Source organism: Mesorhizobium sp. CA8, assembly GCF_020164955.1.
Classification (GTDB): Bacteria; Pseudomonadota; Alphaproteobacteria; order Rhizobiales; family Rhizobiaceae; genus Mesorhizobium.
Window position 1 is genome coordinate 1 of the sequence record NZ_JAIUHG010000001.1, and the last position, 54546, is coordinate 54546.

Genomic DNA, 54546 nt, shown 5'->3' on the forward strand with positions numbered 1-54546 from the left:
AAGCGATTCGTGTGTCATCTCCAGCGTAGAATCACAACCGATTCCGCGCCGCAATACCTATCTTAGCGCCTATGCCCCTTGAGGGGAGATGGCCGCGAAGCGGCCAGAGGGGGGCGTCTCACACAGATCGCCGACGCAGTCTTGTCGCACAACGCGCTGGCGCTCCACGCGTTTAGCACCCCCTCTGTCGCCTTCGGCGACATCTCCCCCTCAAGGGACCCTCAAGGGGGGAGACGCCCAATCATTTGGACTATCGTCACGATTGCTGCACTATGATGGTGCATAAGCATCCATGAACCATCGGCAGGGAGAAACACCGGATTGAAGCGGGCTGAAATCCAGAAGCCGGGGCAGCGCCTGTTCGGCCTGTCGACGCCGCTGAGGGCAGCCGTCATCCCGCCGCTGTCGGCGGCGCGCTGGCTCCTGGTGCTGATCGTCGCTGCCGGCGTCTATTTCTTCCACGGCTTCCTGTTCCCGGTGCTGGCGGCGCTCGTCATCGCTTTTGCCAGCTGGCCGCTCTACCGCCGGCTGCTCGTTGGCGTCGGCGGCAACCGCACGGTCGGCGCGACCTTGGCGATCCTTTTCATCCTCACCTTCCTGGTGGTGCCGATCGCGCTTGCCGGCACCTATGCCATCAATGAGCTGCGCGAGTGGGTCACCTGGGCGATCGAGACCAATCGCCACGGTGCGGTGACACCGGGTTGGATCGCCGCCATACCGGTGGTCGGCCAGTGGCTGAACGAGCAGTGGACGGTCTATCTCGGCCACCCCGGCGGCATCGGCGAGTTGATCCAGCTGATCAGCGGCTCCAACATCGGCAGCATCTATCGCGGCGCCCTGGCCGCCGGCGGCAGCGCGTTCAGCCTAATGCTGACGCTTCTGTTCATGATGATCGCGCTGTTCTTCGCCTATCGCGACGGCGAAGCTTTCGCGGCCCAGATCGATCGCCTCGGCGAACGCATCCTGCCGGCGCGCTGGGAGCGTATCTCGCGCGTCGTGCCGGCAACCATTTCCTCGACCGTGACGGGCATGACCATCATCGCCATCGGCGAGGGCCTGGTGCTCGGCATCGCCTATTGGCTGGCCGGCGTGCCTTCGCCAGTGACGCTCGGCGCGCTCACCGGCATCATGGCGCTGATCCCCGGCGGTGCGCCGCTCTCCTTTACCCTGGTGTCGATCTACCTCGCCGCCAGCGGCAAGCTTTTCGCTGGCGCGGCGCTCTTCATCTGGGGCGCGGTCGAACTCTTCATCGTCGACAAGACCTTGCGGCCCAAGCTCGTCGGCGGCCCGATCAAGCTGCCGTTCCTGCCGACCTTTTTCGGCCTGATCGGCGGCGTCAAGACGATGGGTTTCCTCGGCTTGTTCATCGGCCCGGTGTTGATGGCGCTGCTCGTCGCCATCTGGCGCGAATGGCTGCGCGAGGTCGAGATCATGGACGAGCTTCCGCCTGTCGCCGACGAGGCCGGCGGGCCGCCGCAGATCGAAGCGGCGGCCGAGTCGAGGAAAGTTCAGGCCGGGTGAACCACGGCAAGCGCAGCACGTCGCTTGCGGCCCTCATGCAATTGCCACAGTGAATGCGCGACCAGCGTTACGATCATGATGCCGCCGCCGATCAGGCTGTTGCGTGACGGTGTCTCGGCGAAGATCATCCACACCCAGACCGGCGCCAGGATCGTTTCCAGCAGATAAAACATCGCGACTTCCGCGCCCGAGATATATTTCGGTCCGTTGGCGAGGCAGAAGAACGCGATCGGCATGACGACGCCGCCGTTCAGGATGATCCACCACGGCGCCGCCACATGGAAGCCGGTCCTGGAAACCATGAACGCCGCCACCCCGAAAGGCAGGATTACCCCGATCAGCGCGGTAAAGCCCATGTCCTTGTCGCTGGCACGCGAGATGGTGATGGCGCAGGCAATCAGGAAGGCGGAGCACAAAGCCATCAGGTCGCCGAACAAATACCCGGTGCCGACGGAATCTCCGACGATGATGGCGACGCCGACGATCATCAGCGCCATTGCGGCAAGGGTCAGCGGCCGCGGCCGCTCCTTCAGGAACAGCCACGACAGCAGCGCCGCGAAGACGGTGTTGAAGCCAAGGATGAAGACCAGATCGGCTGTCGATGTATGGTAGACAGCTGTCATGAAGGCGACCGCGCCGAGCCCGTAGATCACGGCCACGATCAGCCCCGACCAGCCGGGTATGAGTTGCGGCGCATCCTTGCTGTATGAGCGCCAGACGGCCCACATGATCAGCGCCGCCGCCAAGGTGCAGCTGGTGCGCAGCAAAAGGATGGTCCAAGCTTCGCCGTCCGCGAGCCGGATCAGCGGGATATCGATACTCAGTACCAAGCCCCCGATGGCGGTGATCAGGAGGCCTTTCTGGTGATCGGTGTGGGAAGTCATAACCGTCTCGAAATAAAGCGGGAGCAAGCGCTGGCGCGTTTGCACGTCTCTCGCGCGAGGGCGTGCAAGACCAGCGTCTTCTCCCTTGAAACACTATAAGGGCGGTTCGGGAAAACTTGTCTTAGCGACTGACCGCTTCGTGGTCGTAGCGTTCCCAGCCTTTCGGGCCGAGATGCTCCTGCGGCATGAAACGCATCTTATAGTTCATCTTGCGCGAGCCGTTGACCCAGTAGCCGAGATAGACGTGGGGCAGGCCCATCGCCTTGGCGCGGGCGATGTGGTCGAGGATCATGAAAGTGCCGAGAGAGCGGTCCTCAAAGTCGGGATTGAAATAGGAATAAACCATCGACAAGCCATCGGCCATCTTGTCGGTGAGCGCGACAGCTATCAGTTCGCCATGGCCCTTGCCGGTGATGAACGTGTCGGGGCCGCGCCGCCGGTATTCGATGATCTTGGTGTCGACATGCGTGTCTTCCACCATCATCGCATAGTCGAGCACGGTCATGTCGGACATGCCGCCGCGGCGATGGCGGGCATCGAGATAGGCGCGGAAGAGCGAGTATTGCTCGGTCGAAGGCTGCGCGTCATGCATGGCGCCGACGAGGTCGGCATTGTGCTGGACGACGCGACGCATGTTGCGGCTGGGGCTGAATTCCTGTGCCAGGATGCGGACCGACACGCAGGCGCGGCACGATTCACAGGCCGGGCGGTAAGCGATGTTCTGCGAGCGCCGGAAGCCGCCTTGCGTCAGCAGATCGTTCATCTCCGGCGCCTTGTCGCCAACAAGGTGCGTGAACACCTTGCGCTCGAACTGTCCCTCCAGATAGGGGCACGGTGACGGCGCGGTCAGGAAGAACTGCGGCGACTGGGTCGGATGCTGCGTCATCTAATCTTGGAAACGCTCCTGCGAATCGCCCTACCTTTGGCCCGGCCGACGAAAAATTCAACAGGATTGTGCTGACGCGACGGCCTCGACCTGTTCATATTTACGCGCAGGCGGCGCGGCGGTTCGATGAACGCGGCCCTGGACACCGTCAGATATCGGTGCGGGTGACCACGGTGCCGAGCAGCAAATCGTGCAGCGTGCGCTTGCGGTCGGAGAACAGCGTGACCAGGAGCACCAGCGGCGTCAGGATGACGTTGCCGGCCCAGAACAGCACCGAGTGAACCACGGCCGTCATGCCGTCGATGCGGCTGCCGTCGAGTTTCTCCAGGCGGATGCCCATGATCTTCATGCCGGTCGTCGCCTGGTCGCGGCTGCCCAGCGTGTTCCAGATGTAGAGGATGGCGACCATCGGCACCAGCACCGAAAACAGCGCCCAGCCGAGGCCGAAGGTCAACAGCCCGAGAATGGCGACCAGGATGGCGAAGGGAATGGTCAGCAGCGCGACGAAGAAATAGTCGAGCAGAAAGGCAAAGATGCGCCTTGTCCGCACCCCGCGATAGGCGCGGGTGTCCTCGAACCTCGTCGTGATGATCTCTCCGTCCAATACGCGTGCGTTCATGTCGTTCCTCGATCGCGGCACTCGTATGTGCCTTCCGCCTTCTCAGATGGTGAGAATGGCCCGGAATTCAAGGAACATGCCGGCCAACGAACGGGCGCGATGTCAGAAGATGCCGGGGCAGAGCCTGTAGCGGACTCGCCCGAGATAGTCGCGATACTCTTCGGTCAGCGCCAGAATGCGCTCCTCCCGCAGGATGCGATGGATCTGGAACAGGGTGATGATCGCATAGACGGTGAAATTGTAGAGCGAGAAGCTCGAAAGCAGGAAAAGGATGTGCCCCGCCAGATAGCCGGCATAGATCGGGTGCCGCACGAAGCGGTAGGCGCCGCCGGTGACGACGCCGCGATTGGCCGGCAGGATAGCGAAGGACCGCCCGAGCGACATCTTGCCCCAGATCACCAGCCACAGCGCCAGGAATTGCAGCGGCGCCGCGATATAGAGCGGGATGATGGCGATGCCGTCCTGGAGCGATACGAAACCCGAGCCGAAACCGGCCGTCAGCGAGATGAACACCGTGAAAGGGCTCCAGTCGCGGACAATCGGTCGGCGCGCCAGCAGCAGCCAGGTAAAGGTCAGCACGTCGGAGATCATGAGCAGGAGGATGTTCAGCCGGCCCGGATCGATGACCATATGGTACGCGCCGCGATAGACGAAGACCGCGGCGACGGCCAGCGCGATGAAACGGAACAGGCCCTCGCGCAGATCGGTGAGGGTCTCGCTGCTTCGCAGCCCGGACCAAAACCCCGTTTCTGTCCTGACAAGGGACTCACTTTTGTAAATCGCCAACTCTGTTACCCCAAGTGATCCCTCGCTGGCACCATTGCACGTAAGCCTTGCTGTCCAGTTAAGGTTTCGCATGCATTCGGTTGCATTGCGGATTCGTCCGTCGGGGAATGGTGTTGGCTGTTGAACATGACATTCTTCCCGGTCTAGCTTGCTGCGGCGCACAAAGGGACGGTTCATGGACTACGACATGCTGGTCATTGGCAGCGGCCCTTCGGGCCGCCGCGCCGCGGTGCAATCGGCCAAGCTCGGCAAGTCGGTGCTGGTGGTCGACAGGGGCCGGCGCCTGGGCGGCGTCTCCGTGCATACCGGCACCATCCCGTCGAAGACGCTGCGCGAGACGGTGCTCAACCTCTCGGGCTGGCGCGAACGCGGCTTCTACGGGCGCGGCTACCGGGTCAAGCAGGACATTTCGATCTCGGATCTGGTCGACCGGTTGCACAAGACGCTCGACCATGAGGTCGAGGTGCTGCAGCATCAGTTCATGCGCAACACGGTGAAGAGCGCGCGCGCCGCAGTGAAGTTCCTTACGCCGAACAAGGCCAGCCTGACCGCCGAGAATGGCGACTACAGCGAGGTCGGCTTCGCCAATGCGCTGATCGCCGTCGGCACCAGGCCGCACCGGCCGGCCGACGTGCCCTTCGACAGGAAGCGGGTCTTCGACAGCGACGAGATGCTGGAGCTCCATCATCTGCCGCGCACGCTGACGGTGATCGGTGCCGGCGTCATCGGCGTCGAATACGCCACCATCTTTTCCGCGCTCGACGTCCCGGTGACACTGGTCGAGCCACGCAACACCATCCTCGACTTCATCGATCGCGAGATCGTCGACGACTTCATCCATCAGATGCGCGACCGCGGCATGACCATCCGGCTGGGCAGCACGGTGAGGGAGGTCGCCTCGAAACCCGACCACGCCGAGGTGACGCTGGCGGATGGCCGCACCATCCGATCCGAGATGGTGCTCTACGCCGCCGGCCGCACCGGCAACGTCGCCAGCCTCGGCCTCGACATGGTCGGCATCGAGGCCGACGCCCGCGGCCGCATCAAGGTCGACCCGCACACCTTTCAGACCAGCGTGCCGAACATCTACGCGTCCGGCGACGTCATTGGCTTCCCGAGCCTTGCCTCGACGTCGATGGAGCAGGGCCGGGTGGCGGCCTGCCATGCCTTCGGCGTCAAACTGCCGCCACCGCCTGAGAGCTTTCCGTACGGCATCTACGCCGTGCCGGAGATCTCGACGGTCGGTCTGTCGGAAGAGCAGGTGCGCGAAAGCGGCGCCGCCTATGAGGTCGGCCTTGCGCGTTTTCGCGAGACCTCGCGCGGTCACATCATGGGCGTCTCAAGCGGCTTCCTGAAGCTGTTGTTCTCGGTCGAGACGCGCCGCCTGCTCGGCGCCCATATCGTCGGCGAGGGCCACCGAACTCATCCATATCGGCCAGGCGGTGATCAATCTCGGCGGCACGGTCGACTTCTTCGTCAACAACACCTTCAACTACCCGACATTGGCCGAGGCTTACAAGATCGCCGGTCTGGACGCCTGGAACCGGATGGGGCAGGGGTGAGGGCTTTCCCCTGGCGGCCGATCGAGCACTCGTTCCTCGACGCGTGCCCGGACGATGCTCCTGAACCCGTATTGCGAGCGGGGTCGACCTTTTTGATTGCCGCACCGAAGCCCGCCTGGCCGGCCAGATCAGGCGGCCGCTACGGGCGCTGCCAGCCATTGCCGCACGATCGCGGCGTCCGCATCGCCGAATTCATGGCCCGAGGAGACGATGCGCGCGTCGACCTCGGCGTGGCGCTCGCTGAACAGCGTCACCAATGCGGGCGCGAACGGGCCATAGGTCTGGTCGGCGGCGCCGGCGACGATCAAGACACGTGTTCCGCCGAGGTCGGTCATCGGCGGTTTGTCGAGCACCGGCATCGCCCGCAACAGCGCCGCTTGGCTGACCAGTCCGGGGTGGAGCAGCATCAGACTGGAGGCGACATTGGCGCCGTTGGAATAGCCGAGGAAAGTCGCGCGCTGCAGGTCGAGCCCCTGCACCTCCGCGACGTCCGTCACGAATTGGGCATAGGCTGATGTCTCGGCACGGATGGAGACCTGCTCGAAGCTGGTCGGCGTGATTCGCTCGAACCAGCGAAATCCTTCCTCTTGGCGGATGCGGCCGCGCGCTGCCACAATAACCGCGTGCGGCGCGATCTGCCTCGCGAGCGGTAGCATCGTCGTCTCGTCGACACCTGACCCATGCAGCACGAACAGGCACTCGCCGCTTGCGTTTGCCGGCCTCAGCAGACGGTAGGGGAAGGTGAGATCCCGGCGCAGGATGCTGTTTTCGTCGTTATATTCGGAAGCGCTCATATCCACTTGATTCCATGAGAGATTTGTTGATTTGCCGGCTTCAAAACGGATTGTTTTCGCGCTCCGCGAAAGTTGATTGAACCGGGCGCATTTCAGTCCGTTTCTGCGGCGATACACTCCCACGGGAGGAATCGAAGCGGTGCGCCCCGGGGGTCGCATTGCTGGCTATGAACAACCAGCTTTGAGGCCTTTTGTCGATGACCACCCCTGTTCCTAACGACCGCGATAAGCGGGTCGGAGAGCGCGATACGCGTATCAACGATCGTGACACACGTATCGACGTGCTGCGCGCGCTCGCGCTGCTCACCATTTTCATCGACCACGTTCCCGGCACGGTCTTCGAGGACTGGACCTACAAGAATTTCGGCTTCTCCGATGCGGCCGAAGCCTTCGTGCTGATCTCCGGCATCTCGGTGGCGCTGGCTTACGGCACGAAGTTCAAGCCGGGCGGCCGGTTGCTCGCGACGCTGAAGATGTGGCGGCGCGCCGGTGTGCTCTACATCTCCCACATCGTCATCACGATGGTGGTGATCGCGCTGTTTTGCGCCGCCGCGCTGTTCGTGCACCGGCCGGAAATGCTGACGATGATCAACATCGAGCCGTTGATGCGCAACACGCCGCAGGCGCTGGTCGGCATCGTCATGCTTGGCCACCAGCTCGGCTACAACAACATCCTGCCGGTCTATGCGGCGCTGCTTCTGGCGGCGCCTGCGTTCGTGCTGTTCGTCAGCTATCGGCCGATGCCGGCGCTGATCGTGTCCGGCCTGCTCTGGCTCGCCGCCGGCATTTGGCAGATCGCGCCACCGAACTATCCGGAGCCCGGCCTCTGGTTTCTCAACCCGCTGTCCTGGCAGTTCCTGTTCAACATCGGCCTTGCCGCCATGCTGCATGTGAAGCGCGGCGGGCGGATCCCGGTCAATCCGTGGCTGCTTGGCGCCGCCGGCATCTATGTGGTCGGCGCGGCGATCTGGCTGCACAGTCCGCTCTGGGGTCAGATCACCTGGTTCAACCTGCCGGTGGTGATCGGCGGCTTCGACAAGACCTTCCTGTCACTGCCGCGGCTCTTGCACATTCTGTCGGTCAGCTATCTGATCGTGGCGCTGCCGACGGTTTCCAACCTGTTCCGAGTCCGGCCCGACAACCCCCTGGCGATCCTGGGCAAGCGCTCGCTGCCTGTGTTCGTCGCCGGCACGCTGCTGGCCATGGCGGCGCAGGTGCTGAAGCTGATCAATCCGGGAGGCCTGGCCTACGATACGCTGCTGATCGCAGCCGGCATCGCCATGCAGCTCGCGCTCGCGCTCTATCTCGAATGGCTTGCCGGCCTCGGCCCGTCCCGCGCCAAGCGGGTACGCGAGGAGCCCGGGCGTGCGCCGTTCGGCGCGCACCCAGTGCCGGTGAGGATAGGCGGTTACTGACGCGGCCCAGGTAAAGCGCCCCCGGTGGACTTCCGTGCAGATCGCCTGAGCGTGCTCAGGCTTTCGGAGCGGGACCGGTCGAGCCTCTGACGACGAATTCGACCCCCATCGTCTCGCGCCGCACGGCGCCGTCATGATCGAGGATCATGCGCGCGGCGCGCCGGCCGATCTCGGTGATCGGCTGGGCGATCGTCGTCAGTGGCGGCGTGGACAGCGCGCCGTCCGGCACGCCGTCGAAACCGACAATGGAAACATCGCCGGGCACGGCCAAGCCCCTTGCTCTCAGCCAGTCGATGGCGATCAGGGCCATGCGGTCCGACATCGCCAGGATGGCGGTAGGCGGTTGGCCGCTGGCGAAGATCGCCTCGAGACCGGCCCTGGTGCTTTTTTCCTCGTTCTCCGTCTCATAGACCGGGATTTTCGCCGTATCGATACCGAAACCGGAAAGCTCCTCGAAATAGCCGGCAAGGCGATCGCGCGTGCCGGTATAAACGGCGCTGCGAACCACCTCCGGCGTCACGAAGCCGGTGCGATTGTCGGCAAAGCCAAGCGACAGCACGGCAAAGCGGCGATGACCGAGCTCGGCGAGGTGGCGCGCCGCGAGCCGCGCGCCGGCGACATTGTCGACGCCGATTGCCGACACGGTTTCGTCCTGGAAACCGAGTTCCAGCGCGACAAAGGGCAACCTGCGCTCGCGTGTCAGGTCGACAAGACGCGAGCCGCCTTCGATGCAGAACAGAATGAAACCGTCGACAAGCGCGCTCTGGACGTTCCAGGCGAGCTTTTCCTGATTGGCGGCAGACACCAGCGCGATGCCCGCGCCGGTGGCGTCACAGGCTTCGGAAATGCCGGCCATCATCACGCGGGCGAAGGGATCGTCGAAGAAGTAGGAGAGGGGCTCGGTGGTGGCGACGCCGATGGCGTTGACCTTGCCCGCGCGCAGCAGCCGGCCTTTCGGGTCCGGGCCGGCATAGCCCATCTGCTCCGCGACCGCCTTGACCCGCTCGCGCACTTCGGCGCGCACGATCTCGGGGCGGCTGAAAACGTTCGAGGCCGTACCATGCGACACGCCGGCGGCCTTGGCGATGTCGGCCAGCCTGATGGGTCTTGCCTGGCCTTCGAGGAGTGATGCCATCTCGTTCCTCCGAATCCGGTCACGGAAAGAACATGACCGCTGAATTGTTGCCGGTCATCTAACATTTTTGTTGGATCGATTCAAATTCCGCTTGACGTCGCGCGATTGAGGCCTATGATTTGAATCGATCCAAGTCATCCGCTTTTGATGGAGCGGTTCCAACGGGAGGCTTTCGTGCATCCGGTGAGTTATTTGTTCGAGGACATTTACCACAACGACTGGAGCGTCGCCTCGGCTGCCGTCAGCGAGAAGCGGCGCGGTAGAGTGGGTCCCTGGCGTCGCGAGCCACGCTTCCTCGTGGAGCGCAAGCGCGGCTGAACCGCAGCCATTTTTGCATCCATGCATTGGATCGATTCAACTTGAGGAGAAGCAGTCATGCATCCGATTGGTCATCTGTTTCAGGACATCTACCGCAACTATTGGGGCATCACGCGCGGAACCGAGCAGCCCGAGCGGCGCCGCGCCAACGACCTGCCTGCGAGCAAGCGCAAGCGGCGCGCCGGTTAAAAACGGTCGCCGGAAATACCTACGGTCGAGGACGCCGCAGCGCCGAGACGGCGATCGCTAGCCAGCCGACGATCAAAAGTGTGCCGCCGATCGGCGCCGACATCGGGAACAGCCGCGACCCGAGAAAGTCGCGGGCCAGCAGATCGCCGCAGAACAGAAGCAGGCCCGCGAACAGGACGAGGCTGGCGATCCTGAGGCAGCGGTTGCCGCCGACAAGGCCGATGGCAAGGAGTGCCGGCGCATGCATCAGCAGGAAATTGGCCGCCGTGCCGGTGAAGGCGCCGCCGCGATGCGCCGCCGTCGCCGACAGTGCCACGCCGGCCGCGCCGACGAGGCCCGTTGCCAGCACGAGGATGCGGCTCCCGCCGTCTGATGCTTGCCCGGTAAGGCTCATCTGGATGCTCCATACTGCGGTTAGGTGGAGGCGCCGGCTAGGATTCGCCGGCTTCGAGCAGCATATGCCGCGCCCGGCGCGACTGGACAATCCAGTTGTAGACCGCGCCGAGCGCCATCAGCACCGCTGTGCCCAGAAACACCGCGCGCATGCCGAAATGCCCGCCGACGAAGCCGCCGGATAGCGGCCCCGCGACCTGGCCGACATATTGCGCCGAGATCGCCAGGCCAAGCACATTGCCGCCGATCCCGTCGGGGATGTTGTGGCGGATGACGCTGGTGATGCAGGGCAACAGCCCGCCCAGCGCCAGGCCCATCAGGAAGCGCAGGCCGATCAACTGCCAGCCATTGGTGACGAAGGCCTGCGGAATGAGCAGCAATGCCGAGACCGCCAGCGCACCGACCACGACATTCCAGTGGCCGACGCGGTCGGCGAGTTTCCCCAGCCAGGATGACGACAGGATGGTGCCGAGCGCCGCCGCGGACATGACGACGCCTGCGATCATGGTCACCTTGCTCTGGTCCTCGACGAGCTGCTGCACATAGACGGTGATGATCGGCTCGATCGACATGGTGGCGAAGGCGAGCAGCATGCCGGTGGCCAGCATGGCGACGATAGGCCGCTTGTCGGGGATCTGCGACCAGCCGCTTTTCGGCTTCGTCGTCGAGGCGGGCTTCGGCGTCGGTGGGTTCTCCTTGATCAGGAAAGTCGTCGCCAGGAACGCCAGGAAGATGACGCCGCCGGAAAGCAGGAAGGTCGCGCGAATGCCGATCAGCGGCGGCAACAGGCCGCCGAGCAGCGGTCCGACCAGCGATCCCGCCGTGATGCCCGCCGCCAGCATGCCCAGCGCCCAGCCAGAGCGCTCCTTCGGCGTCTGCATCGCCACGAGGATCGTCGAGCCCGAGGAATAGCCGCCGGCAAAACCGATTAGCAGCCGAAGCAGCACCAGCTGCCAGACGCTCTCAACCATGCCGGTCAGCGACATGCACATCGCCATGCCGAACGAAGCGCGCACCAGCATCAGCTTGCGGCCGTAGCGATCGCCAAGCCGCCCCCACAAGGGCGCGACCAGCGCGGCCGCGAAGAAGGTCGCGCCATAGGCGATGCCAGACCACTGCACGATCGCCGCGTGGCCCTCGGCGCCGAGCTGCTCGACGTAAAGCGGCAGGAACGGCAGCAGCAGCGTCATGGCGACGAGCGTGCTGAACGAGCCGGCGAAGCAGACGGCGAGATTGCGCCGCCAATGGATGTTGAAGCCGCTCTGTTCGGATTCGCTGGGCGTCATGTCACGCGTGCCAATGCTGGGGTTGTTACGGATACCAATTTGGGATACCAAGCTGGTATCCGTCATGGACCTGACACTTGCCGCTGTCAACACGGCTTGGAAAACGGGACGACAAATGTCGCAGATGCAAAATGTCGAAAGGCAGCTTCGCGAGATGATCCTCAGTTTGGAGATCGGCCCGGGCGAGCGGCTGACCGAGCGCTGGATCGAGAGTCGGTTTGGCGCTTCGCGCACGCCGGTGCGGGCGGCGCTGCTGCGCCTGGAGACGGAAGGCCTGATCGCCCGCGACGGCCGCGGCTGGACGGTAGCGCCAATCAACCTCGCCGAACTCGGGCAGATCGCCGTCTACCGCGAGGCGGTCGAAGTCGCGGCGGTTCGCCTGACGGCGGCGCTCGAGGACCGCAGCGGGATCGACGTGATCGCGGCGATGCTCGATTCCTGCGATGCTGAGACGCCGCGCGAGGAATGGCATCGCGTCGGCCTGGATTTCCACATCGAATTGGCGAGGCTTTCCGGCAACGAGTTTCTGCTCAGGGCCGTTCGCGATGCGATGACGAGACTGTCACGCGCGCGCTGGCTGGAGGTGCGCGATGAGAAGGCGCTCGACCGCGCCTGGGCCGAGCACCACGCTATCCTCGCCGCGGTCCGGCGCGGCGATGCCGAGGAAGCGGCGCGGCTGCTTGCCGCTCACATCGCCGGCAGTCGCGACCGGCTGGTCACCTCGTTGCATGACGACCGGCGTGGATTGCGCGCCAGAGGATTCGCCGTCGTCGCGGCGTAAGTTGTCCTGTGGCCAATCGCATTAGCAGGCTTGCAACATGGCCGGGAGAATGCTGTAGGAGACGAGGGGGATGAAGGCCGACTACATTGACCATCTTGCTGAACTCCCGGACGCATGGCCACACTCTCTCGAACCGCCGCAAAGCTGTTCTACTACGCGCGCAATTTCGCGCGTGACCGCGCACCGCAATCGCTGTTTCGCGGCCGTCTGGCCAGCCGGCTCGAGCAAGCCAGGCTTTCAGGCAAGACGGTTCGCGAGCGACTGAACTATTACAACAAGCTGGAAGAGCCGTTCGTGCCCAGTCCGGACGCCATAGCCATCGGCAAGCTGCCGACCTCTTCCAGCATGTATTATTACGACCTCAAGGAATTCGCCCGCTATTTCGATCCCAGCCTGCTGATCGATTTCGAGTTCGGCGACGTCGTCGGCGTTCCCGAGCTCCCGAGGATCGTCAAGAACCGGCCCATCGGCGACGACAATGCCAACGGCGTGCTGATGAAGCTGAATAAGTTTCGTCACTTTTACATGCCGCCCGACGAGCTGTCTTTTGCCGACAAGAGCCCAATGGTGGTCTGGCGCGGTCATCTCAACAATCCGCTTCGCACCCGCTTCGTGGAACAGGCCGCCAACCTGCCGATTTGCGATGCGGGTTCCCACAGGGCCGACGCGCCGGACGGATACCGCAAGCCGTACCTGAACATCGAGCAGCAGCGGCGCTGTCGCTACATCGTCTCGCTGGAGGGCAATGATGTCGCGACGAATCTGAAATGGATCATGAACTCCAATTCGCTCTGCCTGATGCCGGAACCGACCTACGAAACCTGGTTTGCGGAAGCCCAGGTCGAGCCCAACGTTCACTATGTGCCGCTGCAGCCGGATTTCTCCGACCTGGTCGACAAGGTAGCCTATTTCGAAAAACACCCCGCCGAGGCGGGGCGGATAACCGCCGCCGCCAACGACTATTGCCGCAAATTCGGCAATGAGCAGGACGAGCAGGCGATCTCGCTGCTCGTCCTCTATAAATATTTCGTGCTGAGCGGGCAGATTAAGCCCGACCCGGAAGTCTGGCGCTTTATCGCCGGCTGAGCGTTTTAAGCGTGAGAGCGGTCGAGCACCTTGTCGGCAGGCCCGAAACGGTCCCTGGCCGTCAACTGCTGATGCCAATAGGGATAAAGCACCGGCGGCCGGCTGACCTCATCGAGGCGCTGCCGTTCTTCCTCGGAGAGCGACAGGCTGGCCGCGGCGAGATTGTCCTTGAGCTGCGCCTCGTTCCGGGCGCCGATCACCAGCGAGCTTACAGCCGGACGGCCGAGCAGCCAGGCAAGCGCCACCTGCGCCCCTGAAACGCCGCGTGCCTTGCCGATGTCAGAGAGCACGTCGACGATGCGCCACAGGCGGTCCGCGTCGCGGATCGGCGGTTCCGTCCAGCCGCCGATCTGGCGCGCGGTCGGGCTGTCGCGATGGTATTTGCCGGAGAGCAGTCCGCCCGCCAGCGGGCTCCAGACCAGCACGCCGACGCCTTGGTCGACCGAGATCGGCAGCAATTCGTATTCGGCTTCACGCGCTTCCAACGTGTAGTGGATCTGCTGGGTGACGAACCGGGTCTGATGGCGGTTGTCGCTGACAGCAAGCGCCTTCATCACCTGCCAGCCCGACCAGTTGGAGCAGCCGATGTAACGGATCTTGCCCTGGTTGACCAAGGTGTCGAGCGCCGCGATCGTCTCCTCGACCGGGGTGAGCCCGGCCCATTGATGGACGAAATAGACGTCGATGACATCGGTCCTGAGCCGTTTCAGGCTTTTTTCGCATTCGCGGATGAGATGGTGACGCGACAGGCCCTCGTCATTCGGGCCGCTGCCTATGCGCATGCGCGCCTTGGACGCGATCAGCACATCGTTCTTGCGCTTGCCGCCAAGCGCCTCGCCGATGATCTCTTCCGACAATCCATTGGAATAGACGTTTGCGGTGTCGATGAGGTTGATGCCGGCATCGATGCAGGTGTCGATGATGCGCCTGGCCTCCGCGAGGTCGGAATTGCCGACGGCGGCGAACGGACCGGCGCCGCCGAAGGTCATGGTGCCAAGCGTCAATGTCGAGACTTTCAAGCCGGATTGGCCGAGCGTGCGGTATTCCATGTCGGTCCTCGCAATTTGTTTGAAGAAGCGCCGTGGCGAGCGCCGGAAAGAGGCAAGGGGATTTGTAGGACAATTCCCGCCGCTTGTCGCCCCGCTATCGATACGGGTCGATCACATATCTGCTATATCGACTTCGCTGCCGGTCGATTGCAATAAAACCGTCATTGCGCCTCTGTATCTCAGTCGGCTTAAGGAATGTCCGTTCGGCGCCGGCGCGGCATTCCGAAGCGATGATGGCTGACAGGCAGGACGGAGTTGCGCGATGAATGAATTGAAACCGAATTCCGGGGCGAAGGACTGGCTCGAAGCCGAACTCGAGGACACGCTCGACGAAGACTATGAGCTGGAGATTTCCGAACCGGCGCTCTCGCTCGAAATCGCCAAGATCTACAAGAAGTCGCATCCGCCTTCCATGGAGCGCATGACCTATTTCCGCGAGCTGCTCAGGCTGCAGTCGGAACTGATCAAGCTGCAGTCCTGGGTCGCCTACCACAAGAAGAAGCTGGTGGTGATCTTCGAGGGCCGTGACTCCGCCGGCAAGGGCGGCGTCATCAAGCGCATCACGCAGCGGCTCAACCCGCGCATCGCCCGCGTCGTGGCGTTGCCGGCGCCGACCGAGCGCGAGAAATCGCAATGGTATTTCCAGCGCTACGTGCCGCATCTGCCGGCAGGCGGCGAGATCGTGCTGTTCGACCGCTCCTGGTACAACCGCTCCGGCGTCGAGCGCGTGATGGGCTTTGCGGATGCCGATCAGGTCGAGGAGTTCTTCCGCGACGTGCCGGAATTCGAGCGCATGCTGGTTCGCTCCGGCATCACCCTGGTGAAATACTGGTTCTCGATCACCGACGAGGAGCAGCAGATGCGCTTCCTGATGCGCATCCATGATCCGATGAAGCAGTGGAAGCTCTCGCCCATGGACCTGCAGTCGCGCGTGCGCTGGGAGCAGTACACCAAGGCCAAGGAAGAGACCTTCGCCCGCACCAACATTCCGGAAGCCCCCTGGTTCATCGTCGAGGGCAACGACAAGAAGCGGGCGCGGCTGAACTGCATCGACCATCTGTTGCAGCAGATTCCCTATGAGGAGGTCCCGCACGAGGACATCACGCTGCCGGAACGTGTCTTCAACCCGGAATATGAGCGCCAGGTCCTGCCGCGCGAACTCTACGTGCCGGAGAAGTATTGAGCTCTGCTTCCTTCTCCCCGTTCCACGGGGAGAAGGTGCCCGAAGGGCGGATGAGGGGCGGCGCCAGCATTGGCGATTGAGCCTCGACCAGTCGCGCTTATCGCCAATCTCCAGCAGATAGCGCTGCCCCTCATTGCCCTGCCGGGTTATTTCTCCCCGTATAGTGACGGGGAGAAAGAGCTGTGCTTAAGCCCGTCCAACCATCACATGCGTCGCATCGGAGGTCGCCACCTGTTCCGTGCACTGGTATCCCAGCTTCAGCATGTCGAGCCCGGCGAACAGATGCTCGCCAGAGCCGAGCAGAACCGGCGAGATCGCCAGATGCATCTCGTCGATCAAGCTCTCCTGTAGATACTGCCGGACGGTCGAAACGCCGCCGCCGACCCGCACATCCTTGCCGCCAGCCGCTGCCTTCGCCTGTTCGAGCGCCGAATGGATGCCGTCGGTGACGAAATAGAAAATCGTGCCGCCTTCCATCTCGATCGGCGCGCGCTTGTGATGCGTCAGAATAAAGGTCGGCACGTGGTAGGGCGGGTTGGCGCCCCACCAGCCTTTCCAGCCGTCGTCCGGCCATTCGCCGCGGCTAGGCGCGAACATGTTGCGGCCGAGGATCCAGGCGCCGACATTCTCAAAGCTGCGCACGGCAAACTCGTTATCTGTATCCGTGGTCCCGCCATCCTTGCCGATCATCTGGTGGAAGGAGCGGGTCTTGATCATCCATTTGTGCAGATTTTCGCCACCGACGCCGAGCGGATGTTCAAGGGTCTGATCAGGACCGGCGCCGTAACCATCGAGCGACAGGGTGAAAGCATTGACACGCAGCTTGGACATGCTGCCTCCTCATCTGATTGCAATTTGCAAGCGGTTATGGCCTAGCCTGGCCGATTGCAGAATGCAAGCGGCATTTTCCAGCCATACTTGCGAATCTATTGGTCGGCAGCCTCAAGAATGCGTTCAACGGCAACGCGTAGTGCCGGCAAGTTGTCTGTCACGACAGCCCAGACGATAGCATCGGAGGTCTTATGATATTCATGACGCAAAATGTTGCCTATGCCGCGGACCTGCTTCCATGGGATTTCTGGAGCAAGAGCCGTCAGGTCGTCTGGGAGGTGCCGCGTCGCCTCGGAAATGATCTCGATTCCTCGCTCGACGCCGTGGCGCAGCAGCCAGTCACCACGGAAATCTTCCAATGTCTTGCCGGCTGTGGCGTTAGCAATGCCATCCAGAGCCGCAATGATCTCTGCGAGGATCGGCTTGATCCGACGTGGTGCCATCAAAATACGCGCACCGCCGATCGTTCGATATCTGCCTTCAGCATTGGATGAAGGCTGTCCCTTGTGGTGATGTCGATTTCGGTCGACATCTTCTCTTCCAGAAATTGTTTGATGCCGACGAGATCGATCAAGGAAAAACGCCGCGACGGATCATAGTCTATGAAAAGATCAAGATCGCTGTCCGAATGCGCATCGCCGCGCGCGGCCGACCCGAACAGATAAAGCGATACCGCGCCCATGCCCCTGATGGCATCTGCGTTCTTCCGCAACTGTTCGATGACTTCATTCCTGCTCATGGGTGCATCCTAACGAATCCCGCTAGAATTCCAAAATCGCGAAGCGAATCTAGCCCTTCAGCATCTGCGCCACGACCGGCGCAAAATAGGTCAGCACGCCGTCGCAGCCGGCTCGCTTCAGCGCAAGCAGCGATTCCAGCATCGCCTTTTCGCCGTCGATCCAGCCATTGGCGGCTGCTGCCTTGATCATCGAATATTCGCCCGACACCTGATAGGCGAAGGTCGGCATCTGCAGCTCGTCCTTCAGCCGGCGGATGATGTCGAGATAGGGCAGGCCGGGCTTCACCATCAGCATGTCGGCGCCTTCGGCGAGGTCCTGCTCGGCCTCGCGCACCGCTTCGTCCGAATTGGCGTGGTCGATGTAATAGGTCTTCTTGTCGCCCTTGAGCAGGCCGGCGGTGCCGACCGCCTCGCGATAGGGGCCGTAGAAGGCCGAGGCGAACTTTGTCGCATAGGACATGATCGCGACGTCCTGGAAACCGTTGGCGTCGAGCGCGTCGCGAATGGCGCCGATGCGGCCGTCCATCATGTCCGACGGCGCGATGATGTCGGCGCCGGCGGCGGCCTGGATGACGGCCGCGGCGGCGACCTGCTCCACCGTCTCGTCATTGACGACGATGCCGTCGCGCAGGATGCCGTCATGGCCGTGGCTGGTGAAGGGATCGAGCGCGGCATCGGTAATGATGCCGATCTCGGGCACCGCATCCTTGATGGCGCGTGTGGCGCGGTTGATGACATTGTCGGGGTCGAGGATGTGCGATCCCGTCTGGTCGCGCAGCGCAAGCTCGACATTGGGGAAGGTGGCTATGGCCGGGATGCCCAGCTTGGCCGCGCGCTCGGCTTCCTTCACCGCGAGGTCGACGGACAGGCGACAGACATCCGGCATCGCGGCGATCGGTTCGCGCGTGTTCTTGCCGTCGATGACGAAGATCGGCCAGATCAGGTCGTTCACCGATAGCTGGTTCTCCTGCACCAGCCGGCGTGACCAGTCGGCCTTGCGCATGCGCCGCAGCCGCCGGCTGCCGGTGATCTCGTCGACGCTGCGCGCGCCGGCAGGCTTTGCGGGGGTGAATCTGTTCATCGCCGAAACTCTCTTTTGCGCCGGCTTTTACCACGCGTCTCCGCCGCTGACCAATGCGACACGATTGTGCCAGCGTCGAAGCGCGAGTTCCTCGCCCCCGCCAAAGGCGGGGGGAGAGGTGGCCGCGAAGCGGACGGAGAGGGGGCCTTCGCAGGGCGCTCCCCCTCTCCGTCTCGCCTTCGCCGAGCCGCCTCTCCCCATTTCATGGGGCGAGGAAATGCTGTCAGGGTTGCCCGTGCCCCGACAGGATCTGCGCAGCGCCCCTGATCGCCACACGGAACGCCTCGTCGAAGCTGACGCCGCGCGCCTGCCAGCGATAGGTCTTGCCGCGATCGGCCAGCCGCCAGTCGGCGATCCAGCCAAGGTCCTTGTCGCTCCACACGATGCTGCCGGCGAGCGCCCGGGCCGCTCCCGCTTTTTTCGCAAGCTTGTCGAGTTTTGCCATATCGGCTTCGGAGAGCGCCTTTTCATCCAGGCCGCCAAGCTGCCCGGCCTTTGGAAAGGTGACGCGCATCAGCAGCGGACCGGCAGCATTGGCGAAGGATTCGCGCATCGCGTCGCCGCGCTGCTCGTCCTGCGTCAGCACGAAATGCCGCGAGCCCTGCTCGGCGGTCATGAAGACTGCGATCGGCGGCCGTTCGCCGAGCCAGGGCCTGCTGCCGAGCTGCGCCAGGAGCTTGTCGACAACGGCCGGCTTGTAGATGCAAGTCAGATCGTGCGGCCTGTCATGCGTGCCTTGCTCGTCATGGATCGGGGTGCCTTCGAGCCGGTCGTGATAGCGGAAGGACTGGACGAAGTCGGCCGCCTTGTCGCGCAGCGCCAGCATCTCCGCCTTCTGCGTCAGCCGCTGGTCGCCCGACACCTTGACCAGGACCTTGTCAAGACAATCCTTGAAGCCGATCTGCCGGTTTACCTCGCCGGTGCCGGTGACGATCGTTTGCGCCTGGTAGAGCTCGGCGATTGTCGCGGCGCGGAGGGGCAGTCCCAGACACAGGAGACCGAGCAATCCAACCACGAAGCGGGAAATTCCAGGCATGTCGATCTGCTCGAAACCGGTCGGGCGCGGGCACAGTGCTTTGCCGGTTACCTAACATCTGGCGTGGCCGCCCGCCAGCGCAAGAACCGCCGCCATTGACGCCTCCGCATGCCGCCTTTAGCACTTCTCTCCCCCGGCGGACGGAGAGAGATTTCCTGGTGATGGATTTTGGCGGAGGCGACGAGATCCGCTTCGAGCGGCTGGGTAGAGCGGGCGTGGTCAGGTTGACCCGGCCGAAGGCGCTCAATGCCGTCACGCACAACATGATCAAGGCGCTCGGCAAGGCCCTGGATGCCTGGGAACAGGATCCGGGCATCGGGGTCGTCGTCGTCAAGGCCGAGGGCAGGGCGTTCTCCGCCGGCGGCGATATCCTGCACATCTACGAGGCCGGCCGGGCCGGCAAGCCGCCCGTCGACTTTTTCGCCGACGAGTATCGGCTCAACGCCCGCATCGCGCGCTTCAAGAAACCCTATGTCGCGATGATCGACGGCATCGTCATGGGCGGCGGCGTCGGCATCTCTTTCCACGGCTCGCATCGAGTGCTGACCGAGAACGCGCAGTTTGCCATGCCGGAGGTCGGCATCGGCTTCTTTCCCGATGTCGGCGCCAGCCATTTTCTGCCGGATCTGGGCGGCTCTTTCGGCATGTATCTCGGACTGACGGGAAACCGCATCCGCTATGGCGACGCGCTGTGGTCGGGGCTCGCCACCCATACCATCAAGGCCGAGGACCAGGCGGGCCTGCTTGACGAATTGGCGACGAGCGGCGACGCCAATGCGGAGCTGCGCGATTTCTTCGTGCCGGCCAGACGCGAGACCGACCGCCAGGACCTGGAGGCGATCGCGCGCCATTTTTCGCAAAGCTCGCTCGCGGGCGTTATCGACAGTCTGGAGCGAGCGGAGGCCGACGATGCATTTGCCGCAAAGACGCTGGCGACGCTGAAGACCCGCTCGCCGACCAGCCTCCACGTCGCCTGGCGCCAGATCAGCGCAGGATCGACGCTGTCGATGGACGAATGCATGAAGATGGAGTTCCGCATCCTCAACCGCATGCTGGCCGGCCATGATTTCTACGAAGGCATCCGTGCCGCCATCATCGATAAGGGGGCCACACCCGCGTGGCGGCCGGCCCGGCTGGATGAGGTTCGAGAGGCCGATATCGACGCTTATTTCGCGCCGCTCGGAGATGAGGAGCTCGCCCTGTGAGCGAGGTCACCTCCAGGCGCGTGGTGCTGCAACCCTCGACCACTGAGGTCATCTTCGCATGGTTCCAGCGCGTCATCGCCGGCTACTGCCTTTTGTTCGGCATTCTCTACTGGATCCGCCTGATCGGCATCTATCCGGGTGAGCTGTGGCGCTTCGACCTGATGCCGGTGCACTGGCAGGTGGCGGCGGCCATGCTCGCGGTGTTTTTTCCTTTCGCAGCCGCCGGCCTCTGGATGCTGGCGTCCTGGGGGCCGGTGATTTGGTTCATTTGCGCGGCGACCGAGACGGTGATGTATGCCGGCTTCCCCAATCTCTTCGGCCACCGCCTGCTGATCGTGATCTCCCACGCCTGCGTGGCCTTGCTCTACATCGTCTTTCGCGTCACCATCTGGCTGCAGAAGCGCCGGCTCCGCCAGTGAGCATGATGCCGAAAAAGTGTGAAGCGGTTTTCGGATGACATCATGCTCCCACCCATAAAGCCGGCCGGGGCTGGCCTTCAGGGCCGGTTTCGCAGCCCGTTTTCACTGCAAATCCGTTGGCTAAATCTTTAGGTTAATTGTTCTTGCTCGGGTGACCGATCGTTAAGCGTCTTCTGAAACCTCTTACCGGTAAGCTCTTGTTAGCCCTGGCGTTTAAGTCGAATTTTATGAGTATTCGATAGTGTCGCGATCAAGGTGAAAAACAAAAAATCACCAAGGCGACAAACGAGAGGCAAAGACAATGATCAATTCGCGTCCGGCGGCGAAGACCGCAAACGTATCCGACGATCGCCGCGAGGCTATCCGCTCGCTTTACATGGAATCGCTGCAGCTGGTGGAGCGTCTGCACCGCCGCCTGCTTGACGTGATCAAGGACGAGTTCGACCGCAACGGCCGTTCCGACATCAACGCCATACAGGCGCTGCTGCTCTTCAACATCGGCAACTCCGAGCTGACCGCTGGCGAGCTGCGCTCGCGTGGCTACTATCTCGGCTCGAACGTCTCCTACAATCTGAAGAAGCTGGTCGACCTCGGCTTCATCAATCACCAGCGCTCGCGCATCGACCGCCGTTCGGTCCGCGTCTCGCTGACGCCGAAGGGCAACGAGGTGGCCGACGTCGTCGCCGGCCTCTACGAGCGCCATGTCGGCTCGATCGAGGCGGTCGGCGGCATCAACACCGACGAGTTCAAGCAGATGAACCGCGCGCTGCAGCGCCTCGATCGCTTCTGGAACGACACGATCGCTTACCGGATGTAAGCACTTCGGAATTGGGACGGGAAGCCGCGCCGAAGAAGCACGGCCCGGGGAAAGAATATGGGCCGGCGCCGAGGCGCGCCGGTCCTTTTCTTTTTCGACGGCGGGCATCTGCGGGAGTTTGACCGTCGCTCCGCGCGCATTGAAGTTTCGCGCCTGACGGGGAGGGCGCGGAGTTCACAAGACGCGGCGATGTCGCTGCGATGCAAAAAAGCATCGCTGCTTTTCCTTCACTTCACCGCCGTATGCAAATCGCGGGCCAAGGCCACGTTGCCGCCATAATCACGGGCAATGCGAATTGCGGGTGATGAGGGCCTGTACCCTGCGCTCCTTGGAACCTGCGTTGCGGCGGCGCGTTTCCGGCGGCCGACCGATGCGGGTCATGGTTGGCGAATTGTTAAGTTTGCCACCCCTAGAGTGCGGACAAGCCGCCCGGCAAGCGATAGAGCGAGAGCGATCAAACAAAGAATGTCTGCGATGAGAACCAGCCGCCGTTTCTTCCTTACCGGAGCCTCCGCGCTTGCCGCCGCAGTGGTCGCCGGCCAAGCGAGCGCCCAGGACGTGATCGGGGACATCCTGAAATCCTCGACGCGCGGCAACTGGGACGACCAGTTCGACGCCCGCGGCACCGACACCAATAAGGTCGCCTCGACGTTGCCGATCTTCAGCCTGCAGACGGTCGCCTTCACCGAGCAGGCGGTGGCGCAGTACCAGAACATCGTCTCCCAGGGCGGCTGGGAGCAGGTTCCGGCGACCAAGAAATTGCAGCTCGGCGACGACGATCCGGATGTCGTGCCGTTGCGCAAGCGCCTGATGGTCTCGGGCGACCTGCCGCAGAGCGCCGGCATTTCGACGGCCTTCGATTCCTATGTCGACTCGGCGGTCAAGCGTTTCCAGCTCCGTCACGGCCTGCCGGCCGACGGCGCCATGGGCAAATACACCTACGCCGCCATGAACGTGTCGGCGCAGGTCCGGCTCGGCCAGTTGCAGACCAACCTGCAGCGTCTGAAGGAAAAGGCCGGTACGCTGGGCGACCGCTACGTGCTGGTCGACATTCCGGGCGCGCAGGTCGAAGCGGTTGAGAACGATCGCGTCGTGCTGCGCCACACGGCGATCGTCGGCAAGATCGACCGCCAGACGCCGATCGTGAACTCGAAGATCAACGAGATCATCGTCAATCCATACTGGAATGCGCCGGTCTCGATCGTGCGCAAGGACATCATTCCGCTGATGCGGAAGGACCCGAACTACCTCAAGGACAGCCACATCCGCCTGTTCGCGCCGGACGGCAGCGAGGTGGATCCAATGACCATCGACTGGTCGACGGACGATGCCGCGAAATACCGTTTCCGCCAGGATCCCGGCAGCAACAACGCGATGGCCTCGGTAAAGATCAACTTCCCGAGCCCGGACGGCGTCTATATGCACGACACGCCGCAGCAAAGCCTGTTCGGCAAGCTGATGCGCTTCGATTCCTCCGGCTGCGTGCGCGTCCAGAACGTGCGCGACCTCGTCACCTGGATTCTGCGCGACACGCCCGGCTGGGACCGCCAGCATTTCGAGGCGGCGATCAAGACCGGCGAGAACACGCCGATCAATGTGGTCAACCCGGTGCCGGTTCACTTCCTCTATCTGTCGGCGTGGTCGACCGCCCCGGGCGTCGTGCAGTTCCGCGACGACATCTACGGCCTCGACGGCGCCAGCGAGCTGCAGATCAGCTCCGCCCTTTAAGCATCCGATCCAAGAAGAAAAAGGCCGCTCTCGTAGCGGTCTTTTTTGTTCAGGCCAGCCGCGGGTTTGAATCAGGGATCGAACTCGGCTTCAGGCTGGCGGGCATCGAGGCCGAGCGCGCCGAACAGCAGGCCATGCTTCGTCGTGGCGAAAGCAACGACCACACGGCGCGCAAGCTGTTCACCGAGATCACCTTCTCCGAAGCGATCCTCACGGGCCGCGAACCGCCGGGTGTGGTTGTCTTGGCGCAAACCGGCCAGCAAATTTCGCGCCGCAAACGTGGCGGCACGAAAACAACTGTGTTAATGGCGCGGCCACCTCGCAGACCTCCGGCCCCAAGGGAAAGCAAGCCATGTCAAATGCAGCGGCAGCCTCCGCCAAATTCGAATCTTTCTTCGAGACCACGCTTGCCGACGCCGATCCGGAAATCTTCGGCGCCATCCGCAACGAACTCGGTCGCCAGCGCCATGAGATCGAGCTGATCGCTTCCGAAAATATCGTGTCACGCGCCGTGCTCGAAGCGCAGGGCTCGATCATGACCAACAAATATGCCGAGGGCTATCCGGGTAAGCGCTACTATGGCGGCTGCCAGTTTGTCGACGTGGCCGAGGAACTGGCCATCGAGCGCGCGAAGAAGCTGTTCGGCTGCAACTTCGCCAATGTCCAGCCGAATTCCGGCAGCCAGATGAACCAGGCGGTGTTCCTGGCGCTGCTGCAGCCCGGCGATACCTTCATGGGCCTCGACCTGAATTCCGGCGGCCACCTCACCCACGGTTCCCCGGTCAATATGAGCGGCAAGTGGTTCAAGGTCATCTCCTACGGCGTGCGCAAGGACGATCACCTGCTCGACATGGACGCGATCGAGAAGACCGCGCATGAGACGAAGCCGAAGCTGATCCTGGCCGGCGGCACCGCTTATTCGCGTATCTGGGACTGGAAGCGCTTCCGCGAGATCGCCGATTCGATCGGCGCCTACCTCATGGTCGATATGGCGCATATCGCCGGACTCGTCGCCGGCGGCATACATCCGTCGCCGCTGCCCCACGCCCATGTCGTGACCACGACGACCCACAAGTCGCTGCGCGGCCCGCGCGGCGGCATGATCCTGTGCAACGACGAGGAGATCGCCAAGAAGATGAACTCGGCGGTGTTCCCGGGCCTGCAGGGAGGTCCGCTGATGCATGTCATCGCCGCCAAGGCAGTGGCGCTCGGCGAGGCGCTGAAGCCGAGCTTCAAGGCGTATGCCGAAAGCATCGTCGCCAACGCCAAGGCGCTGGCCTCCAGCCTGCAGGAGACGGGCCTCGATATCGTCTCGGGCGGCACCGACAACCATTTGATGCTGGTCGACCTGCGTCCGAAGAATGCCACCGGCAAGCGTGCTGAGGCGGCTCTCGGCCGCGCCAACATCACCTGCAACAAGAACGGCATCCCGTTCGATCCGGAAAAGCCGTTCGTCACCTCGGGCGTGCGCCTCGGCACTCCGGCCGGCACCACGCGCGGCTTCGGACAGGCTGAATTCCGCGAGATCGGCAAGCTGATCGCCGAGGTGCTGGACGGTCTCAAGGTGGCGAATTCCGACGACGGCAATGCTGCGGTCGAGGCCGCGGTGAAGGCCAAGGTCACGGCGCTGACCGATCGCTTCCCGCTTTACCCTTACCTCGGTTGATCCTTCTGCCGGCTGCCCGCCCTCGGTTGACCGGGCGCCGCGCGTCATCTTTTATCCTGCGCTTGCGCCGCTCCTCTGGGCGGCGCGGCTTTTTGGAGATCCGATGATGCGTACTTCCCGTCTCGCCGCGGCTTTGCTTGGCTCGCTTGCCGCCTTCGCCCCCTCCGCCGTGATGGCCCAGGACGAAACGAAGCCGGATGCTGATTTGCCCGCCACCAATACTTTCGGCAGGTGGACCACCATCATCGATACGCTCGATACCGGGCAGGACGCGCACAAGACCTGCGCCGCCTCGACCGCGTTCCTCGACGGCAACGGGAATGCGGGCTCTCTGACGCTTTCGATCTCGACCGGCGACGCGCTGCCACCGGATGCATATCCGACCATCATGTTCATTATCGACAACAAGACCCTGCCGACCGGCAACAAGATCGCCGCGACCTTCGGCGACCCCGGTGTGAAGGTCGCCGCGACGGTCACCTCCAACGCGGCCGCCGGTGGTCGCCCCAGCTGGATGGTCGACAACCAGGCCAAGACCAGCCTTGCCTTGCTGCGCGCCATGCGCAAAGTCACCTCGCTCGATGTGGTCTTCGGCAAGCAGGCCGTCGCCAGCATCCCGATGGAAGGCTTCACCAAGGCCTATCGCAATCTCGGCACGTCCTGCGGGTTTTCGACCAAGGACGTCGCGCCCTGACGCTTGTTGGCCGGCCGGGCAGGGTGCTGGCAATCTTGCTCGCGCCTCGCTATCTCTGAGGTGCGAAAAGGTCTTTCCTTTGCCAAGACGGCAAAAGGCACTAAGCCTTCCGCCATCTGAGAATCGCGAACCCAAGGCTCTCCATGCGCTGTCCTTATTGCCAGTCCGAAGATACGCAGGTGAAGGATTCGCGTCCCGCCGAGGATGGTGCGGCGATCCGCCGGCGGCGGGTGTGCCCTGATTGCGGCGGCCGCTTCACCACCTTCGAGCGCGTGCAGTTGCGCGACCTCGTCGTCATCAAGAAGTCCGGCCGCAAGGTGCCTTTCGACCGTGACAAGCTGCTGCGCTCCGTCGAGATCGCCGTGCGCAAGCGCAATGTCGACCCCGAGCGCATCGACCGCGCCGTCACCGGCATTGTGCGCCAGCTCGAAAGCTCGGGCGAAACCGAAATCGCTTCAGGCGAGGTCGGCCGGCTGGTCATGGAGGCGCTGAAGTCGCTGGATGACGTCGCCTATGTCCGCTTCGCCTCGGTTTATCGCAATTTCCGCGAGGCCAGGGATTTTCACGAGCTGCTTGGCGAACTGAAGGGCGACGAGGAAAAAAGCGAAGAGGGCGCCGGCTGATCATGGCGGGACCGCAACTGGACGAGGCCGCGCAGGCGGCCCTTGATAGCCGTTTCATGGCCGCGGCCATCAGGCTGTCGCGCCGCAATGCCGGCCGCACTTCGACCAACCCTTCTGTCGGCACCATCATCGTACGCGACGACGGCGCCGGCCCGATGATCGTCGGCACCGGCGTGACGGCCGTGGGTGGCCGCCCGCATGCCGAGACCGAGGCGCTGGCCGAAGCCGGCGAGCTCGCGCGCGGTGCGACGGCTTACGTTACTCTGGAGCCTTGCGCCCATCACGGCCGCACGCCGCCCTGCGCCAACGCGCTTGTCAATGCCGGCATCGCGCGCGTCGTCGGTGCGGCCAGCGATCCGGATCCGCGCGTCTCCGGCAAGGGCTACGCCATCCTGCGCGCGGCCGGTGTCGAGGTGGTTGAGAAAGTTCTGGCCGCCGAGGCCGCCGAGCAGATGGCCGGCTATCTGACTCGTTCTCTGAAAAAACGCCCGGAAGTGACTCTGAAGCTTGCGCTTTCGAGCGACGGAAAGATCGGCCGCAAAGGCGCCGGCCAGGTTTCCATCACCGGCGAGATCGCGCGGCGCGATGTCTATCTGATGCGCGCCGAGGCCGACGCCATCCTGATCGGCATCGGCACCGCGCTGGAGGACGATCCGGCGCTGACCGTGCGCCTGCCCGGACTGGAGAACCGTTCGCCGGCGCGCATCGTCCTCGATCGCCAGATCCGGTTGCCGGAGACGTCGAAGCTGGTCTCGGGCGTCGACCGCGTGCCGCTCTATGTCGCTGCTTGCCCAGAGGCCGATGCGCACCGGCGGGCGTCGCTCGAACGCGCAGGCGTGCACTTCATCGGCACGGAAACCTATGAAAGCGAGATAGCCTTGCCGGAGTTGCTGGAGGATCTGGCGGCACTCGGCATGGCGAGCGTTTTGGTCGAAGGCGGCGCCAGGGTGGCCAAGGCCTTCCTCGAGGAAGATCTTGTCGATCGCATTGTCCTCTTCCAAGGCCCGGACCCCATTGGGGAGGACGGCATTGCATCGCCCATAGGCGCCGACCACATCCCGGCTGGATTTCGCAAGCTGCGTGACATGCGCTTCGGCGAGGACAGTTACGCCGAGTGGGTAAGACCATGAGCCCAAAAAGTGGGAACCGGTTTTTGGATAAGATCACGGTCGAGACGAAAGGCGCTCTCTGATGTTTACGGGAATTGTGACTGATGTCGGTACGGTTGCGAGCGTGAAGCCGCTCGCCGAAGGCATCGGCCTGCGCATCGACACCGCCTACGACCCCGAGACCATTGCGATCGGTGCTTCGATCTCCTGCGGCGGCGTCTGCCTCACCGTCACGGCGCTGCCCGAGCATGGCTCGAACGCGCGCTGGTTCGAGGTCGAGGCCTGGGAGGAGGCGCTCAGGCTGACCACTGCGTCGAGTTGGAAATCCGGCACCCGGATCAATCTGGAACGGGCACTGAAGATCGGCGATGAGCTCGGCGGCCACATCGTTTCCGGCCATATCGACGGCACCGCCGAGATCGTCGAGCGCAAGGAGGAGGGCGATGCCGTGCGCTTCACGCTCGAAGCGCCGCGCCATCTGGCGAAGTTCATCGCGCCGAAAGGGTCGGTGGCCCTCGATGGCACCTCGCTTACCGTCAACAAGGTCGAAGGCACCCGCTTCGACGTGCTTCTCATCCATCATTCGCTGAGCGTCACCACCTGGGGCGAGCGCCAGGCCGGCGACCGCGTCAACATCGAGATCGACACCATGGCGCGTTACGCAGCGCGCCTGGCGGAGGCAGCGAAAGAGGGGCTTTGATGAATCCCAAAGGAGCTGAAGAGACCGTCGAGCGCCGGCAGATGACTCTCGACGCGTTGGCGGATGTCGATGCCGGCAGAGTGATAAAACACCGGGAAGTCGAGGCTTGGGTCAAAAGCCTGGTGGATCGCGCGGATCTCGCAACGCGTCGGCCTGAATAAGTCACAGAACGTCGCGCCGCAGCATCTTCCGCTTGCGGTCAACACGGCTTCGGCCTAAGTCACCGGCAACCCCCCGGAGACTTTTATGGCTGGCACATCCCAACACGGCAAAGCGTTCATTCGCCCGAAGGCGAAGGCGCATCTGCTCATTGTCGAAGCGCGCTTTCACGACGATCTCGCCGACGCGCTGCTCGACGGCGCGACCGGCGCGCTCGAGGAGGCCGGCGCCACCTATGACGTCGTCACGGTTCCCGGCTCGCTCGAAATACCGGCCGTCATCACCTTCGCGCTCGATGGAGCGGCCGAAGGCGGCACGCATTATGACGGTTTTGTTGCGCTCGGCACCGTCGTCCGTGGTGACACCTATCATTTCGACATCGTCGCCAATGAATCGAGCCGTGCGCTGATGGACCTTTCGGTGCAGGAGGCGATCGCGATCGGCAACGGCATCCTGACGACCGAGAACGACGCGCAGGCATGGGCGCGCGCGCGGAAGACGGAAGGCGACAAGGGCGGCTTCGCGGCGCGCGCGGCGCTGACCATGATCGCGCTTAAAGAGAAATTCGGAGCCCAATCGTGACCGATCCCGCCTCGACCGGTGCGGTGCGCCACGCCAACAAGCGCGGTGCCGCCCGTCTTGCCGCCGTCCAGGCGCTCTATCAGATGGATGTGGCCGGCAGCGGCGTCTTCGAGATCACGGCCGAATACGAAGCCTTCCGCCTCGGCAAGGAAGTCGACGGCGCGCTCTATCGCGAGGCCGACGCGCAATGGTTCCGCGCCATCCTGACCGGCGTCGTCGAAAACCAGAAGACCATCGATCCCGTCATCCGCCAGGCGCTCACCGAGGACTGGCCGCTGTCGCGGCTGGATTCGACGCTGCGCGCCATCCTGCGCGCTGGCGTCTATGAATTGATGAAGCGCGAGGACGTGCCGGTGGCCGTGATCGTCTCCGAATATGTCGACATCGCCAAGGCATTTTACGAGGAAGACGAGCCGAAGCTGGTGAACGCAGTGCTGGATCGCGTCTCGCGCCGGGTTCGCGGCGAGGGACGCGGCAAGGACGCTTCGTGACGATCGCAACGGCCGCGGTCGCCGAGACCGGCAGGGAAGGGCGTCGCACGGCCGTGCTGCTTGCCGCAGCGCAGGCGATCGTCGGTTCGGCCGCGCCGATCGCCATTTCCCTCGGCGCGCTCGCCGGGCAATATCTGCTCGGCCCAGACAAGTCGCTCGCGACGGCGCCGGTCACCGGTTTCAATATCGGCGTGGCGCTGGGAGCCTTGCCGGCCGCTTCCATCATCCGCCGGCTCGGCCATCGCGGCGGCTTCATGACAGGCACTGTCGTCACCGCGCTTGGTGGCCTGGTCGCGACGCTTGCGCTCTTCCAGGCAAGCTTCTGGCTATTCGCCTTCGGCCTCTGCGTCATTGGCGTCGGCGGCGCTTTCGTCCAGCAGTTCCGCTTCGCGGCCGCCGACAATGCGCCGCCGGAGTTCAAGGCGCGCGCCATCTCCTTCGTGCTGGCCGGCGGCATCATCACCGCAATTCTCGGGCCGCAGATCGTCATCTACACGCGCGAATGGCTGGCCCCGGTGATGTTCGCGGGATCCTTCGCCTCGATCCTGCCGTTGGCGGCGGCTGGCGCGCTCATCCTGTCGTTCCTGCGGGTTTCCGCACATGCGAACGCCGTGACCGAAGCCGCCACAAGCGATGCCCGCCCGCTGATCGAGATCGTCACCCAGCCGCGCTTTGTCGCCGCGTTGTTCTGCACCGTCGGCAGCTACGCGCTGATGAGCTTCGTCATGACCGGCGCGCCGCTCGCGATGGTCGGCTGCGGCTTGTCGGAGGACAATGCCACGCTTGGCATTTCCTGGCATGTCATGGCTATGTTCGGACCGAGCTTCTTCACCGGTACGCTGATCCATCGCTTCGGCGCCGAGCGCATCGTCGCCACTGGCCTTGTCCTATTGATCGGCTGCGGCGCCGTGGCGCTTTCCGGCCTGGCGCTGTGGCAGTTCTGGACAGCGCTGATCCTGCTCGGGCTCGGCTGGAATTTCGCTTTCATCGGCGCAACCGCAATGGTCGCCGCCAGCTACCGGCCTTCCGAGAAGAGCAAGGTCCAGGGTTTCCACGACTTTGCCCTGTTCGGCTCCGTCGCCTTTGCCTCGCTGATGTCGGGCGCGATCTACAACGCCTGGGGCTGGACCATGCTGAACTGGATCGTCTTCCCGGTCGTGGCGCTCTGCTTCCTGGCGCTCGGGACGTTGGAGCTGACGGGCTTGCGCACCGCCAACTGACATTACGCTGTCGGGACTGCCTGCCGCGCTTCCCTGGCGCGGGGAACAAAGATATTGCGCTGATCCCCTCAGTTATGAAACCGTATACCCCGACTGGCCGTCATGGCCATGCTCACATGCGCCCTCCCGATACTCGGTTCACAGCAAGGGATTTTCACAATGTTTTCAATCCGAAAGCTCGCCGTAGCAGCGATCGCGCTCGGCATTGCCACGGCCTCGGCAAGTGCCCAGGTGGTCGTCTCCTCGAAGATCGATACCGAGGGTGGGGTGCTGGGCAACATCATCCAGCTGGTCCTCAACGCCAACAACATCAAGACGACCGACCGCATCCAGCTCGGCGCGACCCCAGTGGTGCGCAAGGCGATCACCGCCGGCGAGATCGACATCTATCCCGAATACACCGGCAATGCCGCCTTCTTCTTCCAAAAGGCCGACGATCCGGTCTGGAAGGATGCCGCCAAGGCTTACGAAACCGCCAAGAAACTCGACTATGACGCGAACAAAATCGTCTGGCTGTCGCCATCGCCGGCCAACAACACCTGGGCGATCGCGCTGCGCAAGGAAGTGGCCGACGAGAACAAGCTCGTCACCCTGACGGACTTCGGCAAATATGTCACCGGCGGTGGCAAGGTGGTGCTTGCGGCTTCCGCCGAGTTCGTCAATTCGGCGGCGGCCCTTCCGGCCTTCCAGACCACCTATGGCTTCAAGTTGAAGCCCGACCAGCTGATTACGCTTTCCGGCGGCGACACCGCGGCGACCATCGCGGCAGCCGCCAACCAGACGAACGGAGCCAACGCCGCCATGGTCTATGGTACCGATGGCGGCATCCAGCCCTCCGGCCTCGTCGCGCTCGAAGACGACAAGAACGTGCAGCCCGTCTACCAGCCCGCGCCGATCATCCGCGAGAAGGTGCTGAAGGAACATCCCGAGATCGAGACGCTGCTGAAGCCGGTCTTCGCCAAGCTCGACCTTGCCACGCTGCAGCAGCTCAACGGCCGCGTGCAACTAGGTGGTGAGCCTGCCAAGGGCGTGGCGGAGGATTTCCTCAAGAAGAACGGTTTCTTGAAGTAGATCGCAGCACAAGTGCGGGTTGGACAGGTGCGGCCTGTAGATTGGATGTCGCGTAGGCTTTCGCCAATCTTTAAGGACGCAACGGTTGCGAGGTCTCTACTTCGTTATTCGGCGGGGGGTCGATGACCCTGCGCCTCGACAAGCTCGGCGTCGTCATTGCCGCGATCGTGGCCTATGCCGCGTTCCTCGCCCCGTTCGCGACGTTCCGGGCCAACCGCATCGTGCCGGGCCAGGCGCGTTCGATCCTCGAAGCGCTGCCGCCCGCGCCTGGCATGCTGTTGCTGGCGATAGTGATCGCCGCCGCCGTCGTCGCTCTGCTGAGGACGCCGCTCTTCCTCAGGCTGGCGGCCAGCGGCGCGGCGCTGGTCGCGCTTACGATCCTGATCGGTGTTGCCGGCGGTTTTCTGACGTCCGCCGGCAACACCTTCGCCCGCGTCTCGCCGGCCTCCGGTTTCTGGCTGCTGATCTTTGCCTTTACCTTGCTTCTCGCGGACGTGTTGACCCTGCTCAACCTGTCGCCCTGGGCGCGCGTCGGCGTGCTCGTGCTGGCCGCTTTAGCCATTGCCGCGTTGCTCGTTTCGGGACGTTGGGATAGTCTTTCCATCCTCAAGGAATACGCCAGCCGCGCCGACAGTTTCTGGGCCGAAGCTTCCAAGCACGTCACGCTGGCGCTCGGCTCGCTGGCAGGCGCGGTGATCGTCGGCATTCCGCTCGGCATCTTGTGCCATCGCGTCGAGAGGCTGCGGGCAGGGGTGCTCAATGTGCTCAACATCATCCAGACCATTCCGTCGATCGCGCTCTTCGGTTTGCTGATCGCGCCGCTCGGCTGGCTCGCCCTGCATGTGCCGGGCGCCGCCACGATCGGCATCAGGGGCATCGGCACCGCGCCCGCCTTCGTCGCGCTTTTCCTTTATTCGCTGCTGCCGGTCGTGGCCAATACTGTTGTCGGGCTGGCTGGTGTACCCCGCGCGGCCAACGACGCCGCGCGCGGCATGGGCATGACCGACCGCCAGCGCCTCTTCGATGTCGAGTTTCCGCTCGCCTTTCCGGTGATCCTGACCGGCATCCGCATCGTGCTGGTGCAGAATATCGGGCTTGCCACCATTGCCGCGCTGATCGGCGGCGGCGGCTTCGGCGTGTTCGTTTTCCAAGGTGTCGGCCAGACGGCGATGGATCTGGTGCTGCTCGGCGCGCTGCCCACCGTGGCGCTGGCCTTTGCTGCGGCGATCATCCTCGACGCGGTCATCGAGATGACAGCCACCAAGCGCAGGGTCGAAACGGCATGATCGAGATCGAATGTATCACTAAGCGCTATGACAGCACGACGGTGGTCGATGATGTTTCAATGGTCATCGAGCCCCGAACCATCGCGACCATCGTCGGCACGTCGGGATCCGGCAAGACGACGCTGCTCAGGATGATCAACCGGCTGGTCGAGCCGAGCTCCGGCGTCGTCAAGCTCGACGGCGCCGACAACCGCTCGGTTCCCGGCTATCAGCTGCGCCGCAGCATCGGCTACGCCATCCAGGGGCATGGCCTGTTCCCACACCGCACGGTAGCGCAGAACATCGCCACCGTGCCACTGCTGCTCGGTTGGGACCGAGACCGCATCAAGGCGCGCGTCGACGAGTTGATGACGCTCTACCAGCTCGACCCGCAGGCTTACGGGCCGCGCTACCCGCATGAGCTTTCCGGCGGCCAGCAGCAGCGCGTCGGCGTTGCCCGCGCTTTGGCCGCCGAGCCGAACGTGCTTTTGATGGATGAGCCCTTCGGCGCGCTTGACCCGATCATCCGCACCAAGGCGCAGGAGGATCTGCTGGCGATCCAGAAACGCTTCGGCACGACCATCATCCTAGTCACCCACGATATGGAAGAAGCGGTGCATCTGGGCGACAAAATAGCCGTCATGGATGCGGGCAAGCTGGTGCAATACGCAAAACCGGCGGAGATTCTGGCGAGGCCTGCGAATGGCTTCGTCGAGACGTTGGTGGGCGCTAGCGAAAGGCCGTTCCGGCTGCTGTCGCTGGGGCCTGTGCGCGATGCCGTGGAGCCGGGCGGCGCCGAAGGCGAGGCGATCCCCGGTGGCGCCACGCAGCGCGACGCGCTGGCCGAGCTCTTGTGGTCGGGTCGCCCCGCACTGCCGGTGAAGGACGCCGATGGCAAGCTCATTGGCCGCGTCACCGTCGAAGGCCTGGTGAAACGGGCGGCGAGGCCGCAATGAAAGCCTGGCTGCCCGCGCTGCTGAGGCTGGCCGTGTTGGTGCTGCTAGTGGTCTTCATCACCAGCCCGAACTGGTTCGAGCCGCTGCTGAAACCGCTGACGGAGAATGGCGCGCCGGCGATCTACAACCAGGGCAGCCTGCTGACGCTGACCCTGCAGCATCTGCGGATCGTGCTGATGGCCACGGTGGCGGCGACGATCGTCGCGGTGGCTTTAGCCATCCTGGTCACCAGACCGGCCGGCGCCGAGTTCCTGCCCTTGTCGCGCAGCCTGGTCAATATCGGCCAGACTTTCCCGCCCGTTGCCGTGCTGGCGCTTGCCGTGCCGGCCGTGGGTTTCGGCGAGAAGCCGACGCTGATCGCGCTCTTCCTCTATGGGCTGCTGCCGATCTTCGAGAATGCGCTGACGGCGCTCACCACATTGCCCGGCAACGTTATGGAAGCGGCGCGGGGTGCAGGCATGACCGGCTGGCAACGACTGATGAAGGTCGAACTGCCACTGAGCGCCCCGGTGATCCTCGGCGGCATCCGGCTCTCGGTGGTCATAAGCCTCGCCACGGCAACCATCGGATCGACGGTAGCCGCCAAGACGCTGGGCGAGGTGATCATCGCCGGCCTGATCTCGAACAACCTTGCCTTCGTGCTGCAGGGCGGCCTGATCGTCGCCGCACTTGCCGTGCTGATCTATGACGGTCTCTCGGCGGTCGAACGCTACGCCGCGCGACGCATGGGGCAGGGGGCGGAATAACGCTACGTCTGCGGATTGGGCGAAGGTGCCCCAACGTCATTTCAATCGATCTAATTCCGGGCTCGCGCTGGCACAACGTTTACTGCCCGCTTCTTTTGGGCGAAAGCCGGGCAAAAACCGAACAATATCTTGACGTTCCGAGCCCTGTTTCGCATACACCCCAGCCAAGGGGTGGAATCCGTGCGCGGCATCCGTCTCCGTCCAACGGCCCAGGGAGGGGTTCTTTTGGGCCAACAATCGAGGAAAATCCGGCAATGACCATCATTACCGCCGTCATCGCCTGCGGCTTGCTGTCAGTTCTGTACGCCATCTGGGCGACACGTTCGGTCCTTGCGTCCGATCAGGGCAATCAGCGCATGCAGGAAATCTCCGCGGCCATCCGCGAAGGCGCGCAGGCCTATCTGGCGCGCCAATACACCACCATCGCCGTCGTCGGCATCGTCGTGCTTCTGCTTGCCTGGTGGCTGCTCTCGATTACCTCCGCGATCGGCTTCCTGATCGGCGCCGTGCTTTCGGGCGCCGCCGGCTTCATCGGCATGCATGTCTCGGTGCGCGCCAACGTGCGGACCGCGCAGGCCGCGTCCAACAGCCTCGCCGCCGGTCTCGACATCGCCTTCAAGTCCGGCGCCATCACCGGCCTTCTGGTCGCGGGCCTGGCTCTGCTCGGCGTCTCGATCTACTACGCCATCCTGACCGGCCCGATGGGCCTGCAGCCGAACGACCGCGTGGTCATCGATTCGCTGGTCTCGCTCGGCTTCGGCGCATCGCTGATCTCGATCTTCGCCCGTCTCGGCGGCGGCATCTTCACCAAGGGTGCGGATGTCGGCGGCGACCTCGTCGGCAAGGTCGAGGCCGGCATTCCCGAGGATGACCCACGCAACCCCGCCACCATCGCCGACAATGTCGGCGATAATGTCGGCGACTGCGCCGGCATGGCTGCGGACCTTTTTGAAACCTATGCGGTGACCGTCGTCGCCACTATGGTTCTGGCCGCCATTTTCTTCGGCGGCACAGCCGCGCTGGGTGCGGCTATGCTCTATCCGCTCGCCATCTGCGGCGCCTGCATCCTGACCTCGATCGTCGGCACTTTCTTCGTCAAGCTTGGTTCCAACGGCTCGATTATGGGAGCGCTCTACAAGGGCCTGATCGTCACCGGTCTGCTGTCGATCATCGGTCTCGCCGCCGCCACCTCCGCCACGGTCGGCTGGGGCGAGGTCGGCACCGTCGGGGGCATCGCCGTCATCGGCAAGAACCTGTTCATCTGCGGCCTGATCGGCCTGCTGGTCACCGGTTTGATCGTGGTGATCACCGAATACTACACCGGCACCAACAAGCGTCCGGTGAACTCGATCGCCCAGGCGTCGGTGACCGGCCACGGCACCAACGTCATCCAGGGCCTCGCGGTCTCGCTGGAATCGACGGCGCTGCCGGCCATCGTCATCGTCGGCGGCATCATCGCCACCTACCAGCTCGGCGGTCTCTTCGGCACCGCGATCGCCGTCACCACCATGCTCGGCCTTGCCGGCATGATCGTGGCGCTCGACGCTTTCGGCCCGGTCACCGACAATGCCGGCGGCATCGCCGAAATGGCCGGCCTGCCCAAGGAAGTGCGCCACTCGACCGATGCGCTCGACGCAGTAGGCAACACCACCAAGGCCGTCACCAAGGGCTATGCCATCGGCTCGGCCGGCCTTGGCGCCCTGGTGCTGTTCGCGGCCTACTCGAACGATATCCGGTTCTTTGCCGCCAATGGCGACAAATATCCCTATTTCCAGGGCATGGGCGAGATCTCCTTTGACCTCTCCAACCCGTATGTCGTCGCCGGCCTGATCTTCGGCGGCCTGATCCCCTATCTGTTCGGCGGCATCGCCATGACCGCCGTCGGCCGCGCCGCCGGCTCCATCGTCGAGGAAGTGCGCAAGCAGTTCCGCGAGGACAAGGGCATCATGGCCGGCACCTCCAAGCCGAACTACGCGCGCGCCGTCGATATCCTGACCAGGGCGGCGATCCGAGAAATGATCATCCCGTCGCTGCTGCCGGTGCTCGCGCCGCTCGTCGTCTATTTCGGCGTGCTCCTGATCTCGGGCTCGAAGGCCTCGGCCTTCGCGGCGCTCGGCGCCTCGCTGCTCGGCGTCATCGTCAACGGTCTTTTCGTCGCCATCTCGATGACCTCCGGCGGCGGCGCCTGGGACAACGCCAAGAAGTCGTTCGAGGACGGTTTCACCGACAAGAACGGCGTCAAGCACCTGAAAGGCTCGGAGGCTCACAAGGCCTCGGTCACCGGCGACACCGTCGGCGACCCCTACAAGGACACCGCCGGTCCGGCCGTCAACCCGGCAATCAAGATCACCAACATCGTCGCGCTGCTTCTGCTCGCCGTACTCGCGCACGGCTGATTGCAGCTATTCCAGCACAAAGCCCGCGGGAGCGATCCCGCGGGCTTTGTTTTTCGGCGTGACGTCATGCATTCAGCGTGCCGGTGGGGCACTCAGCTGACTTCGGACCTTTCGCTGCTATGACGATAGCGGGCCAGCAACGCGTCGGCGTCCGGTTCTCGCTCGGGCATTGGCGGTAAGCCGCGTGTCTGGCGCAGCATGGCAATGAACGCGCCGCGGCGATATTGGTGGCGGAAGGAACGCGCCCGCGGATGTATGCCAAACATGGCCAGAAGCCTGCGTTTAAGGTAGCGGGAGCGCTTGAGGGGAACCGGTTCCCCGGCGTTGCCGAGAATCCTGACGCGCAACGCGTCTGGCGCATTCATCGCGTCCATCAGTTCTTTCTGCTCGCGTGCCGTATCTCGCGCATAGCTGCCTTCGCGCTTGCCCGAATGCAGCATGAGCACGGTCAGATGGGGCATTGTCGCAATCACCGCACCCTTGCGCCAGGCACGGAACAGCCAGTCCTGGGAACTCTCGCAAACGCATTGGCTGGCGGGGCGCCATGGCCCAAGCCTCGGCAGCGACGTCCGCCGGATCATTTGCGCGGAGCCGAATCCGACTGTGGTGACGGGGTCATAGAAGCCGTTCCGCCCCATCCCGAGGATCATATGCCTGGAGCCTTTGCTGGCAGACGACTCGATGACTGCACCTCGGGCGATCACTACATCGGCACCGGTGGCGTCGATCCAGCCGCACATGGACGTCAGATGGTCGGGAAACCAGAGGTCGTCATGGTTCAATATGGCGACGAAACGGCCGCGTGCTCTGGCAAAGCCGATATTGTTCGGCCCCGATTGCTCGCCGAAATTCACGGAAAGATCGATATAGGATATGCGGGCATCGCCGAAAGCAGCGACTGTGGTCGCGGTGTCCGGCCGGCACGCGTCGCCAATGACGATGGCTTCCCAGTCCTGCAGAGTCTGGCCAATGAGGCTCTTCAGGGCTTGATGCAGCACCGCCGGACGATTGTGCGTCGCTATCACGACCGAGACCAGCGGCTTGAGCCTTCCGGTTGGCGTGAGGGGGCCGGCCGGTTCCACGCTACACCAGCTTGTAGGGGATCTGCTCTGTGTCCGGCGGCAGGCGCCAATGGTCGGGAGCGTCATAGGCGTAAGCCTTGTCGACGAGGTTGAGCAGCAACGCCGTCTCCGGTCCGAGCGCGACCACACCGTGCCAGACGCCAGGCGGAATGGTGACGATTGCCGGTCGCAGGGCGCCGACGATCTTATGCCAGACCGTGCCAAAACTGGGCGAGGCCTTGCGTCCGTCGAAAAGCGATATTCGCACGCTGCCGGCGCAGCAGAACAGGCGATCGAGGGTCACCGCATGTGCGTGCCAGCCCGTCACCGCGCCCGGATACAGCGTGCGTTGGAAAACTTGCCCGACCGGCGACTGATCGAGAGCCCATTCCTCGCGAAAGATCTCGGTCAGGTAGCCGTTGGAAGTCGCGACGGACCTGATTTCCTTGAATGTGACGCCCTCGATCGGCGGCGCATCGATGGCGAGCCAGTCCGGCGTCACCGTCTGTTGGTCAGGCGTGCCGGTCGCCATCCAGCCCTGCGTTATAGTACGATCGTCGTTGCTCATATCCAGCCCCCCGGAAATCGCCAAAGCGTCATACGTGGCTATGCGGGCATAGGCAAGCGCAGTCGGCCGGTCGCCGGCAGGCAACGAAAGACCGTCGATCGAGGGTCTTTCGTTCAGTCAGGTTGCCGGGCGAACGAACTCAGGGCGTGCCGCCGCCACCGCCGCCGGGGATGCCGGGCGCCAGCTTGCTGGCGCCGTTGATGATCTGGCTGAGGAAGTTCTGGTCCTTGCCGCCGGTCGGCGTGGTCCTCGAGATGAAGTCGAAGACCTTGCCGTCCTTGAGACCGTAATTGGCGATCTGGGTGACACGGCCGTCGGCGCCGAAATAGACCGCCAGCACATGCTGGTCGACGATGTGGGGATTGTCGAAGGCGACGTAGCGCTTGCGCGTTTGCGAAATGTAGTAAAAGGCCTCGTTATCGAAGGTCGCCGTCGTCGACGGCGTGCCCAGCGCCAAAAGCACCTGCTCGCGGCTCGACCCGACCGGCACCGAATCGATCGCCTGCTGGTCGATGACGTAGCCTTTCGTCAGCGTCTCGCTTGGATGGAGATCGCCGAACATCTTGGACGAATTGCAGGCGGAAAGCGCTGATACCACGACCAGCAGCGAGGCCACGCCCATCGGGGCGGGCGCAAAGAACGACTTGAATTTCAGCGCACCCAACAACAATTCTCCATCACATCCCCGCAACTTGCGCTGGGCCGCAAAACCGGTAAACCAGCTTCGATGCCGATGCAACAAGGCCAAATTAAACAACAGGTCCCCGGGAGACCGCCCTCAATGTTCCAGCGCCTTTTTGGCCGCGAACGCAATGCCAACCGCGCTATCACCGACGCGCTCTACGCACAAATCGTGGCGGCGGCGCGGCAAACCGTTCTTTATTCCGACTGGAATGTGCCGGATACGCCGCTCGGCCGCTTCGAAATGCTGTCGCTGCATATGTATCTCGTCCAGCATCGGCTGCATGGCGAGCAAGGTGTGGCCGCCGAGGTCGCGCAAGTACTGATCGACGAATTCTTCCTCGATGTCGAGCATTCGCTGCGCGAACTCGGCATCAGCGATGTCGGCGTGCCCAAACGCATGAAGAAGCTGGCAAAGATGTTTTACGGCCGCACGGCCGCTTATGACGACGCGCTCAGGCAGGACGATCGGGTGGCCCTTGCGGCGGCGCTCGCTCGCAACGTCAGGCCGGACGCCGGTTCCTGGCCGCAGGCGCCGCTGCTGGCGGACTATGTGTGCGAGGCCTCGCAGAAGCTTGCCGCGCAGCCGACCGAATCGATCACAGCCGGCATTGCCGCGTTCCCGGCCGCCGGCGTCGCGTGAAGGAGGCCGTGATGAAAGACGCCGAATTGCGCAGCCCGGTATCGTTTGTCGCCAATGTCGCGCGGCTGCCGCAAAGGGGCTTGCCTGTCCTAGTCGAGGCCGATGAGCGCCAGCGTGAAGCGCTTGCCGCCGAATACGACCTGCTTTCGGTTGAAAGCTATCGCGCCGAATTGCTCGTGGCCTCCTGGAAGCGCAATGGCGTCAAGGTCACCGGTCGCGTCGAGGCCGACATCACGCAAGCCTGCATCGTCACCCTGGATCCGGTGACCGCGCATATCGACGAGCCTGTCGAGGCGCTGTTTCTGCCCGAGCAGTCGAAACTTGGGCGCGAGGGTTTCGAAGTCGGAGGCGAGATCATCCTCGACGCCGACGGACCGGACAGTCCGGAGACATTTTCCGGCGACACCATCGACGTCGGCGCGCTGGCCGAACAGTTTTTCGGCTTGGCGATCGACCCTTATCCGCGCAAGTCTGGAGCCTCGCTGGACGCCGCCGGTGGCGACCAGGCTGAGGAAAGCGAATTCCAGAAAAAGCTGCGTTCGCTGCTTGGAAAATCCTCAGAGTGACCCGGCTTTTGGAAAAGTTGGTTGTGCGCAGGCGCAAAACCGCTATTTTCGCCGAACCTTCGCGAGCCCCCTTACCTTGGCAGGCGTCCGATGCAAGCCAGGCAAACCGTGAGAAAAATACTACGTGATCAGGATTTCCATCGATGCCATGGGCGGCGATCACGGACCGAGCGTGATCATCCCGGCTCTGATGACCGTCGCCATCCGCCGTCCTGACATCCGCTTCGTCATCTACGGCCGCGAAGACGTGGTGCGACCCGAGCTCGCCAAGTTTCCGAAACTGGGCGAGGTGAGCGAGTTCGTCCATTGCGAGGTCGCCGTGCGCATGGACGACAAGCCGAGCCAAGCCTTGCGCCACGGCCGCTGGAAGTCGTCGATGTGGAAGGCCGTCGAGGCGGTCAAGAACGGCGGCGCGCAGGCCTGCATCTCGGCCGGCAACACCGGCGCGCTGATGGCGATGTCGAAATTCTGCCTGCGCACCATGGCCACCATCGACCGCCCTGCGATCGCGGCGCTCTGGCCCACGACGCGCGGCGAAAGCGTCGTGCTCGATGTCGGCGCCACCATCGGCGCCGATGCGCATCAGCTTATCGATTTCGCCATTCTGGGCACCGGCATGGCGCGCTCGGTGTTCGGCATCGAACGCCCGAGCGTCGGCCTGCTTAATGTCGGCGTCGAGGAGATCAAGGGCCAGGAAGAAGTCAAGGAAGCCGGCCGCATGCTGCGCGAGGCCAACATGGCCTCGATGAATTATCGTGGCTTCGTCGAGGGCGACGACATCGGCAAGGGCACGGTCGACGTGGTGGTCACCGAAGGCTTTGCCGGCAACATCGCGCTCAAGACGGCCGAGGGCACCGCAAGGCAGATCGCCGGTTATCTGCGCGCCGCCATGAGCCGCACGCTCATGGCCAAGATCGGCTATGTCTTTGCCAAAGGCGCCTTCGACAGGCTGCGCGAAAAGATGGATGTCGGTCGCTCCAATGGCGGCGTCTTCTTGGGATTGAACGGTATCGTGGTGAAGAGCCATGGCGGCGCCGATTCGGATGGCTTCGCGGCTGCCATCGAGCTCGGCTACGATATGGTGCGCAACAATCTGCTTGACCGGATCGAGGCCGACCTCGATCTGTTCCATGCGCGCAACCCGACTGCGCAGGCAAACAGGAAATCCGGCGTCGTCGCCGACGCCGAGGAATAGGAAAGAGCCTTGATCAGATCAGTCGTGCGCGGCAACGGTGCCGCGCTGCCCCGCCGCATCATGAAGAATGCCGACTTCGAAGGCATGGTTGAGACCTCCGACGAGTGGATCGTCCAGCGCACCGGCATTCGCCAGCGCCACGTCGCGGCCGACGACGAGACGACAGCCTCGCTCGGAGAGGCGGCGGCGCGCGCCGCGCTCGACAGCGCCGGCATGACGCCCGCCGACATCGACCTCATCATCCTGGCGACCTCGACGCCCAACAACACGTTCCCGGCGACGGCTGTCGAAATCCAGAACCGGCTCGGCATGCATCACGGCTTTGCCTTCGACATGCAGGCCGTGTGCTCGGGCTTCGTCTACGCCGTTGCCACCGCCGATCTTTATATCCGTGGCGGCCTGGCCAAACGCGTCCTGGTGATCGGCTCGGAAACATTTTCGCGCATCCTCGACTGGAGCGACCGCTCGACCTGCGTGCTGTTCGGCGATGGCGCCGGCGCGCTGGTACTCGAAGCGGAAGACGGCGCCGGCGCGATCACCGATCGCGGCGTTTTGGCGGCGAGTCTGCGCTCGGACGGCGTGCACAAGGACAAGCTCTTCGTCGACGGCGGCCCTTCGACCACGGGAACCGTCGGTCATCTCAGGATGGAAGGCCGTGAAGTGTTCAAGCATGCCGTCGGCATGATCACCGATGTCATCGAGGCGACCTTTGGCGAGGCCGGCATAACGGCCGAGGACCTCGACTGGTTCGTGCCGCATCAGGCCAATAAACGGATTATTGACGCTTCCGCCAAGAAGCTCGGGATTGCCGAAGAGAAAGTGGTGGTCACCGTCGATTTGCACGGTAACACCTCGGCTGCCTCGGTGCCGCTCGCACTCTCGGTGGCCGTCGCCGACGGCCGCATCAAGAAGGGCGACCTCGTGCTTCTCGAGGCGATGGGTGGAGGCTTCACCTGGGGCGCGGTACTGCTCCGCTGGTAAGTGCCGAACTCGCCGGTTCGGTTCTTGACCTTGCCGGATCAATTACTTAGGCTCTGCCTTTGCCTGTATCGATTTACGTTTTGCGAGCAGATGGGACGGTCGCATGGGGGGAAAGACACTTACGCGTGCCGACCTAGCTGAGGCCGTTTACCGGAAGGTCGGCTTGTCGCGAACTGAATCGGCGGAGCTCGTCGAGGCCGTCCTGGATGAGATCTGCGAAGCCATCGTCCGCGGCGAGACGGTGAAGCTGTCTTCCTTCGCCACCTTCCACGTCCGTTCCAAGAACGAGCGTATCGGCCGCAACCCCAAGACGGGCGAGGAAGTACCCATCCTGCCGCGCCGGGTGATGACGTTCAAATCGTCGAATGTGCTCAAGAACCGGATCCTGCGTTCGCACCAGAACAGCAAGGGTAAGGGCGGCAAATAATTTGCTGGCGAATACGGTTGAAAACTGCCGGCGGTTTTGAAGCCGGGCTTGAATATCGTTCCATAAATCGCTGAAATAAGGCGCGATTCGGCATCATGCCCGGATCGTGGTCCAGTGTGGAGGATTGGCCCATGGACAAGAGCCCCGATGCTTTCCGCACCATCAGCGAAGTCGCGGAAGACCTCGATCTGCCGCAGCACGTGCTGCGTTTCTGGGAGACGCGCTTCACCCAGATCAAGCCGATGAAGCGCGGTGGCGGCCGGCGCTACTACCGGCCGCAAGACGTCGAGCTGATCAAGGGCATTAGGCATATGCTCTACGATCAGGGCTATACGATCAAAGGCGTGCAGAAGCTGTTGCGCGAGAACGGCAACCATTTTCTGGTCGCGATCGGCAGTGGCGACATGGCCGCCGTGGAGGCGATCGCCCAGCGCCGCCAGGCCGAGCAGGTGCCGCTGACTGCGGCCGCGCAGCCGCGCGGCGACGACGACGCGCTGGTCGGCCAGCCGAAGGTGAAGCCCAGCCGCCGTTTCTTCGGCCTCGGCAAGAGCGACGACGAAGGTCCGGTTCAACCCGACTCTTCGAAATTGTCGCGTGACAATCGCGCCTTGCTGCAGGAGGCGCTGTTCGATCTTCTGGAATGCAAGCGCCTGCTCGACCAGGTTCGTTGAACGGGTCGTCATCGACTTGACGCCGCGCGGTCGGCCCGCAGGAACTGGCTCGCCGTCCGTGCGTTAGGCCTTCTCGAAGAGAAGGACAACAGGCATGGCATCGTTCTCGGACCTCTCCGACGTTGATATCGACAAGCAGGTCGCGGCGCTTTCGCGGCAATTGCACGATCTCAAGAAAGTTTTGGCCAGGCGCGGAGACGCCTATTACGAGGATAGCCGCGAGGCGGCGTCCGACTATTATTCGCAACTTGCCGAACGCCTCCAAGAGGCGTTGCCGGCAATAAGGCGCAGGGGCAGGGCGATCGAGCGTACGGCGCGCGACCATCCGGCGACGGCTGCCGCCGTTGGCCTCGTCGTGGCCGGGCTGCTTGCCGGCCTTTTGATCAGCCGGCGCTGATCGATCGGCGGGATTTGAAACAGAAATGGCGGCCGTCTCGACAGCCGCCATTTCCATGCCACATGGCTACAGGCGATCAGTTCGCAAGCTTGAGCCGGCTCTTCGGATCGACCTTCAGCGCCATAGCATAGAAGCGGCTCACTCGGCCGCCAGCTTGTCGGTCAGCGTCACGAACCGCGGTCCACGATCTTCCGCCATAACATCGTTCTTTATAGAGCGCGTCAGGGCGGTGGGGTTTGGCAGATAGCAGAGCTTCAGGGCGAAGCGGCAACGAGGGCCGGATGGCGAAGTGTCAAGCCACCGCTGGCACTAGCGGTCTCTGGCCGGCAGATCAGCGCAGGCGTCATCACCTACATTCCGAAGCGCGGTTCGACATGATCGGCGCTTAAGGGGAAGATCCGATGGGAAGGCCGGTCCGCTTTGGCGGCGAAGGCCTGCCTTCCCATCGGCAAAAAGCGAAGGATCAGTACTTCTTCGGAGCCATCTTCGTGTGGTGACGATGGTAGTGATGGCGGTGATGGCGGTGATGGCGGTGATGATGCCTGTGGTGATGACGATAGTGATGGTGTTTCTTCATCGTAGCCGCGTCGGCGCTGGTGGCGCCGAGGATCGGCATGGTGAACGCCAGAGCCAGAGCCAGCCCGAGCGCGGAGAGGAGGGACTTCTTCATGACTTCGTTTCCTTTTTACGCGGGCGTTCCGAGATCCACCGAAGCAAATCGGTGACCTATGCCTCGCGAAAAAGACTATCCTCCTGGTTTTTTTCGACAATTTTTCCCAAATGTAGATTTTTGTTTCTGGACTGTTTCTGAGAGGGCCTCTTGCGCCGCGCCCGCCCTGAGGGGTGAAGATTGCGCGATCTTTCGAATCCGAGGGTGCGGCCGCTTGGCCTCACATAGGCGGCGCGACACCGTGATTTCCGACCACGACGCGATTGGCGACGAGCCTGCCGTCGCGACCGCGCTCGGCGTTGACAAACACCGCGACGCCCGGCGTGAGATCCGCCGGCGTGGCGCTGGCGAATGTCACGATCGGTGTGGTCTGCGGGATCGCGATCTGCTTCTTCTGGCCGTTGTCATAGGTGAGCGTGACCGTGCGGCCCTCGATCTCGGTGACGTCGGCGACCGTGCCGTTGGTCATCCGGCTGTTGGGCTGCAAATCCCAGTCGCGGTCGCCTTCACCCGTACCCTTCAGAGCGGCGGGAAAGATCACGACTTCCAGCGCGCCGATGCCGCCGTCGGCCTTGGATATCGAGGCGATGCCGAGAAAATCACCCTGCTTGATATCGGCTGCCGATGCCTTGGCGACACCCGAAATCTTCCAGCCGTCGGCAAGCGTGATCGCATCGGTCTTGTCGTCACGGTCCTTCACCGTCAGCGTCGATCCGACAAGGCTGACGACAGTGCCTCGAATACGTGCGGCATCCGCCGCCCATGCTTGCGTCGCGCCGATGACGCTTGAGATTGTGCCAAGCACAATTGCGAATGATTTCAAATTCATGGCATCGGGTCCTTCCGAGAACTTCCGGCGCCGTCTGTCGGCTGCCGGTGACGGAAAAGCGAACGAATCGGGACGTCGACAATTGCCGGCAAATCCGGTCTCGGACCTTCAAAAGAACTTGATTGAACGCCGCGCGACCTTACATTGTGCAAAGCCTGAGGCACGGCCTAAACGCCGCTTCACGATGGCGTGACGCCGCATCGGTGCTCTTGGCAAATCATTTGTTAACGAGCATTCTCGCGCCCGTCTCAGGCAACACCATTTCATCAGACCCTGTTTCATCCCAAGGAGTTGCCATGCCCAACACCGCACGAAACGCTGTTTCGAATAACATTATTGCCGCGTCCGGCCTCAACCCGTTGAAAGCCGCTCGCGAAACGAGGGGATATACGATCGAGGAACTCTCTTTGACCTGCGGCCTCGCCGTGGGCGAGATCATCGATATTGAGGACGGCAAGGACGCCGACCCCGCCAAGCTCCGGCGCATCGCTTCGGCGCTGCAGATGCCGGAAGAGGAATTGATTAGAGTGCCGGCCGAAGAGAACCGGCCCACCCAGCAATAGAGACGCGAAAAGCGCCCATCGAAGAGCCCGCCGGGATTTCGCCCGGCGGGCTTTTTAGTGCCTGCACAGCGCAGGCGCTGGCTCTTGCCAAGATCGGCTGCATCATGCGATTCGCCACCGCTGCTGATCGCGCAATCCGGAAGGAGTGTGAGCGGTTTTCCGTCCGGAATTGCGTAAAAACAAAGAGACACTAGACAGGCCTGACGAGGAATTCACATGAGCTTGGAATCGGTTCGCGCCTTCTTTGCCGAGCACGCACCGGACTTGGAAGTCATCGTCACCCAGGCAAGCTCGGCGACTGTCGCGCTGGCGGCGGAGGCGCATGGTGTGACGCCGGCGCAGATCGCCAAGACGATCTGCCTGCGCATCGGTGAGGAGACGATGCTGGTCGTGACCAGCGGCGTCGCCCGGCTCGACAATCGCAAATTCAAGGACAGGATGGGCGGCAAGCCGCGCATGCTCGGCGGCGAGGAGGTGCTGGCCGTCACCGGCCATCCGCCGGGCGGCGTCTGCCCGTTCGGCCTGCCGGCGCCGCTGCCGATCTATTGCGACCTATCACTCAAGTCTTTCGACGAAGTCGTTCCCGCCGCCGGCGCCACCAATGCCGCGGTGCGCATCACGCCGCAGCGCATGGCCGATCTGGTCGGCGCCGTATGGGTCGACGTTTGCCAGTAACATTTCCCGCCTAGATATCTTTTTAGCGGTCCGCAAACGACTGCCGCGCGGCTTTGACCGGCAGCCGGCCGCGAGCACTCGCGTTTGGCTCGGCACAGGGCGGTCGCTCTCGAGGGGTTTCGTCATGCAACCCGCTCATTCCAAAAGCGTCGACTAATGACCAATTGCTGGACATTAGTCTTGACAGAAATACATATGTTCAATACCGGTCAAGCAACCGAACAGCATGCAATTGGGAGGAATACACGGTATGGCGTCCAATATTTCGTTGACGGGCCTTGCCCGCGATCTCGAGGAACGAGCCAACTCCGGCAAGCCTATCCGCATCGGCCTGATCGGCTCCGGGGAAATGGGCACCGACATCGTCACCCGCGTCGCCCATATGTCCGGCATCGAGATCGGTGCCATCTCCGAATTGAACCTTCCCGCGGCCAGCAAGGCCGTCGATATCGCTTTCCAGGAAACCGGCCATGCGCGCGAGGTCTCCAATGCCTCGGCGATGACGTCGGCCATGGAGGCGGGCAAGATCGCCGTTACCAGCGATTCCAGCCTGATTATCGGCAACGACCTCATCGACGTCGTCATCGACGCGACCGGCGTTCCGGCGGTCGGCGCCGAGATCGGCCTGCGTGCCATGGAGCACGGCAAGCACCTGGTGATGATGAATGTCGAGGCCGACGTCACCATCGGCGCATATCTCAAGAGCGAAGCCGACCGCCTCGGCGTGACCTATTCGCTGGGCGCCGGCGACGAGCCGTCTTCCTGCATGGAGCTGATCGAGTTCGTCTCCGCCATGGGCCATCCGATCGTTGCCGCCGGCAAGGGCAAGAACAACCCGCTCAACATCGATGCCACGCCTCCGGACTATGAGGAGGAGGCGAAGCGCCGGCATATGAATGTGCGCATGCTGGTCGAATTCGTCGATGGTTCGAAGACCATGGTCGAGATGGCGGCGATCGCCAACGCGACCGGGCTGGTCCCCGACAAGCCGGGCATGCACGGCCCGTCCGCGACGCTGGGCGAATTGTCGAAGGTGCTGGTGCCCGAGAAGGATGGCGGCGTGCTGTCGAAGGTCGGCGTCGTCGACTATTCGATCGGCAAGGGCGTGGCGCCGGGCGTCTTCGTCGTCGCCGACATGTCGCATCCGCGCATTTCGGAACGCATGGAAGACCTGAAGATGGGCAAGGGCCCGTATTTCACCTTCCATCGCCCCTATCACCTGACCTCGCTCGAAGTGCCGCTGACCTGCGCCCGTGTCGTGCTCTACGGTAAGGCCGACATGGTGCCGCTGGCCAAGCCCGTGGCCGAGGTCTGCGCCGTCGCCAAGAAGGATCTGAAGCCCGGCGACAAGCTCGATGCCATCGGCGAATATTGCTACCGCGCCTGGATCATGACGGCGCCGGAAGCTCATGCGGCACGCGCTGTCCCTTGCGGCCTGCTGCAGGGCGGCTCTGTGACTGCGCCCATCAAGAAGGGCGAGCTCATCACCTATGCCAACGCGGCGCCCGCGCGGGGCTCGAAGATCGCCGAGCTGCGTGCCCGCCAGGACAAGCTCGTTTACGGCGCCGTGGAGGCCTGATCATGGCCGGAGCCAGCAAAGCCGCTGTCGTGGATAGCCGGGCCAACCTGCCTTTCGTCTATCGCCAGTACAGTCCGGAGCAGCTCAGGGAGGTGCTTCACAAGATGTACCTGATCCGCCGCTTCGAAGAGGGCGCGGAAGAGTGCTACACGCGCGGCCTCATCCACGGCACGATGCACCTGTCCATCGGCCAGGAAGCCAGCGCCATGGGCATCTGCATGCCGCTCGCCGCGGATGATCAGATCACCTCGACGCATCGCGGCCATGGCCATTGCATCGCCAAGGGCGCCGAGGTCAGCCGGATGTTCGCGGAGTTTTTCGGCAAGACCACGGGCTATTGCAAGGGCCGCGGCGGCTCCATGCATATCGCCGATGTCGCCAAGGGCAATCTCGGCGCCAACGGCATCGTTGCCGGTGGCATTCCGATCGCGGTGGGTGCCGCGCTCTCGTCCAAGATGATGAAGACCGGCAAGGTCGTGGTCTCCTTCTTTGGCGATGGCGCCAACAATGAAGGCGCTTTCCACGAGGCGCTGAACATGGCGGCGATCTGGAAGCTGCCGGTGATCTTCGTGTGCGAGAACAACGGCTACGGCATGTCGACCTCGACGGCGCGCTCGACCGCGGTGAAGAACATCGCAGAGCGCGCGGCCGCCTATTCGATGCCGGGCATCATCGTCAACGGCAACATCTTCTCCGAGGTCGCCGAGGCGTCCTTCAAGGCGGTCGAGCGCGCGCGCGCGGGCGAGGGGCCGACGCTGATCGAATCCAAGACCTACCGTCATCGCGGCCATTCCAAGAGCGACCGCAACCGCTACCGCACCAAGGAAGAGATCGAGGATTGGATGGCGAACCGCGATCCGATCACGCTCTTCGAAACGGAACTCCGCGATTTCGGCTTCATCGACGACCAGGGCATCCAGGCGATCCGCGACGCGGTCGCCAAGGAGATCGCCGACGGCATCGAATTCGCCAAGGCGAGCCCGGCGCCGGAGATCGCCACCCTTCAGAACTATGTTTACACGGAGCAAGCGTGATGGACGCCGCGCTGCGTGAACTGAGCTACGCCCAGGCGATCCAGGAAGCCATGGCAATCGCCATGGATATGGACGAGCGCGTCTTCCTGATGGGCGAGGACATCGGCGTCTATGGCGGCGCCTTCCAGGTGACCGGCGATCTGGTCGAACGCTACGGCACCGATCGGGTGATCGACACGCCCATCTCCGAACTGGGCGGCGCTGGCGTCGCGGTGGGCGCGGCCGTCACCGGCATGCGGCCGATCTTCGAATTCCAGTTCTCGGATTTCGCCACGCTTGGCATGGAGCAGATCGTCAACCAGGCGGCCAAGATGCGCTTCATGCTCGGCGGCGAGGTTTCGGTGCCGGTGGTGATGCGTTTTCCCGCCGGCTCCGGCACGGGTGCCGCCGCGCAGCACAGCCAGAGCTTAGAGGCCTGGCTCGGCCATGTGCCTGGCCTCAAGGTCATTCAGCCCGCGACGCCGCACGATGCCAAGGGCATGCTGCTTGCCGCGGTCGCCGATCCGGACCCGGTCATGATCTTCGAGCACAAGCTGCTCTACAAGATGAAGGGCCATGTGCCCGAGGGCCACTACACCGTACCAATCGGCAAGGCCGAAATCCGCCGCGAAGGCCGCGACCTCACCATCGTCGCCACATCGATCATGGTGCAGAAGGCGCTCGACGCCGCCGCTGCGCTGGAAGGCGAGGGCATCGACATCGAGGTGGTCGACCTGCGCACGATCCGCCCGATTGACAGGCAGACCGTCATCGACAGCGTGAAGAAGACATCGCGGTTGCTCTGCGTCTACGAAGCGGTGAAGACGCTCGGCATCGGCGCGGAAGTGAGCGCCATGGTCGCCGAAAGCGAGGCGTTCGACTATCTCGATGCGCCGATCGTGCGTCTTGGCGGCGCCGAGACGCCGATCCCCTACAATCCGGATCTGGAGAAGGCGACGGTGCCGCAGGTTCCCGACATCATCACCGCCGCGCGCGACCTCGTGAAAGGGGTTCGCTGAGCGATGCCGACCGAAGTCATTCTTCCCAAGGTCGACATGGACATGGCGACCGGGCAGATATCGCGCTGGTTCGCCGAGGAAGGCGCTCGCGTCAAGAAAGGCGACGTGCTCTTCGAGATCGAGACCGACAAAGCGGCGATGGAGATCGACGCGCCGGCCAGCGGCACGCTGCGCAACGTCACCGGCAAGGAGCGCGTCGACATTCCGGTCGGTGAACCGGTGGCATGGATCTATGCAGACGACGAAGTCTATGAATCAGGAACGACGCCGCAGAACAGGGCGCCACTCTCCCCGCCTGTGGGGGAGATGTCGGCCAAGCCGACAGATGGGGGCGCTGTCCCGCCAACGTCTCGTTCCTTCGCGCTCCCCTCTGCCCTGCCGGGCATCTCCCCCACGAGGGGCCAATCGCAGGGCGAGCGCGCAACGCCGCTGGCGCGCCGCTTGGCTCGCGAAGCCGGTCTTAGGATAGCCGAAATACAAGGCAGCGGTCCGCGCGGCCGCGTCGTGCGCGCCGACGTCGAAGCCGCAGTCGCCTCGAAAGGCGCGGCCACCCCTGGTCAGCCAGCCGCCGAGATTCCGGTCGAAATCCCGTCCGCTCCGGCGCCTGCACCCAAGCCGATGTCGGACGACCAGGTGCTGAAGCTGTTCGCCGAAGGCTCCTACGAGCTCGTGCCGCACGACAATATGCGCAAGACCATCGCGCGCCGCCTGGTCGAGGCGAAGTCCACCATCCCGCATTTCTATTTGACGCTGGACTGCGAGCTCGATGCGCTCTTGGCGTTGCGCACGCAGTTGAATGCCGCCGCACCGATGAGAAAGACCGACAAGGGCGAGGTTCCGGCCTACAAGCTCTCGGTCAACGACATGGTGATCAAGGCCATGGCCATGGCGCTGATGGCGGTGCCGGATGCGAACACCTCCTGGACGGAGAACGCCATGGTCAAGCACAAGCACGCCGATGTCGGCGTCGCCGTGTCGATCCCCGGCGGCCTGATCACGCCGATCATTCGGCATGCGGATGAAAAGACGCTGTCGGTCCTCTCCAACGAGATGAAAGACCTGGCAAGCCGCGCCAGGAGCCGCAAGCTGAAGCCGGAAGAATATCAGGGCGGCACGACGGCGGTGTCCAATCTCGGCATGTTCGGCATCAAGGACTTCGCCGCCGTCATCAACCCGCCGCATGCGACGATTTTGGCGGTCGGCGCCGGCGAGGAGCGGGCGGTGGTGAAAAAGGGCGAGATCAGAATAGCCACCGTGATGTCGGTGACCTTGTCGACCGATCACCGCGCCGTCGACGGCGCGCTCGGCGCGGAACTGCTCGGCGCCTTCAAGCGCTTGATCGAAAACCCGATGGGCATGCTGGTGTAAGCCAATCCCTGCAGGGCCTTGATCCGGCTTGCTCTTACACCACCGGCCCTCCGATCACCGACTTGTCAGGCCGGCAGCTAGCGCAAATCCCGGCTGGCGCTTGAAGCCGCCGTCATTTCGTTCCACATCGGGCGCAATGAACTGCAAGGTGCGGGAATGGTTTCGGAATTGGCGGTGGGCCCTGGCCGCATCGCTATTCCTGCATGCCTTGATCGCGGCGTTCTTGTTCTTCGGCTTGCCGAGGCCCGACCAACTGCCGGACCAGCAGGAACAGCCGGTCAACGTCGCGATCGTGCCGCCGCCCGATCAACCCAAGCCGAAGCCCGCTCCAAAGCCGCCGCAGCCGACGCCTGAAAAGAAGGTTGAAAAGCCGCCTGAGCAGGCTGTGCAAAAGCCTCCGCCGCCGCAGCCGCCGAAACCGCAGGACATCCCGGTTCTGAAGCGCGTTTTCCAATATGGCGAGAAGGATACCGGCCCGCAGAAATCCCTCGACGGCGGCAGCGCGCCAGCCAACGCGCCGTCGCCGGCCAAGGATGAACCCGCGAAGCCGCCTGTCGCATCGCAGCCCGCGCCCAGCCAGCCCGCTCCGCCTGTGACGCCAGCGCAGCAGGCGGACACCAATAAGGCTCAAGAGAAGCCGGCAACCGCCACGCCGGAGGAAAAACCCGCGCAAACCGAGGAGAAGCAGGCGACCGAGGACACCGATAAACAGCAGCCGGAAAAGCAGGAAGCTGCTCCGCAACCCGCCGAAAAGCAAGCTGCCGAAGCGCCAAGGCCATTGACGGCCGATGCCGGCGACAAGCCTGCGCCGGCCGAAAAGGCAAAGCCTAAGCCTTCCAAGACGATGAAGTTCAAATCCGCAAGAGCTTTGAGAGCGCCAAGCGGAGCCCCGGGAAGGTCAAGCCTCGCCGACAGCGAGGTCGCGGGATCGCCGATCTATTCCGGCCTGCCGGGCGTGAGAAAGCTCTACTCGCCGGGTGCAACCGGCAACGCGCTGGCCACAAGCTCAATGGAGAACGTGCCGCGCGATCAGCGCATTGCCAATCTTTGCGCCAACGTCCTGAACCAGGAATTGCAAAGTGCCGACTACTCGCCGAAATGGCTGCCGACCATTCCCCTGAAGCAGGGCAATGTTCTTAATCCTCCACAGGCCGCCTTCAGCACCACAACCCAATGGTACGATCTGAGCTTCCGCTGCGAGGTCGACGCCGATGCGACGAGGGTCCTGTCCTTCAACTTCCGCGTGGGGGGATTGGTCCCGCCCGGCGACTGGACCCGGCGTCGCTTCCCCAGTCTCCGCTAGAGCATGATCCCGAACCGAAGGCCAGCGAATGCAAAACGCGGGAACCGGTTTTCGGAGAAGATCATGCTCCAACAACAGTTAGCTCAGGCCGGGACGCCAAGCCCCGCCAGCTGCCGGCTGACTTCGTGCCAGTCGGCGCAGACGAAATCGGCACCGGCAGCCTTCAGCCGCGCGCCGTGCTCGGGATAGGTATGCCCGCCGCCGGTATAGCCGATCGCGATCATGCCGGCCACCACCGCCCCCTGGACGCCGAACGGCGAATCCTCGACCACAATGCACTCGGCCGGTTTCGCACCCATCTTCTCGGCGGCGTAGAGGAAGATGTCAGGCGCCGGCTTACCGTTCTTCACCATGGAAGAGGAAAAGATCGCCTCGTCGAAGAAGCGTGACAGTCCGGTCACCGACAGGCTGTGGTTGATGCGCTCGACCGAGGATGACGAGGCGACGCAGCGGTTTCCGGCAAGCGCGCTCAGAAATGGCACGATCCCCGGTGTCGGCTTCAACTCCTCGGAAAAGAGCAGCTTGGTCTCGGCCCAGATTTCACCATCGGCGGTGGGCGGGAACTGATGTCCCGTCAGTTCCTTGATTTTGACGATGATGTCGGACTGCTTCATGCCGATGCATTGCGCGATGATGCCGCCATGGACGCCGGGCATGCCGTGTTTTTCGTAGACGCGCTCATAGGCTTTGGCGGCGAGCGGCTCGCTGTCGACGAGAACGCCGTCACAATCGAAAATCATCAGTCTGGATCGCGCCACGCGCCTCTCCCGGCTTCGATAACAATGTTGCACATCGCTATCGGTAAAAAGTCAGATGTACAATAGTGAGGCGGTTAGGTCCCCAACGCATCAAAGCTGGCGCAGCGCCTCGCTGACCGGCGAGGATCCAAGCGCGCGCTGCATGGCCTGGCGCGACT

Annotated in this window: 61 protein-coding genes and 1 pseudogene (1 of these 62 only partly in view); 40 read left to right on the forward strand and 22 right to left on the reverse strand. The window is 63.4% G+C overall.

The window, feature by feature from the left end; all coding sequences use genetic code 11:
- Positions 1 to 321 precede the first annotated feature (321 nt).
- Complete coding sequence (locus tag LB553_RS00005; RefSeq protein ID WP_224509093.1) at positions 322 to 1521, forward strand: AI-2E family transporter; 1200 nt, start codon at positions 322 to 324, stop codon at positions 1519 to 1521.
- Here LB553_RS00005 and LB553_RS00010 read toward each other — a convergent pair.
- From LB553_RS00010 to LB553_RS00025, 4 genes are all read right to left on the reverse strand, one after another.
- A complete protein-coding gene (locus tag LB553_RS00010) occupies positions 1509 to 2405 on the reverse strand; it encodes a DMT family transporter (RefSeq protein WP_224509096.1) in 897 nt (298 codons plus the stop codon). The two genes, LB553_RS00005 and LB553_RS00010, sit on opposite strands and share 13 nt — an antisense overlap.
- 121 nt (positions 2406 to 2526) lie before the next feature.
- Positions 2527 to 3291: an arginyltransferase gene (locus LB553_RS00015; RefSeq protein ID WP_224509099.1), complete on the reverse strand. Its 765-nt coding sequence runs from the start codon at positions 3289 to 3291 to the stop codon at positions 2527 to 2529.
- 148 nt (positions 3292 to 3439) lie between these two features.
- On the reverse strand, positions 3440 to 3910 hold the full coding sequence (locus tag LB553_RS00020; protein WP_073989170.1) for an RDD family protein: 471 nt from the start codon (positions 3908 to 3910) through the stop codon (positions 3440 to 3442).
- A gap of 102 nt (positions 3911 to 4012) precedes the next feature.
- On the reverse strand, positions 4013 to 4696 hold the full coding sequence (locus LB553_RS00025) for a methyltransferase family protein (RefSeq protein ID WP_224509102.1): 684 nt from the start codon (positions 4694 to 4696) through the stop codon (positions 4013 to 4015).
- Between the two features lie 175 nt (positions 4697 to 4871).
- Between LB553_RS00025 and sthA the strand changes: the two are divergent.
- Positions 4872 to 6258 (forward strand): annotated as a pseudogene (gene sthA / locus LB553_RS00030) (Si-specific NAD(P)(+) transhydrogenase).
- A gap of 128 nt (positions 6259 to 6386) precedes the next feature.
- Here the strand turns inward: sthA and LB553_RS00035 are convergent.
- Positions 6387 to 7052, reverse strand: coding sequence for an alpha/beta hydrolase (locus tag LB553_RS00035; protein WP_224509105.1), 666 nt, complete (start codon positions 7050 to 7052; stop codon positions 6387 to 6389).
- Between the two features lie 197 nt (positions 7053 to 7249).
- On the opposite strand from LB553_RS00035, the gene LB553_RS00040 reads away from it, so the two are divergent.
- Complete coding sequence (locus LB553_RS00040) at positions 7250 to 8467, forward strand: OpgC family protein (protein ID WP_224509108.1); 1218 nt, start codon at positions 7250 to 7252, stop codon at positions 8465 to 8467.
- Positions 8468 to 8522: 55 nt separating this feature from the next.
- On the opposite strand, the gene LB553_RS00045 is transcribed toward LB553_RS00040, so the two are convergent.
- Entirely contained in the window at positions 8523 to 9602 is a 1080-nt protein-coding gene (locus LB553_RS00045; RefSeq protein ID WP_224509111.1) for a LacI family DNA-binding transcriptional regulator, read from the reverse strand.
- A 174-nt stretch (positions 9603 to 9776) separates the two neighbouring features.
- Between LB553_RS00045 and LB553_RS00050 the strand changes: the two genes are divergently transcribed.
- Both LB553_RS00050 and LB553_RS30400 read left to right on the forward strand, forming a co-directional pair.
- Positions 9777 to 9920, forward strand: coding sequence for a hypothetical protein (locus LB553_RS00050; protein ID WP_224509114.1), 144 nt, complete (start codon positions 9777 to 9779; stop codon positions 9918 to 9920).
- 57 nt (positions 9921 to 9977) lie between these two features.
- On the forward strand, positions 9978 to 10109 hold the full coding sequence (locus LB553_RS30400; protein WP_263483871.1) for a hypothetical protein: 132 nt from the start codon (positions 9978 to 9980) through the stop codon (positions 10107 to 10109).
- Between the two features lie 19 nt (positions 10110 to 10128).
- Here LB553_RS30400 and LB553_RS00055 read toward each other — a convergent pair whose 3' ends face one another.
- Together LB553_RS00055 and LB553_RS00060 are read right to left on the reverse strand one after the other, a co-directional pair.
- On the reverse strand, positions 10129 to 10503 hold the full coding sequence (locus LB553_RS00055; RefSeq protein ID WP_224509117.1) for a DUF423 domain-containing protein: 375 nt from the start codon (positions 10501 to 10503) through the stop codon (positions 10129 to 10131).
- Between the two features lie 37 nt (positions 10504 to 10540).
- Complete coding sequence (locus tag LB553_RS00060) at positions 10541 to 11788, reverse strand: MFS transporter (RefSeq protein ID WP_224509120.1); 1248 nt, start codon at positions 11786 to 11788, stop codon at positions 10541 to 10543.
- Between the two features lie 115 nt (positions 11789 to 11903).
- On the opposite strand from LB553_RS00060, the gene LB553_RS00065 reads away from it, so the two are divergent.
- On the forward strand, positions 11904 to 12569 hold the full coding sequence (locus tag LB553_RS00065) for a GntR family transcriptional regulator (RefSeq protein ID WP_224509123.1): 666 nt from the start codon (positions 11904 to 11906) through the stop codon (positions 12567 to 12569).
- A gap of 114 nt (positions 12570 to 12683) precedes the next feature.
- On the forward strand, positions 12684 to 13655 hold the full coding sequence (locus LB553_RS00070) for a glycosyl transferase family 90 (protein ID WP_224509125.1): 972 nt from the start codon (positions 12684 to 12686) through the stop codon (positions 13653 to 13655).
- Positions 13656 to 13660: 5 nt separating this feature from the next.
- Here the strand turns inward: LB553_RS00070 and LB553_RS00075 are convergent, their stop codons facing one another.
- Positions 13661 to 14704 (reverse strand): aldo/keto reductase, encoded by a 1044-nt coding sequence (locus LB553_RS00075; protein ID WP_224509128.1) that lies wholly within the window; start codon positions 14702 to 14704, stop codon positions 13661 to 13663.
- A gap of 262 nt (positions 14705 to 14966) precedes the next feature.
- On the opposite strand from LB553_RS00075, the gene ppk2 reads away from it, so the two are divergent.
- Complete coding sequence (gene ppk2, locus LB553_RS00080; RefSeq protein ID WP_224509131.1) at positions 14967 to 15887, forward strand: polyphosphate kinase 2; 921 nt, start codon at positions 14967 to 14969, stop codon at positions 15885 to 15887.
- A 186-nt stretch (positions 15888 to 16073) separates the two neighbouring features.
- Here ppk2 and LB553_RS00085 read toward each other — a convergent pair whose 3' ends face one another.
- The 5 genes from LB553_RS00085 to LB553_RS00105 form a co-directional block, all read right to left on the reverse strand.
- Positions 16074 to 16718, reverse strand: a complete 645-nt coding sequence (locus tag LB553_RS00085) for a dihydrofolate reductase family protein (RefSeq protein ID WP_224509134.1) — start codon at positions 16716 to 16718, stop codon at positions 16074 to 16076.
- A 95-nt stretch (positions 16719 to 16813) separates the two neighbouring features.
- A complete protein-coding gene (locus LB553_RS00090) occupies positions 16814 to 17161 on the reverse strand; it encodes a DUF86 domain-containing protein (protein WP_224509137.1) in 348 nt (115 codons plus the stop codon).
- On the reverse strand, positions 17161 to 17457 hold the full coding sequence (locus LB553_RS00095) for a nucleotidyltransferase family protein (RefSeq protein WP_224509139.1): 297 nt from the start codon (positions 17455 to 17457) through the stop codon (positions 17161 to 17163). The genes LB553_RS00090 and LB553_RS00095 overlap by 1 nt, the downstream gene beginning before the upstream one ends.
- 49 nt (positions 17458 to 17506) lie before the next feature.
- A complete protein-coding gene (gene hemB / locus LB553_RS00100) occupies positions 17507 to 18538 on the reverse strand; it encodes a porphobilinogen synthase (protein WP_224509141.1) in 1032 nt (343 codons plus the stop codon).
- A 223-nt stretch (positions 18539 to 18761) separates the two neighbouring features.
- Positions 18762 to 19574, reverse strand: a complete 813-nt coding sequence (locus LB553_RS00105; RefSeq protein ID WP_224509144.1) for a DUF2066 domain-containing protein — start codon at positions 19572 to 19574, stop codon at positions 18762 to 18764.
- 161 nt (positions 19575 to 19735) lie between these two features.
- On the opposite strand from LB553_RS00105, the gene LB553_RS00110 reads away from it, so the two are divergent.
- From LB553_RS00110 to LB553_RS00125, 4 genes are all read left to right on the forward strand, one after another.
- A complete protein-coding gene (locus LB553_RS00110) occupies positions 19736 to 20779 on the forward strand; it encodes an enoyl-CoA hydratase/isomerase family protein (RefSeq protein WP_224509147.1) in 1044 nt (347 codons plus the stop codon).
- The gene (locus tag LB553_RS00115; protein WP_224509151.1) at positions 20776 to 21198 is read left to right on the forward strand and encodes a DUF6163 family protein; all 423 of its coding nucleotides are present in this window, start codon (positions 20776 to 20778) and stop codon (positions 21196 to 21198) included. The genes LB553_RS00110 and LB553_RS00115 overlap by 4 nt, the downstream gene beginning before the upstream one ends.
- Before the next feature lie 301 nt (positions 21199 to 21499).
- Positions 21500 to 22015, forward strand: a complete 516-nt coding sequence (gene ldtR / locus LB553_RS00120; RefSeq protein WP_040983294.1) for a transcriptional regulator LdtR — start codon at positions 21500 to 21502, stop codon at positions 22013 to 22015.
- Between the two features lie 474 nt (positions 22016 to 22489).
- Entirely contained in the window at positions 22490 to 23743 is a 1254-nt protein-coding gene (locus tag LB553_RS00125; RefSeq protein ID WP_224509154.1) for a L,D-transpeptidase family protein, read from the forward strand.
- Between the two features lie 71 nt (positions 23744 to 23814).
- Here LB553_RS00125 and LB553_RS00130 read toward each other — a convergent pair whose 3' ends face one another.
- Complete coding sequence (locus LB553_RS00130; RefSeq protein ID WP_224509157.1) at positions 23815 to 24006, reverse strand: hypothetical protein; 192 nt, start codon at positions 24004 to 24006, stop codon at positions 23815 to 23817.
- Between the two features lie 89 nt (positions 24007 to 24095).
- Here LB553_RS00130 and glyA point away from each other — a divergent pair, with 89 nt between their 5' ends.
- The 14 genes from glyA (at position 24096) to LB553_RS00200 (ending at position 37421) form a co-directional block, all read left to right on the forward strand.
- Positions 24096 to 25409, forward strand: a complete 1314-nt coding sequence (gene glyA, locus LB553_RS00135; RefSeq protein WP_224509160.1) for a serine hydroxymethyltransferase — start codon at positions 24096 to 24098, stop codon at positions 25407 to 25409.
- 106 nt (positions 25410 to 25515) lie between these two features.
- On the forward strand, positions 25516 to 26103 hold the full coding sequence (locus LB553_RS00140; protein ID WP_412033170.1) for a hypothetical protein: 588 nt from the start codon (positions 25516 to 25518) through the stop codon (positions 26101 to 26103).
- 143 nt (positions 26104 to 26246) lie between these two features.
- Positions 26247 to 26726, forward strand: a complete 480-nt coding sequence (nrdR, locus tag LB553_RS00145; RefSeq protein WP_224509166.1) for a transcriptional regulator NrdR — start codon at positions 26247 to 26249, stop codon at positions 26724 to 26726.
- 2 nt (positions 26727 to 26728) lie between these two features.
- The gene (ribD, locus tag LB553_RS00150) at positions 26729 to 27856 is read left to right on the forward strand and encodes a bifunctional diaminohydroxyphosphoribosylaminopyrimidine deaminase/5-amino-6-(5-phosphoribosylamino)uracil reductase RibD (RefSeq protein WP_224509169.1); all 1128 of its coding nucleotides are present in this window, start codon (positions 26729 to 26731) and stop codon (positions 27854 to 27856) included.
- A gap of 61 nt (positions 27857 to 27917) precedes the next feature.
- Entirely contained in the window at positions 27918 to 28535 is a 618-nt protein-coding gene (locus LB553_RS00155; RefSeq protein ID WP_224509172.1) for a riboflavin synthase, read from the forward strand.
- A complete protein-coding gene (locus LB553_RS00160; protein WP_224509175.1) occupies positions 28535 to 28696 on the forward strand; it encodes a hypothetical protein in 162 nt (53 codons plus the stop codon). The genes LB553_RS00155 and LB553_RS00160 overlap by 1 nt, the downstream gene beginning before the upstream one ends.
- Before the next feature lie 85 nt (positions 28697 to 28781).
- The gene (locus LB553_RS00165) at positions 28782 to 29276 is read left to right on the forward strand and encodes a 6,7-dimethyl-8-ribityllumazine synthase (RefSeq protein WP_224509178.1); all 495 of its coding nucleotides are present in this window, start codon (positions 28782 to 28784) and stop codon (positions 29274 to 29276) included.
- Complete coding sequence (gene nusB, locus LB553_RS00170; RefSeq protein WP_095767684.1) at positions 29273 to 29767, forward strand: transcription antitermination factor NusB; 495 nt, start codon at positions 29273 to 29275, stop codon at positions 29765 to 29767. The genes LB553_RS00165 and nusB overlap by 4 nt, the downstream gene beginning before the upstream one ends.
- Positions 29764 to 30987, forward strand: coding sequence for an MFS transporter (locus LB553_RS00175; protein ID WP_224509181.1), 1224 nt, complete (start codon positions 29764 to 29766; stop codon positions 30985 to 30987). The genes nusB and LB553_RS00175 overlap by 4 nt, the downstream gene beginning before the upstream one ends.
- Positions 30988 to 31146: 159 nt before the next feature.
- Complete coding sequence (locus LB553_RS00180) at positions 31147 to 32058, forward strand: ABC transporter substrate-binding protein (protein ID WP_224509186.1); 912 nt, start codon at positions 31147 to 31149, stop codon at positions 32056 to 32058.
- A gap of 122 nt (positions 32059 to 32180) precedes the next feature.
- The gene (locus LB553_RS00185; RefSeq protein WP_224509190.1) at positions 32181 to 33344 is read left to right on the forward strand and encodes an ABC transporter permease; all 1164 of its coding nucleotides are present in this window, start codon (positions 32181 to 32183) and stop codon (positions 33342 to 33344) included.
- On the forward strand, positions 33341 to 34279 hold the full coding sequence (locus LB553_RS00190) for an ABC transporter ATP-binding protein (protein WP_224509192.1): 939 nt from the start codon (positions 33341 to 33343) through the stop codon (positions 34277 to 34279). Before LB553_RS00185 ends, LB553_RS00190 begins: the two co-directional genes overlap by 4 nt.
- Positions 34276 to 35025, forward strand: a complete 750-nt coding sequence (locus LB553_RS00195) for an ABC transporter permease (RefSeq protein ID WP_224509194.1) — start codon at positions 34276 to 34278, stop codon at positions 35023 to 35025. Before LB553_RS00190 ends, LB553_RS00195 begins: the two co-directional genes overlap by 4 nt.
- 254 nt (positions 35026 to 35279) lie before the next feature.
- Complete coding sequence (locus LB553_RS00200; RefSeq protein WP_224509197.1) at positions 35280 to 37421, forward strand: sodium-translocating pyrophosphatase; 2142 nt, start codon at positions 35280 to 35282, stop codon at positions 37419 to 37421.
- A gap of 92 nt (positions 37422 to 37513) precedes the next feature.
- Here the strand turns inward: LB553_RS00200 and LB553_RS00205 are convergent, their stop codons facing one another.
- The 3 genes from LB553_RS00205 to LB553_RS00215 all read right to left on the reverse strand — a co-directional run bounded on the left by LB553_RS00205 (position 37514) and on the right by LB553_RS00215 (position 39672).
- On the reverse strand, positions 37514 to 38503 hold the full coding sequence (locus LB553_RS00205; protein ID WP_224509200.1) for a glycosyltransferase family 2 protein: 990 nt from the start codon (positions 38501 to 38503) through the stop codon (positions 37514 to 37516).
- Position 38504: 1 nt separating this feature from the next.
- Positions 38505 to 39050, reverse strand: coding sequence for a dTDP-4-dehydrorhamnose 3,5-epimerase family protein (locus tag LB553_RS00210; RefSeq protein ID WP_224509205.1), 546 nt, complete (start codon positions 39048 to 39050; stop codon positions 38505 to 38507).
- 139 nt (positions 39051 to 39189) lie between these two features.
- Positions 39190 to 39672, reverse strand: a complete 483-nt coding sequence (locus LB553_RS00215) for an outer membrane protein assembly factor BamE (RefSeq protein ID WP_224510451.1) — start codon at positions 39670 to 39672, stop codon at positions 39190 to 39192.
- Between the two features lie 159 nt (positions 39673 to 39831).
- Between LB553_RS00215 and LB553_RS00220 the strand changes: the two genes are divergently transcribed.
- From LB553_RS00220 to LB553_RS00250, 7 genes are all read left to right on the forward strand, one after another.
- Entirely contained in the window at positions 39832 to 40374 is a 543-nt protein-coding gene (locus LB553_RS00220) for a ubiquinol-cytochrome C chaperone family protein (RefSeq protein WP_224509209.1), read from the forward strand.
- A gap of 11 nt (positions 40375 to 40385) precedes the next feature.
- Positions 40386 to 40940, forward strand: a complete 555-nt coding sequence (locus LB553_RS00225) for a YceD family protein (RefSeq protein ID WP_224509212.1) — start codon at positions 40386 to 40388, stop codon at positions 40938 to 40940.
- 124 nt (positions 40941 to 41064) lie between these two features.
- Complete coding sequence (plsX, locus tag LB553_RS00230; protein WP_224509215.1) at positions 41065 to 42135, forward strand: phosphate acyltransferase PlsX; 1071 nt, start codon at positions 41065 to 41067, stop codon at positions 42133 to 42135.
- Positions 42136 to 42144: 9 nt separating this feature from the next.
- Positions 42145 to 43116, forward strand: a complete 972-nt coding sequence (locus LB553_RS00235) for a beta-ketoacyl-ACP synthase III (protein ID WP_224509218.1) — start codon at positions 42145 to 42147, stop codon at positions 43114 to 43116.
- Positions 43117 to 43219: 103 nt separating this feature from the next.
- Positions 43220 to 43543 (forward strand): integration host factor subunit alpha, encoded by a 324-nt coding sequence (locus tag LB553_RS00240; protein ID WP_040983242.1) that lies wholly within the window; start codon positions 43220 to 43222, stop codon positions 43541 to 43543.
- Positions 43544 to 43674: 131 nt separating this feature from the next.
- Positions 43675 to 44214 carry a MerR family transcriptional regulator gene (locus tag LB553_RS00245; RefSeq protein ID WP_224509221.1) on the forward strand — a complete coding sequence of 180 codons (540 nt, stop codon included), beginning with the start codon at positions 43675 to 43677 and terminating at the stop codon, positions 44212 to 44214.
- A 94-nt stretch (positions 44215 to 44308) separates the two neighbouring features.
- Positions 44309 to 44611, forward strand: coding sequence for a hypothetical protein (locus LB553_RS00250; RefSeq protein ID WP_224509224.1), 303 nt, complete (start codon positions 44309 to 44311; stop codon positions 44609 to 44611).
- A 463-nt stretch (positions 44612 to 45074) separates the two neighbouring features.
- Here LB553_RS00250 and LB553_RS00255 read toward each other — a convergent pair whose 3' ends face one another.
- A complete protein-coding gene (locus tag LB553_RS00255) occupies positions 45075 to 45281 on the reverse strand; it encodes a hypothetical protein (protein ID WP_224509228.1) in 207 nt (68 codons plus the stop codon).
- 220 nt (positions 45282 to 45501) lie between these two features.
- Positions 45502 to 46110 (reverse strand): hypothetical protein, encoded by a 609-nt coding sequence (locus LB553_RS00260; protein WP_224509231.1) that lies wholly within the window; start codon positions 46108 to 46110, stop codon positions 45502 to 45504.
- Positions 46111 to 46406: 296 nt separating this feature from the next.
- Between LB553_RS00260 and LB553_RS00265 the strand changes: the two genes are divergently transcribed.
- The 7 genes from LB553_RS00265 to LB553_RS00295 all read left to right on the forward strand — a co-directional run bounded on the left by LB553_RS00265 (position 46407) and on the right by LB553_RS00295 (position 53630).
- Positions 46407 to 46673, forward strand: coding sequence for a helix-turn-helix domain-containing protein (locus LB553_RS00265; RefSeq protein ID WP_224509233.1), 267 nt, complete (start codon positions 46407 to 46409; stop codon positions 46671 to 46673).
- Positions 46674 to 46889: 216 nt separating this feature from the next.
- Entirely contained in the window at positions 46890 to 47348 is a 459-nt protein-coding gene (locus LB553_RS00270) for a YbaK/EbsC family protein (protein ID WP_224509236.1), read from the forward strand.
- A 250-nt stretch (positions 47349 to 47598) separates the two neighbouring features.
- A complete protein-coding gene (locus LB553_RS00275; RefSeq protein ID WP_224509240.1) occupies positions 47599 to 48927 on the forward strand; it encodes an NAD(P)H-dependent oxidoreductase in 1329 nt (442 codons plus the stop codon).
- Positions 48928 to 48929: 2 nt separating this feature from the next.
- A complete protein-coding gene (locus LB553_RS00280) occupies positions 48930 to 49961 on the forward strand; it encodes a thiamine pyrophosphate-dependent dehydrogenase E1 component subunit alpha (RefSeq protein WP_224509244.1) in 1032 nt (343 codons plus the stop codon).
- Positions 49961 to 50959: an alpha-ketoacid dehydrogenase subunit beta gene (locus LB553_RS00285; protein ID WP_224509247.1), complete on the forward strand. Its 999-nt coding sequence runs from the start codon at positions 49961 to 49963 to the stop codon at positions 50957 to 50959. The genes LB553_RS00280 and LB553_RS00285 overlap by 1 nt, the downstream gene beginning before the upstream one ends.
- Positions 50960 to 50962: 3 nt before the next feature.
- A complete protein-coding gene (locus LB553_RS00290; RefSeq protein ID WP_224509250.1) occupies positions 50963 to 52327 on the forward strand; it encodes a pyruvate dehydrogenase complex dihydrolipoamide acetyltransferase in 1365 nt (454 codons plus the stop codon).
- A gap of 136 nt (positions 52328 to 52463) precedes the next feature.
- Complete coding sequence (locus LB553_RS00295) at positions 52464 to 53630, forward strand: DUF930 domain-containing protein (protein ID WP_224509253.1); 1167 nt, start codon at positions 52464 to 52466, stop codon at positions 53628 to 53630.
- An 83-nt stretch (positions 53631 to 53713) separates the two neighbouring features.
- On the opposite strand, the gene LB553_RS00300 is transcribed toward LB553_RS00295, so the two are convergent.
- Both LB553_RS00300 and LB553_RS00305 read right to left on the reverse strand, forming a co-directional pair.
- Positions 53714 to 54388, reverse strand: coding sequence for an HAD family hydrolase (locus LB553_RS00300; protein WP_224509256.1), 675 nt, complete (start codon positions 54386 to 54388; stop codon positions 53714 to 53716).
- Positions 54389 to 54478: 90 nt separating this feature from the next.
- Positions 54479 to 54546: the 3' end of a hypothetical protein gene (locus tag LB553_RS00305; protein ID WP_224509259.1), read on the reverse strand. It continues 574 nt past the right edge of the window; 68 of the gene's 642 nt are visible here — the last part of the coding sequence; its start codon lies off the right edge, out of view — the gene reads right to left on this strand; its stop codon occupies positions 54479 to 54481.

Bases quoted from the DNA above. Each gene is read 5' to 3' on its own strand.
- LB553_RS00140 (WP_412033170.1), top strand. From the start codon at position 25,516: ATGCGTACTTCCCGTCTCGCCGCGGCTTTGCTTGGCTCGCTTGCCGCC.
- LB553_RS00260 (WP_224509231.1), bottom strand. From the start codon at position 46,110: ATGAATTTGAAATCATTCGCAATTGTGCTTGGCACAATCTCAAGCGTC.
- LB553_RS00010 (WP_224509096.1), bottom strand. From the start codon at position 2,405: ATGACTTCCCACACCGATCACCAGAAAGGCCTCCTGATCACCGCCATC.
- LB553_RS00045 (WP_224509111.1), bottom strand. From the start codon at position 9,602: ATGGCATCACTCCTCGAAGGCCAGGCAAGACCCATCAGGCTGGCCGAC.
- LB553_RS00070 (WP_224509125.1), top strand. From the start codon at position 12,684: ATGGCCACACTCTCTCGAACCGCCGCAAAGCTGTTCTACTACGCGCGC.
- LB553_RS00220 (WP_224509209.1), top strand. From the start codon at position 39,832: ATGTTCCAGCGCCTTTTTGGCCGCGAACGCAATGCCAACCGCGCTATC.
- nrdR (WP_224509166.1), top strand. From the start codon at position 26,247: ATGCGCTGTCCTTATTGCCAGTCCGAAGATACGCAGGTGAAGGATTCG.
- LB553_RS00295 (WP_224509253.1), top strand. From the start codon at position 52,464: ATGAACTGCAAGGTGCGGGAATGGTTTCGGAATTGGCGGTGGGCCCTG.
- LB553_RS00225 (WP_224509212.1), top strand. From the start codon at position 40,386: ATGAAAGACGCCGAATTGCGCAGCCCGGTATCGTTTGTCGCCAATGTC.
- LB553_RS00065 (WP_224509123.1), top strand. From the start codon at position 11,904: ATGTCGCAGATGCAAAATGTCGAAAGGCAGCTTCGCGAGATGATCCTC.
- LB553_RS00290 (WP_224509250.1), top strand. From the start codon at position 50,963: ATGCCGACCGAAGTCATTCTTCCCAAGGTCGACATGGACATGGCGACC.
- LB553_RS00195 (WP_224509194.1), top strand. From the start codon at position 34,276: ATGAAAGCCTGGCTGCCCGCGCTGCTGAGGCTGGCCGTGTTGGTGCTG.
- LB553_RS00210 (WP_224509205.1), bottom strand. From the start codon at position 39,050: ATGAGCAACGACGATCGTACTATAACGCAGGGCTGGATGGCGACCGGC.
- LB553_RS00280 (WP_224509244.1), top strand. From the start codon at position 48,930: ATGGCCGGAGCCAGCAAAGCCGCTGTCGTGGATAGCCGGGCCAACCTG.
- LB553_RS00055 (WP_224509117.1), bottom strand. From the start codon at position 10,503: ATGAGCCTTACCGGGCAAGCATCAGACGGCGGGAGCCGCATCCTCGTG.
- LB553_RS00190 (WP_224509192.1), top strand. From the start codon at position 33,341: ATGATCGAGATCGAATGTATCACTAAGCGCTATGACAGCACGACGGTG.
- LB553_RS00185 (WP_224509190.1), top strand. From the start codon at position 32,181: ATGACCCTGCGCCTCGACAAGCTCGGCGTCGTCATTGCCGCGATCGTG.
- LB553_RS00270 (WP_224509236.1), top strand. From the start codon at position 46,890: ATGAGCTTGGAATCGGTTCGCGCCTTCTTTGCCGAGCACGCACCGGAC.
- LB553_RS00200 (WP_224509197.1), top strand. From the start codon at position 35,280: ATGACCATCATTACCGCCGTCATCGCCTGCGGCTTGCTGTCAGTTCTG.
- LB553_RS00165 (WP_224509178.1), top strand. From the start codon at position 28,782: ATGGCTGGCACATCCCAACACGGCAAAGCGTTCATTCGCCCGAAGGCG.
- LB553_RS00020 (WP_073989170.1), bottom strand. From the start codon at position 3,910: ATGAACGCACGCGTATTGGACGGAGAGATCATCACGACGAGGTTCGAG.
- ribD (WP_224509169.1), top strand. From the start codon at position 26,729: ATGGCGGGACCGCAACTGGACGAGGCCGCGCAGGCGGCCCTTGATAGC.
- ldtR (WP_040983294.1), top strand. From the start codon at position 21,500: ATGATCAATTCGCGTCCGGCGGCGAAGACCGCAAACGTATCCGACGAT.
- LB553_RS00155 (WP_224509172.1), top strand. From the start codon at position 27,918: ATGTTTACGGGAATTGTGACTGATGTCGGTACGGTTGCGAGCGTGAAG.
- hemB (WP_224509141.1), bottom strand. From the start codon at position 18,538: ATGAACAGATTCACCCCCGCAAAGCCTGCCGGCGCGCGCAGCGTCGAC.
- LB553_RS00040 (WP_224509108.1), top strand. From the start codon at position 7,250: ATGACCACCCCTGTTCCTAACGACCGCGATAAGCGGGTCGGAGAGCGC.
- LB553_RS00285 (WP_224509247.1), top strand. From the start codon at position 49,961: ATGGACGCCGCGCTGCGTGAACTGAGCTACGCCCAGGCGATCCAGGAA.
- LB553_RS00160 (WP_224509175.1), top strand. From the start codon at position 28,535: ATGAATCCCAAAGGAGCTGAAGAGACCGTCGAGCGCCGGCAGATGACT.
- ppk2 (WP_224509131.1), top strand. From the start codon at position 14,967: ATGAATGAATTGAAACCGAATTCCGGGGCGAAGGACTGGCTCGAAGCC.
- LB553_RS00035 (WP_224509105.1), bottom strand. From the start codon at position 7,052: ATGAGCGCTTCCGAATATAACGACGAAAACAGCATCCTGCGCCGGGAT.
- LB553_RS00125 (WP_224509154.1), top strand. From the start codon at position 22,490: ATGAGAACCAGCCGCCGTTTCTTCCTTACCGGAGCCTCCGCGCTTGCC.
- LB553_RS00180 (WP_224509186.1), top strand. From the start codon at position 31,147: ATGTTTTCAATCCGAAAGCTCGCCGTAGCAGCGATCGCGCTCGGCATT.
- LB553_RS00265 (WP_224509233.1), top strand. From the start codon at position 46,407: ATGCCCAACACCGCACGAAACGCTGTTTCGAATAACATTATTGCCGCG.
- LB553_RS00075 (WP_224509128.1), bottom strand. From the start codon at position 14,704: ATGGAATACCGCACGCTCGGCCAATCCGGCTTGAAAGTCTCGACATTG.
- LB553_RS00255 (WP_224509228.1), bottom strand. From the start codon at position 45,281: ATGAAGAAGTCCCTCCTCTCCGCGCTCGGGCTGGCTCTGGCTCTGGCG.
- LB553_RS00240 (WP_040983242.1), top strand. From the start codon at position 43,220: ATGGGGGGAAAGACACTTACGCGTGCCGACCTAGCTGAGGCCGTTTAC.
- LB553_RS00095 (WP_224509139.1), bottom strand. From the start codon at position 17,457: ATGAGCAGGAATGAAGTCATCGAACAGTTGCGGAAGAACGCAGATGCC.
- LB553_RS00085 (WP_224509134.1), bottom strand. From the start codon at position 16,718: ATGTCCAAGCTGCGTGTCAATGCTTTCACCCTGTCGCTCGATGGTTAC.
- LB553_RS00110 (WP_224509147.1), top strand. From the start codon at position 19,736: ATGGATTTTGGCGGAGGCGACGAGATCCGCTTCGAGCGGCTGGGTAGA.
- LB553_RS00250 (WP_224509224.1), top strand. From the start codon at position 44,309: ATGGCATCGTTCTCGGACCTCTCCGACGTTGATATCGACAAGCAGGTC.
- glyA (WP_224509160.1), top strand. From the start codon at position 24,096: ATGTCAAATGCAGCGGCAGCCTCCGCCAAATTCGAATCTTTCTTCGAG.
- LB553_RS00090 (WP_224509137.1), bottom strand. From the start codon at position 17,161: ATGGCACCACGTCGGATCAAGCCGATCCTCGCAGAGATCATTGCGGCT.
- LB553_RS00215 (WP_224510451.1), bottom strand. From the start codon at position 39,672: ATGGGCGTGGCCTCGCTGCTGGTCGTGGTATCAGCGCTTTCCGCCTGC.
- LB553_RS00105 (WP_224509144.1), bottom strand. From the start codon at position 19,574: ATGCCTGGAATTTCCCGCTTCGTGGTTGGATTGCTCGGTCTCCTGTGT.
- LB553_RS00015 (WP_224509099.1), bottom strand. From the start codon at position 3,291: ATGACGCAGCATCCGACCCAGTCGCCGCAGTTCTTCCTGACCGCGCCG.
- LB553_RS00060 (WP_224509120.1), bottom strand. From the start codon at position 11,788: ATGACGCCCAGCGAATCCGAACAGAGCGGCTTCAACATCCATTGGCGG.
- LB553_RS00245 (WP_224509221.1), top strand. From the start codon at position 43,675: ATGGACAAGAGCCCCGATGCTTTCCGCACCATCAGCGAAGTCGCGGAA.
- LB553_RS00275 (WP_224509240.1), top strand. From the start codon at position 47,599: ATGGCGTCCAATATTTCGTTGACGGGCCTTGCCCGCGATCTCGAGGAA.
- LB553_RS30400 (WP_263483871.1), top strand. From the start codon at position 9,978: ATGCATCCGATTGGTCATCTGTTTCAGGACATCTACCGCAACTATTGG.